The 57,671-nt window shown below is 47.9% G+C and carries 58 protein-coding genes (2 of these 58 cut by a window edge); 24 read left to right on the plus strand and 34 right to left on the minus strand.

The annotated features are described in order from the left end of the window. Nucleotides 1-412, minus strand: the beginning of a protein-coding gene (gene aceE, locus FTT89_RS08785; protein WP_005180803.1) for a pyruvate dehydrogenase (acetyl-transferring), homodimeric type. The gene continues 2,291 nt to the left of window position 1, outside the view; only the first 412 of its 2,703 coding nucleotides appear in the window; its start codon is at nucleotides 410-412; its stop codon lies off the left edge, out of view. A 268-nt stretch (nucleotides 413-680) separates the two neighbouring features. After that, nucleotides 681-1,364 carry a M23 family metallopeptidase gene (locus FTT89_RS08790; protein WP_005180807.1) on the minus strand — a complete coding sequence of 228 codons (684 nt, stop codon included), beginning with the start codon at nucleotides 1,362-1,364 and terminating at the stop codon, nucleotides 681-683. A 108-nt stretch (nucleotides 1,365-1,472) separates the two neighbouring features. Between FTT89_RS08790 and FTT89_RS08795 the strand changes: the two genes are divergently transcribed. Beyond that, a complete protein-coding gene (locus tag FTT89_RS08795) occupies nucleotides 1,473-1,913 on the plus strand; it encodes a hypothetical protein (protein WP_016658741.1) in 441 nt (146 codons plus the stop codon). A gap of 97 nt (nucleotides 1,914-2,010) precedes the next feature. On the opposite strand, the gene lpxC is transcribed toward FTT89_RS08795, so the two are convergent. The 8 genes from lpxC to gshB all read right to left on the minus strand — a co-directional run bounded on the left by lpxC (nucleotide 2,011) and on the right by gshB (nucleotide 11,378). Beyond that, nucleotides 2,011-2,913, minus strand: a complete 903-nt coding sequence (lpxC, locus tag FTT89_RS08800) for a UDP-3-O-acyl-N-acetylglucosamine deacetylase (RefSeq protein WP_005180809.1) — start codon at nucleotides 2,911-2,913, stop codon at nucleotides 2,011-2,013. 124 nt (nucleotides 2,914-3,037) lie between these two features. Further along, nucleotides 3,038-4,225, minus strand: a complete 1,188-nt coding sequence (gene ftsZ / locus FTT89_RS08805; RefSeq protein ID WP_005180810.1) for a cell division protein FtsZ — start codon at nucleotides 4,223-4,225, stop codon at nucleotides 3,038-3,040. Between the two features lie 160 nt (nucleotides 4,226-4,385). Next, complete coding sequence (gene ftsA / locus FTT89_RS08810; protein WP_104471924.1) at nucleotides 4,386-5,648, minus strand: cell division protein FtsA; 1,263 nt, start codon at nucleotides 5,646-5,648, stop codon at nucleotides 4,386-4,388. A gap of 65 nt (nucleotides 5,649-5,713) precedes the next feature. Continuing rightward, nucleotides 5,714-6,568 carry a cell division protein FtsQ/DivIB gene (locus tag FTT89_RS08815; protein WP_005180814.1) on the minus strand — a complete coding sequence of 285 codons (855 nt, stop codon included), beginning with the start codon at nucleotides 6,566-6,568 and terminating at the stop codon, nucleotides 5,714-5,716. A 3-nt stretch (nucleotides 6,569-6,571) separates the two neighbouring features. Beyond that, entirely contained in the window at nucleotides 6,572-7,501 is a 930-nt protein-coding gene (locus FTT89_RS08820; RefSeq protein WP_016658739.1) for a D-alanine--D-alanine ligase, read from the minus strand. Nucleotides 7,502-7,557: 56 nt separating this feature from the next. Continuing rightward, a complete protein-coding gene (gene murC, locus FTT89_RS08825) occupies nucleotides 7,558-9,006 on the minus strand; it encodes a UDP-N-acetylmuramate--L-alanine ligase (protein WP_016658738.1) in 1,449 nt (482 codons plus the stop codon). 12 nt (nucleotides 9,007-9,018) lie between these two features. Then, the gene (gene murG, locus FTT89_RS08830; RefSeq protein ID WP_075167283.1) at nucleotides 9,019-10,116 is read right to left on the minus strand and encodes an undecaprenyldiphospho-muramoylpentapeptide beta-N-acetylglucosaminyltransferase; all 1,098 of its coding nucleotides are present in this window, start codon (nucleotides 10,114-10,116) and stop codon (nucleotides 9,019-9,021) included. A 323-nt stretch (nucleotides 10,117-10,439) separates the two neighbouring features. Continuing rightward, nucleotides 10,440-11,378 carry a glutathione synthase gene (gene gshB, locus FTT89_RS08835; RefSeq protein ID WP_180172841.1) on the minus strand — a complete coding sequence of 313 codons (939 nt, stop codon included), beginning with the start codon at nucleotides 11,376-11,378 and terminating at the stop codon, nucleotides 10,440-10,442. Between the two features lie 117 nt (nucleotides 11,379-11,495). Between gshB and FTT89_RS08840 the strand changes: the two genes are divergently transcribed. Continuing rightward, entirely contained in the window at nucleotides 11,496-11,684 is a 189-nt protein-coding gene (locus FTT89_RS08840) for a DUF3565 domain-containing protein (RefSeq protein WP_016658735.1), read from the plus strand. A 5-nt stretch (nucleotides 11,685-11,689) separates the two neighbouring features. On the opposite strand, the gene FTT89_RS08845 is transcribed toward FTT89_RS08840, so the two are convergent. Beyond that, nucleotides 11,690-12,460 carry a hypothetical protein gene (locus FTT89_RS08845; protein WP_104490352.1) on the minus strand — a complete coding sequence of 257 codons (771 nt, stop codon included), beginning with the start codon at nucleotides 12,458-12,460 and terminating at the stop codon, nucleotides 11,690-11,692. A gap of 93 nt (nucleotides 12,461-12,553) precedes the next feature. Next, entirely contained in the window at nucleotides 12,554-13,204 is a 651-nt protein-coding gene (pyrE, locus tag FTT89_RS08850) for an orotate phosphoribosyltransferase (protein ID WP_075175540.1), read from the minus strand. 40 nt (nucleotides 13,205-13,244) lie between these two features. On the opposite strand from pyrE, the gene FTT89_RS08855 reads away from it, so the two are divergent. Both FTT89_RS08855 and FTT89_RS08860 read left to right on the plus strand, forming a co-directional pair. Continuing rightward, a complete protein-coding gene (locus tag FTT89_RS08855; protein ID WP_016658733.1) occupies nucleotides 13,245-14,066 on the plus strand; it encodes an exodeoxyribonuclease III in 822 nt (273 codons plus the stop codon). 493 nt (nucleotides 14,067-14,559) lie between these two features. Then, entirely contained in the window at nucleotides 14,560-14,910 is a 351-nt protein-coding gene (locus FTT89_RS08860; RefSeq protein WP_016658732.1) for a Spx/MgsR family RNA polymerase-binding regulatory protein, read from the plus strand. Nucleotides 14,911-15,006: 96 nt separating this feature from the next. Here the strand turns inward: FTT89_RS08860 and FTT89_RS08865 are convergent, their stop codons facing one another. After that, nucleotides 15,007-15,444, minus strand: a complete 438-nt coding sequence (locus FTT89_RS08865) for a DUF2147 domain-containing protein (RefSeq protein WP_163145380.1) — start codon at nucleotides 15,442-15,444, stop codon at nucleotides 15,007-15,009. Between the two features lie 155 nt (nucleotides 15,445-15,599). On the opposite strand from FTT89_RS08865, the gene FTT89_RS08870 reads away from it, so the two are divergent. After that, the gene (locus FTT89_RS08870; protein WP_104513183.1) at nucleotides 15,600-16,511 is read left to right on the plus strand and encodes an alpha/beta hydrolase; all 912 of its coding nucleotides are present in this window, start codon (nucleotides 15,600-15,602) and stop codon (nucleotides 16,509-16,511) included. Nucleotides 16,512-16,574: 63 nt separating this feature from the next. Here FTT89_RS08870 and FTT89_RS08875 read toward each other — a convergent pair whose 3' ends face one another. Then, a complete protein-coding gene (locus tag FTT89_RS08875) occupies nucleotides 16,575-17,138 on the minus strand; it encodes an FMN-dependent NADH-azoreductase (protein ID WP_005180838.1) in 564 nt (187 codons plus the stop codon). A 232-nt stretch (nucleotides 17,139-17,370) separates the two neighbouring features. On the opposite strand from FTT89_RS08875, the gene FTT89_RS08880 reads away from it, so the two are divergent. Further along, the gene (locus FTT89_RS08880) at nucleotides 17,371-18,561 is read left to right on the plus strand and encodes a GGDEF domain-containing protein (RefSeq protein WP_180172842.1); all 1,191 of its coding nucleotides are present in this window, start codon (nucleotides 17,371-17,373) and stop codon (nucleotides 18,559-18,561) included. Nucleotides 18,562-18,564: 3 nt separating this feature from the next. Here FTT89_RS08880 and FTT89_RS08885 read toward each other — a convergent pair whose 3' ends face one another. The 4 genes from FTT89_RS08885 to FTT89_RS08900 all read right to left on the minus strand — a co-directional run bounded on the left by FTT89_RS08885 (nucleotide 18,565) and on the right by FTT89_RS08900 (nucleotide 21,424). Beyond that, nucleotides 18,565-19,251 (minus strand): glutathione S-transferase family protein, encoded by a 687-nt coding sequence (locus tag FTT89_RS08885; protein WP_005180842.1) that lies wholly within the window; start codon nucleotides 19,249-19,251, stop codon nucleotides 18,565-18,567. Nucleotides 19,252-19,582: 331 nt separating this feature from the next. Next, nucleotides 19,583-20,353 (minus strand): transporter, encoded by a 771-nt coding sequence (locus FTT89_RS08890; RefSeq protein WP_104471935.1) that lies wholly within the window; start codon nucleotides 20,351-20,353, stop codon nucleotides 19,583-19,585. Between the two features lie 16 nt (nucleotides 20,354-20,369). Further along, entirely contained in the window at nucleotides 20,370-20,912 is a 543-nt protein-coding gene (locus FTT89_RS08895; protein WP_005180844.1) for a hypothetical protein, read from the minus strand. Nucleotides 20,913-21,061: 149 nt separating this feature from the next. Further along, a complete protein-coding gene (locus tag FTT89_RS08900; protein WP_005180845.1) occupies nucleotides 21,062-21,424 on the minus strand; it encodes an HPF/RaiA family ribosome-associated protein in 363 nt (120 codons plus the stop codon). Nucleotides 21,425-21,671: 247 nt separating this feature from the next. Here FTT89_RS08900 and puuE point away from each other — a divergent pair, with 247 nt between their 5' ends. From puuE to FTT89_RS08925, 5 genes are all read left to right on the plus strand, one after another. Next, entirely contained in the window at nucleotides 21,672-22,646 is a 975-nt protein-coding gene (gene puuE, locus FTT89_RS08905; protein ID WP_104500520.1) for an allantoinase PuuE, read from the plus strand. A gap of 124 nt (nucleotides 22,647-22,770) precedes the next feature. Further along, the gene (gene uraD / locus FTT89_RS08910; RefSeq protein WP_104513180.1) at nucleotides 22,771-23,274 is read left to right on the plus strand and encodes a 2-oxo-4-hydroxy-4-carboxy-5-ureidoimidazoline decarboxylase; all 504 of its coding nucleotides are present in this window, start codon (nucleotides 22,771-22,773) and stop codon (nucleotides 23,272-23,274) included. Then, nucleotides 23,271-23,597, plus strand: a complete 327-nt coding sequence (uraH, locus tag FTT89_RS08915) for a hydroxyisourate hydrolase (RefSeq protein WP_075168214.1) — start codon at nucleotides 23,271-23,273, stop codon at nucleotides 23,595-23,597. The genes uraD and uraH overlap by 4 nt, the downstream gene beginning before the upstream one ends. A gap of 101 nt (nucleotides 23,598-23,698) precedes the next feature. Beyond that, nucleotides 23,699-24,424, plus strand: a complete 726-nt coding sequence (locus FTT89_RS08920; protein WP_104513179.1) for an outer membrane protein OmpK — start codon at nucleotides 23,699-23,701, stop codon at nucleotides 24,422-24,424. Nucleotides 24,425-24,522: 98 nt separating this feature from the next. Then, nucleotides 24,523-25,062 (plus strand): GNAT family N-acetyltransferase, encoded by a 540-nt coding sequence (locus FTT89_RS08925; RefSeq protein ID WP_180172843.1) that lies wholly within the window; start codon nucleotides 24,523-24,525, stop codon nucleotides 25,060-25,062. A 35-nt stretch (nucleotides 25,063-25,097) separates the two neighbouring features. Here FTT89_RS08925 and hpxO read toward each other — a convergent pair whose 3' ends face one another. After that, nucleotides 25,098-26,255 carry an FAD-dependent urate hydroxylase HpxO gene (gene hpxO, locus FTT89_RS08930; RefSeq protein WP_075175542.1) on the minus strand — a complete coding sequence of 386 codons (1,158 nt, stop codon included), beginning with the start codon at nucleotides 26,253-26,255 and terminating at the stop codon, nucleotides 25,098-25,100. Nucleotides 26,256-26,467: 212 nt separating this feature from the next. Between hpxO and alc the strand changes: the two genes are divergently transcribed. Continuing rightward, entirely contained in the window at nucleotides 26,468-27,475 is a 1,008-nt protein-coding gene (alc, locus tag FTT89_RS08935) for an allantoicase (protein ID WP_104513177.1), read from the plus strand. A 104-nt stretch (nucleotides 27,476-27,579) separates the two neighbouring features. After that, the gene (locus FTT89_RS08940; protein ID WP_104500929.1) at nucleotides 27,580-28,089 is read left to right on the plus strand and encodes an ureidoglycolate lyase; all 510 of its coding nucleotides are present in this window, start codon (nucleotides 27,580-27,582) and stop codon (nucleotides 28,087-28,089) included. A gap of 22 nt (nucleotides 28,090-28,111) precedes the next feature. Here FTT89_RS08940 and FTT89_RS08945 read toward each other — a convergent pair whose 3' ends face one another. Next, nucleotides 28,112-29,179: an RNA-guided endonuclease TnpB family protein gene (locus tag FTT89_RS08945; protein WP_180134209.1), complete on the minus strand. Its 1,068-nt coding sequence runs from the start codon at nucleotides 29,177-29,179 to the stop codon at nucleotides 28,112-28,114. Nucleotides 29,180-29,375: 196 nt separating this feature from the next. Here FTT89_RS08945 and FTT89_RS08950 point away from each other — a divergent pair, with 196 nt between their 5' ends. Together FTT89_RS08950 and FTT89_RS08955 are read left to right on the plus strand one after the other, a co-directional pair. Then, a complete protein-coding gene (locus FTT89_RS08950) occupies nucleotides 29,376-30,161 on the plus strand; it encodes a sulfite exporter TauE/SafE family protein (protein WP_180134210.1) in 786 nt (261 codons plus the stop codon). A 109-nt stretch (nucleotides 30,162-30,270) separates the two neighbouring features. Next, nucleotides 30,271-31,686, plus strand: coding sequence for a DASS family sodium-coupled anion symporter (locus FTT89_RS08955; protein WP_104484343.1), 1,416 nt, complete (start codon nucleotides 30,271-30,273; stop codon nucleotides 31,684-31,686). Nucleotides 31,687-31,969: 283 nt separating this feature from the next. Here the strand turns inward: FTT89_RS08955 and urtE are convergent, their stop codons facing one another. The 7 genes from urtE to FTT89_RS08990 all read right to left on the minus strand — a co-directional run bounded on the left by urtE (nucleotide 31,970) and on the right by FTT89_RS08990 (nucleotide 40,447). Then, a complete protein-coding gene (gene urtE, locus FTT89_RS08960) occupies nucleotides 31,970-32,668 on the minus strand; it encodes an urea ABC transporter ATP-binding subunit UrtE (protein ID WP_180134211.1) in 699 nt (232 codons plus the stop codon). Between the two features lie 10 nt (nucleotides 32,669-32,678). Further along, nucleotides 32,679-33,497 carry an urea ABC transporter ATP-binding protein UrtD gene (urtD, locus tag FTT89_RS08965; RefSeq protein ID WP_016658717.1) on the minus strand — a complete coding sequence of 273 codons (819 nt, stop codon included), beginning with the start codon at nucleotides 33,495-33,497 and terminating at the stop codon, nucleotides 32,679-32,681. Further along, nucleotides 33,494-34,567: an urea ABC transporter permease subunit UrtC gene (gene urtC / locus FTT89_RS08970; RefSeq protein WP_180134212.1), complete on the minus strand. Its 1,074-nt coding sequence runs from the start codon at nucleotides 34,565-34,567 to the stop codon at nucleotides 33,494-33,496. The genes urtD and urtC overlap by 4 nt, the downstream gene beginning before the upstream one ends. A 4-nt stretch (nucleotides 34,568-34,571) precedes the next feature. Then, a complete protein-coding gene (urtB, locus tag FTT89_RS08975; RefSeq protein ID WP_127800273.1) occupies nucleotides 34,572-36,200 on the minus strand; it encodes an urea ABC transporter permease subunit UrtB in 1,629 nt (542 codons plus the stop codon). A 93-nt stretch (nucleotides 36,201-36,293) separates the two neighbouring features. Further along, a complete protein-coding gene (gene urtA, locus FTT89_RS08980) occupies nucleotides 36,294-37,577 on the minus strand; it encodes an urea ABC transporter substrate-binding protein (RefSeq protein WP_160255399.1) in 1,284 nt (427 codons plus the stop codon). A 390-nt stretch (nucleotides 37,578-37,967) separates the two neighbouring features. Further along, the gene (gene parE / locus FTT89_RS08985) at nucleotides 37,968-39,848 is read right to left on the minus strand and encodes a DNA topoisomerase IV subunit B (protein ID WP_005180875.1); all 1,881 of its coding nucleotides are present in this window, start codon (nucleotides 39,846-39,848) and stop codon (nucleotides 37,968-37,970) included. Nucleotides 39,849-39,862: 14 nt separating this feature from the next. Continuing rightward, nucleotides 39,863-40,447, minus strand: coding sequence for a YqiA/YcfP family alpha/beta fold hydrolase (locus FTT89_RS08990; protein WP_005180877.1), 585 nt, complete (start codon nucleotides 40,445-40,447; stop codon nucleotides 39,863-39,865). A 244-nt stretch (nucleotides 40,448-40,691) separates the two neighbouring features. Here FTT89_RS08990 and FTT89_RS08995 point away from each other — a divergent pair, with 244 nt between their 5' ends. Next, nucleotides 40,692-42,023, plus strand: a complete 1,332-nt coding sequence (locus FTT89_RS08995) for a hypothetical protein (RefSeq protein WP_180046858.1) — start codon at nucleotides 40,692-40,694, stop codon at nucleotides 42,021-42,023. Nucleotides 42,024-42,092: 69 nt separating this feature from the next. Here the strand turns inward: FTT89_RS08995 and FTT89_RS09000 are convergent, their stop codons facing one another. Next, a complete protein-coding gene (locus FTT89_RS09000; protein WP_016658712.1) occupies nucleotides 42,093-42,623 on the minus strand; it encodes a disulfide bond formation protein B in 531 nt (176 codons plus the stop codon). Between the two features lie 20 nt (nucleotides 42,624-42,643). Beyond that, nucleotides 42,644-44,221 carry a glutamate--cysteine ligase gene (gshA, locus tag FTT89_RS09005; protein ID WP_180134213.1) on the minus strand — a complete coding sequence of 526 codons (1,578 nt, stop codon included), beginning with the start codon at nucleotides 44,219-44,221 and terminating at the stop codon, nucleotides 42,644-42,646. Between the two features lie 210 nt (nucleotides 44,222-44,431). Between gshA and FTT89_RS09010 the strand changes: the two genes are divergently transcribed. The 5 genes from FTT89_RS09010 (at nucleotide 44,432) to FTT89_RS09030 (ending at nucleotide 49,613) form a co-directional block, all read left to right on the plus strand. Beyond that, complete coding sequence (locus FTT89_RS09010) at nucleotides 44,432-44,971, plus strand: DUF924 family protein (protein WP_180134214.1); 540 nt, start codon at nucleotides 44,432-44,434, stop codon at nucleotides 44,969-44,971. A gap of 49 nt (nucleotides 44,972-45,020) precedes the next feature. Then, nucleotides 45,021-45,575 carry a hypothetical protein gene (locus tag FTT89_RS09015; RefSeq protein WP_005180882.1) on the plus strand — a complete coding sequence of 185 codons (555 nt, stop codon included), beginning with the start codon at nucleotides 45,021-45,023 and terminating at the stop codon, nucleotides 45,573-45,575. A gap of 10 nt (nucleotides 45,576-45,585) precedes the next feature. Continuing rightward, on the plus strand, nucleotides 45,586-46,890 hold the full coding sequence (locus FTT89_RS09020) for a DUF445 domain-containing protein (protein WP_016658710.1): 1,305 nt from the start codon (nucleotides 45,586-45,588) through the stop codon (nucleotides 46,888-46,890). An 87-nt stretch (nucleotides 46,891-46,977) separates the two neighbouring features. Continuing rightward, nucleotides 46,978-48,132 (plus strand): methionine aminotransferase, encoded by a 1,155-nt coding sequence (locus tag FTT89_RS09025; RefSeq protein ID WP_168407544.1) that lies wholly within the window; start codon nucleotides 46,978-46,980, stop codon nucleotides 48,130-48,132. Nucleotides 48,133-48,245: 113 nt separating this feature from the next. Next, complete coding sequence (locus FTT89_RS09030) at nucleotides 48,246-49,613, plus strand: MATE family efflux transporter (protein ID WP_180006668.1); 1,368 nt, start codon at nucleotides 48,246-48,248, stop codon at nucleotides 49,611-49,613. 329 nt (nucleotides 49,614-49,942) lie between these two features. Here FTT89_RS09030 and FTT89_RS09035 read toward each other — a convergent pair whose 3' ends face one another. Further along, complete coding sequence (locus FTT89_RS09035; RefSeq protein WP_016658706.1) at nucleotides 49,943-50,782, minus strand: SDR family oxidoreductase; 840 nt, start codon at nucleotides 50,780-50,782, stop codon at nucleotides 49,943-49,945. Nucleotides 50,783-50,997: 215 nt separating this feature from the next. On the opposite strand from FTT89_RS09035, the gene FTT89_RS09040 reads away from it, so the two are divergent. From FTT89_RS09040 to phoR, 3 genes are all read left to right on the plus strand, one after another. Further along, nucleotides 50,998-51,699 (plus strand): TetR/AcrR family transcriptional regulator, encoded by a 702-nt coding sequence (locus tag FTT89_RS09040; protein WP_168395913.1) that lies wholly within the window; start codon nucleotides 50,998-51,000, stop codon nucleotides 51,697-51,699. Between the two features lie 223 nt (nucleotides 51,700-51,922). Then, a complete protein-coding gene (gene phoB, locus FTT89_RS09045; protein ID WP_005180894.1) occupies nucleotides 51,923-52,633 on the plus strand; it encodes a phosphate regulon transcriptional regulator PhoB in 711 nt (236 codons plus the stop codon). A 9-nt stretch (nucleotides 52,634-52,642) separates the two neighbouring features. Further along, on the plus strand, nucleotides 52,643-53,998 hold the full coding sequence (phoR, locus tag FTT89_RS09050; protein ID WP_016658705.1) for a phosphate regulon sensor histidine kinase PhoR: 1,356 nt from the start codon (nucleotides 52,643-52,645) through the stop codon (nucleotides 53,996-53,998). A 61-nt stretch (nucleotides 53,999-54,059) separates the two neighbouring features. Here the strand turns inward: phoR and asd are convergent, their stop codons facing one another. The 4 genes from asd to FTT89_RS09070 form a co-directional block, all read right to left on the minus strand. Further along, complete coding sequence (gene asd / locus FTT89_RS09055; protein WP_005180897.1) at nucleotides 54,060-54,911, minus strand: archaetidylserine decarboxylase; 852 nt, start codon at nucleotides 54,909-54,911, stop codon at nucleotides 54,060-54,062. Continuing rightward, complete coding sequence (locus tag FTT89_RS09060; protein WP_005180899.1) at nucleotides 54,908-55,750, minus strand: sulfurtransferase; 843 nt, start codon at nucleotides 55,748-55,750, stop codon at nucleotides 54,908-54,910. Before FTT89_RS09060 ends, asd begins: the two co-directional genes overlap by 4 nt. Nucleotides 55,751-55,917: 167 nt before the next feature. After that, complete coding sequence (gene pncB, locus FTT89_RS09065) at nucleotides 55,918-57,117, minus strand: nicotinate phosphoribosyltransferase (protein ID WP_104470560.1); 1,200 nt, start codon at nucleotides 57,115-57,117, stop codon at nucleotides 55,918-55,920. A 118-nt stretch (nucleotides 57,118-57,235) separates the two neighbouring features. Beyond that, nucleotides 57,236-57,671, minus strand: the 3' portion of a protein-coding gene (locus FTT89_RS09070) for an ankyrin repeat domain-containing protein (RefSeq protein ID WP_005180904.1). The gene runs 95 nt beyond the window's last position; 436 of the gene's 531 nt are visible here — the last part of the coding sequence; the start codon falls outside the window, past its right edge — the gene reads right to left on this strand; its stop codon occupies nucleotides 57,236-57,238.

A 57,671-nucleotide genomic window follows, 5' to 3' on the forward strand; every position in this document is an offset into this window, starting at 1 on the left:
CTTGATAATAGATCATGTCGCCGCCAAAGTTATCACTATTGGCACGGAAGAAATGGTTAAAGCCAACATCATAAAGGGTGGCAGAAGAAGCAAAACTGGCCAGGTGACCACCAAGATCATCGCCCGTTTTGTTAGCACGCAGCACCATCGCCAGTGCATTCCAGCGAATCAGGGCGCGGATACGACGCTCCATATCCTGATCACCCGGCATTGGTGGTTGCTCTTCAACGGAAATGGTATTTAAATAAGGCGTATTTAGACGCTGAATGGGAACGTGTTTCGCGATTGCCCGTTGATAAAGTTTTTCTAATAAAAATGCCGCACGCTCGGTTCCCATGTGCTGCAAAACTGAATCAAACGCGTCCTGCCACTCTTGGGTTTCCTGCGCGTCGGTATCACCATAATACGCCATAGTCGGTCATTCCTGAATCCTAATTATATGGTTTATATGTACCATATTTCTGCTTTCTAAAGGTATGGCCATCGGTGAATACGACTTTAGACTAGTATTTCGAGAAAAAATATCTATTGACGTTTTATTACCCAAAATAACAAAAAACCGCCAATAGCGGCGGTTTAATATACAGACAATATTCTTTTGAGTGATAATATAATCGTTATAAGGTCTTAATGCATGACGTGCTCAAAAATTAGGCCTTTTGAGCAAAAGCCGCAAGCTGTTAAGGCAGCATTGCCAGGTAAGTCGATGGGTTTTTACGAACGCCGTCTTTTACTACTTCATAATGTAAATGAGGACCGGTACAACGACCTGTACAACCCACGTTTGCAATATGCTCACCTGCAGCAACACGGTCGCCGACACGTGCAATTAAGCGTGATGCATGAGCGTAACGCGTTAAATAGCCATTGCCATGGTTAATTTCAACATATTGACCATAACCTGTACCCCAACCTGATTTAGTTACGATACCCGGGCCAGTGGCATAAATTGGTGTGCCGCTTGGCGCTGCTAAATCTAAACCTGAATGACGTTCAGCACGACCATTCATGGTACGACCGCCATAGTTAGAGCTCACGCGGGCATTGGGTAAAGGATGCGCCACTAACCAGCTATATGGATTAGCGCTATAAGATTTCGCAGAAGACGCTGAACCGTATTTTTTCGCTAAAGATTCGTTGTTTAGTTCAACCGTTTTTTCACGCAGTTTGACATTAATTTCAGTTTGCGCCGGAATATTGATGTCTTGTGACTCGCTATAGGTCCCTTGTGCCAGGGTGCGGGTCAATTCTTCAATACGGTCTGTCGATGAATTTTGGCTGTTTAAGTCAACCAGATCAGCAAAAGCCACTGACGCCGCAGAAGCCGCCAAAGAAAACGCTAATAAAATACGTCGCGTATGCATAAAAACCTCATAAAAACTGTTCTTACTCAGAGTTCCTTGGTGATCTCTTCCTTGATCTTCACTGAAAGGAGCGCATAAGATTAAGACATAAACATGAAGGAAATATGTATGTCCGAACCTTGTAACGTCTTTCGCCAAACAAGAAAACACATAAAAACAGGAAACCTAACGTTTCTCTCAACGCAAGTTGCTGCCTGGCAGAAACTTACTCAAATTATTCAACCCTTGTTGCCCCAACCCGAACTTTGGCAGGTTGTTTGTTATCAGCAAGGGATTCTTACCATTACTGGCACCAATCAGGCGATGGTGAGTCAACTGGCCTATTTGCAAAAACAGTATGTTGCTCAGCTATCACAATTGGCAGAACTTCAAGATTTACACAAGATTCAGGTCCGGTTAAAACCGCAGTTGCAAACGCCCCCAAAACAGGAAAAATCTTCAAGAACACTCAGTACAGAAACCCAGGAAATGCTTCGCGGTGCTGCTGACTTTGTGAGCGACCCTAAGCTTAGCCAAGCTTTGTTACGTTTGGCAAGCAATAAAAAGTAACATTGCGCCAATCTAAAAAATACAAAACCGATAAAAACGAGAATTAGTTCACTTTTTTAGATGTTACATTATAACATCACCAAGGAAAGACAATGACTTATGTCACACTCACATACGGAATTGGACATTGATTAATGTCATCAAATGTTACAATTTCATAGCTGCTTGGATCTTTTTGCACATTCCGCAAGAGCTGGTTATTCAGTGCATGACCCGATTTATATCCATCAAATTTCGCAATAATTTGATGACCGAGCAAATACAGGTCACCTACCGCATCTAATATTTTGTGACGAACAAATTCATCCGAGAAACGCAGGCCCTCTTCATTGACCACACCAGTGTCATCGACCCCAATGGCATTTTCCAGGCTGGCACCCAAGGCCAGATTGTTGGCTTTTAAATAATCCAGATCTTTCATAAAGCCAAAGGTGCGTGCTTCACTGACTTCATAGACAAAGGTTTCGGTAGAAAAATCGATAGTGGCAGACTGATATTCTTTTTTAAAGGCGGGATGATCGAAATCGATGGTGAAATTGAGCTGGAAACCGTCATGCGGGGTGAAGATGGCACGTTTATCATCAATTAGCGCTTCAACCGGTTTTAAAATCTTGATGAATTTTTTTGGCGCATCCTGCTCTTTTAAACCACCCTGCATTAATAAATAGATGAAGGGACCGGCACTGCCGTCCATAATTGGCACTTCAGAGGCGGAAACCTCGATAATCAGGTTATCAATTCCCAGACCCGCCAGCGCACTCATAATGTGTTCAATGGTGCCGACTTTGGCATTGTCCTGAACCAGATTCGAGCACATAAAGGCTTCCTGAATCAGCATGGCATCGGCCGGAATATCGACCGGTGGATTCAGGTCAATACGGCGAAACACGATTCCCCCGTCAGCATGGTGCGGCACAAAGTTAATCATGACTTTCTGTCCACTATGCAGACCTATACCACTCGCTTTCACGACACGTTCTAGGGTACGTTGTTTCAACATGCTCTCAATTCATCTGTATATAAAACCGCTATACGTTAGCATATTTAGCCATTGATAAAAAACAAAAAGGTAGCCATTTGGCTACCTTTTACAAGTTCTGGAATAAAAATCTATATCGTAAAAATTATTTACGTTGTTGATTTTTAAGATATTCCTGAATACTCATTGGCGTTGGACGTGAATTATTGCTGCTGCCTGCAGTCGCATTGATGGCCGGCGCTGCCTCTGCCTGACGCTGAATGGCCGGAACATCATCTTCTTCAACCGGCTGTTGAGCGGTTGCCTGTGCAGACTGCACCACTGAAGAACGCTTGACTGGCTCAACGGCATCGGCTGAATTACGGGTCAAACCAGTGGCAATTACGGTCACGCTGATTTCATCACGCGCATCCGGATCAAATACGGTACCGTAGAACACCTGACCTTCATCCAGGTCGACAATCTGGTTGACAACATCGGTAATTTCTTCAATTTCACCAAAGGTCACGTCATCACCACCGGTCACGTTAATCAGAATACCTTTGGCATTCATGATGGTCACGTTATCGAGTAATGGACTGCGAATCGCCTGCTCTGCTGCCTGACGGGCACGGTTTTCACCACGACCCAGACCGACACCCATCATGGCATAGCCACGGGTACTCATGGCCGTTTTCAAATCGGCAAAGTCAAGGTTGATGTGACCCGGACGTACCACTAAATCAAAGATACTGCGCACGGCATTTAACAGCACGTCATCTGCCTTTTTATAGGCATCTTTCATGGAAATGTCGCGGAACACTTTTAACAAGCGCTGGTTTGGAATGATGATCAGGGAATCAACATGCTGCTCTAAAGCTTCAATACCTTTTTCCGCAGATTGCAGACGACGTTTACCTTCAAAGTTAAACGGTGTGGTTACGACACCGACAGTTAAAATGCCCATTTCTTTGGCAATTTCAGCGACAACAGGTGCAGCACCGGTACCGGTACCACCACCCATACCGGCAGTCACAAACACCATATCGGTGCCTTCTAGCTGCTGGCGAATCAGCTCGCGGCTTTCTTCAGCAGCGGTTTGACCCACTTGCGGATTAGCCCCTGCGCCCAGACCACGGGTACTTTGCTCACCCAGCTGGATTTTGCACTGTGCATTCATGCGGTCCAGTGCCTGTTTATCGGTATTGGCACAGACAAATTTCACACCCTGGATATCTGATTCCAGCATATGCTGTACGGCGTTACCGCCTGCACCACCTACACCAAATACAGTGAAACGGGCTTGACCGTTGTTATCGGTTTGATCATCTTCAAAAAATTCAAATGAGGCCATGACCTTTAGCTTTCCTAATTCATAATTGGCAGTCACTTCAGCCCGTATACTGCCTTGATCTTAATAAAAAATTGTTTTTAAGAATGCTGTCCAACGGCTGCCTTGTCAAGTACAAGCGGTAATCCGTACAACTTCCTAACAATATTCCCTAAAAAATCAACTAAAAAATTGATTTCAGTTTTTCGTTGAGTCCTGACCAGGCACGACCTACACGCGCCCAGACCGATAAGGTCTCCGGGTCTTCGGTTTCGACAATGGTGTCCTGACTATAGCTCTGGCTATACATCAGCACGCCCGCTGCGGTTGCATACTGCGAACGGCGTAAGGCAGCCTGATGCGGTTCATCGGCATAGACCTGCACCGGCGGATTGCCCAAATGCGCAGATACGCCCAAGGTACGGCGTACCAGACTGACCATGCCTTCAATCTGACAGGCATCACCAGCCAGCACCACACCATGATATAAGCCATGAATTGCGCCGCTGTTTTCCAGTTCCTGACGGATTTGCGCAAAAATTTCTTCATAACGCGCAATAATAATTTCCGACAGTTCAATCCGGCTGATGGTTTGCGGACCATCAATGCCCTGAATCTGAATCATGTGATCAGGTTTGACCACTTTTAAATCGACGCAACCGTGAAGCAGTTTAATGCGCTCGGCTTCTTCAGTGGTGGTCTGCAATACCGCCGCGATATCACGAGTGACATGCTCACCGCCACGCTGCAGGGTTTGTGACAACGCCAGACGGCCGTCCAGATAAACCGCAATATTGGTAGTACCGGCGCCAATATCAACCAGGCACACGCCATATTCTTTTTCATCTTTCAGCAAACTGGCTTCAGCGGTGGCCAGATGCGACACCACCATTTTTTCTACACCAATATTGGCCCCTTTTAAGGCACGGTCCAGATTCTGCATGGTGCTAATCGGCAGCATCATCAGCTGATAATGACCGGTCATGCTGTGCGCCGACATACGGATCGGGTTTTGTACCCATTCACCGGAATCATCCAGATCAAAGCCCAATGGCACCGCACTGACCAGATAATGGTCTGAAGTTAAATGGCTGGCTTTGGCCAGATCTAAAGCACGAACCACTTCACTTGTTGTAATTGTGTGGTCACTATTTTCAATCGGGGTACGCCCCGCAGCATAAAAACTTTTTAATTCTGCACTTGGAATAGAAATCCAGGCTGAATGCACCCGGCATTCCGCCATATCTTCTGCTTCTTGAACGGCATTTTTAATGGCTGTAATGACTTTATCGAGACTTACAATTTTTCCTTTATTCATGCCTCGGTTACGAGCGGTAGCCATACCAATCACTTGGATATTGTCTGGCGCGTGTACCTTACCAATCAAAACTGAAACTTTGTGTGTCCCAATGTCAATCGCAACAACCGAGGGAACAGCTTCACTCATTTATTTACTACCATCACATGTTTGTTTAATTAATGGCTTAATGCCTCTATTTTTAAAGCCAAGTATTATGGCTTTGCTGCTATTGCATTCGCAATGCTTGTGTCATCAATCGTTACAACAAAATGACCATTGGCAATTTTTGGTGCCACCGAGTTTTTCCACTGGATCGCCAGACCATTGCGGTAACGCAGGTCAATTGCAGAAATCCTGGACCATACCGGCTTGAAGTCACTTTGCGCCAGATGACTCAGACGCTGCAATTTACTCATGGTCTGATCCTGATCCACAATCACCCGCAGGCCAGAATCAAACTGCATAAACCAGGTCATCCGGTCGGTGAGATATAACTCTTTTAAACGCAGATTCACCGGTAAAAATAACTGGTTAATTTCATTATAGCGACGCATCATCATTTTGGACTGATGCATCGGGCCATGTAATAACGGCAGATGCTGATTATTCTTGGGTGTCACTTCCGAAAACACATCACCGCTGTCACTGAGTAAACGTCCGGTGCCCCAGCGCGCAATCGCATGGCGTGGCATGACCCGTAAACGGATGGCATTCGGCCAGGCGCGTGACACCACCACCCGATCGACCCAGGACAGTTCCAGTGCGGTATCACGAATCTGTTCCAGATCGGAAGTAAAATAGTTATCTGTGACCACTGGCGAAACATGGGTCATGACCTGGCGCAGTTCGGCATTGGAACGGGTACCGACCACGTCCAGTTCAGCCACGCGTGCATCGGTCATGACTTTATATAGACCATAGATTCCTGCTGCCAATACCACAATCGCCACGCACAGCAATACCCATCCACCCAGGTTCGTCAGCTTTTCTTTACGCGTCGGTGGCTTATCGTGAATCGAGGTAATCGCTGCGCGTTTACGGCGCATGGAAGCAGGAAGTTGAGCCATGGCTTAGTGGGTCGCATCCGTTAAGGTTTGTTCAAGAATTGCCACGCACAAGGCATCAAAACTGTAGCCCACCGCCTGCGCGGCTTTTGGCACCAGTGAGTGACTGGTCATGCCCGGTACAGTGTTGACTTCAAGCAGCCAGAAATTGCCTTGTTCATCCTGCATTGCATCAATACGGCCCCAGCCGCTGGCACCTACCGCCTGGAACGCACGCAGGGCCAAGACCTGTAACTGCTGCTCTTCCGACTCGGTTAAGCCACATGGAATGCCGTATTGCACATCATTACGGTTGTATTTGGCTTCATAGTCATAGAACGCCACATCTTTAGGCGGTTCCAGACGAATCACCGGCAAGGCCTGACCGTTCAGTAAGACAATCGTGAACTCGCGACCGGTAATCCATTTTTCAGCCATCACCACTGCATCATGCTCGGTGGCTTTGGCAATCGCTTCAGCAAAGTCTTCAATACGTTCGACTTTGCTCATGCCAATACTGGAACCTTCATGTACCGGCTTGATAATCAGTGGTAAACCCAATGCAGCGACAATATCAGCCGGGTTTGAATCTTTGGTGACAATACGATACGGCGCTGTTGGCAGCTCGGAACCTTGCCAGACCTGTTTGGTTTTGACCTTGTCCATGCCAATGGCTGAACCCTGTACGCCAGTACCGGTATACGGCACATTCAGCCATTCCAGTACACCCTGAATCTGGCCATCTTCACCGCCGCGGCCGTGCAGGACAATAAAGGCACGATCATAGTTGACCAGTTCGGTCACACTACGATCTTTCGGGTCAAACGCTTCTGCCTGAACGCCTTCGCGCAGCAGCGCATCGAGCACTGCCTGTCCACTATCCAGAGACACCCCACGCTCGGCAGATTTTCCACCAAATAACACGGCAACTTTGCCGAACTTTGAAGCATTTGACACGTTTATATCCTTAAACTTTACACTGAGCGACCAAATTCAAATATCACTTTGGGTGATTATTTTAAATACAATTTATTTTGAGCAAGCTCGATGGAGATTGCTCCTACATTACCCGCACCTTGGGTCAATAATAAATCATTCGGTTGTAACACTTTTTGTACCAGTGTTTCCAGATTGCCTTCAACCGGATCAATCAGGATCGGCTCAACCTGACCACGCAGACGGATACTGCGTGCCAGACTGCGACTGTCGGCACCCACAATGGCTTTTTCACCGGCAGGATACACTTCCAGCAACAGCAGTTGATCGACCTGCGATAACACTTCAACAAAGTCATCAAAACAGTCACGGGTACGGCTAAAACGGTGCGGCTGGAACAACATCACCAGACGGCGGTCCGGATGGCTCTGACGCGCTGCTTTAATGGTGGCTTCCACTTCTTTAGGATGGTGACCATAGTCATCGACCAGTTTGATGCTGCCACCGTCCAGTTCAAATTCACCTTGCACCTGGAAACGGCGACCTACACCACTAAAGCCTTCCAGTGCACGGCAAATCGCACCATCAGAAACACCTTCATCCGTCGCCACACCAATGGCGGCCAAGGCATTCAGTACATTGTGCAGACCTGGTTGATTCACGGTAACACGCAGTGGCTCGCGGTCTTTACGCAATACGGTAAAGTGGGTACGCATACCGTCCTGATCAACATCGACTGCGCGAATATCATTGTCTTCATTAAAGCCGTAGGTTAGCACCGGACGGGCAATGCGCGGCATAATTTCACGGATGTTGGCATCATCACCACAAACCACTGCCAAACCATAGAATGGCAGTTTGTGCAGGAATTCAATAAAGGTATCTTTTAGCTTGTCAAAGCTGCCGCCATAAGTATCCATGTGGTCGGCATCAATATTGGTGACAATCGCTGCCATTGGCTCCAGATGCAGGAAAGATGCATCTGATTCATCGGCTTCAGCCACAATATAACGGCTCGCACCCAGTGCAGCATTAACCCCGGTACGGTTCAGCAAACCGCCTATCACGTAAGTCGGGTCCAGATTTTCTTCTGCCAGCATACAGGTAACCAGGCTGGTGGTGGTGGTTTTACCATGTGTTCCGGCCACGGCAATCCCGTGACGATAACGCATCAGCTCACCCAGCATTTCAGCACGGCGCACCACCGGAATACGGCTCTCAATAGCGGCTTTAACTTCCGGGTTTTCCGGATCAATTGCAGTAGAGACTACCAGTACATTGGCGCCCTGAATATTATCTGCGCTATGACCAATAAACACCCGAATGCCATTTTCTTCCAGCTGGGCTGTAGTTTTTGAGGCTTTAATATCTGAACCGGAAACATCATAGCCCTGGTTTTTTAATACCTCGGCAATGCCACACATCCCGGCGCCGCCAATCCCGACAAAGTGGATATGTTTGATACGACGCATTTCAGGCACTTTAATCAGTTCTTTTACTTGATCAGCAGGGATAGATGGAGACATAGTTTACTCGGTTTACAAATCTTGAATTAAAGCAACCACATGTTGGGTTGCATTAGGTTGTGCCTGTTGACGCGCCTTGCTGGCCATTTCAGAGAGCAGTTGGCGGTTCATCAACGGCATTAACAGTTCTTTTAAGCTGTCCGGGGTCATGCTGGCTTGCGGACAGATTTTTGCCGCGCCCGTCTTGGCCAGGAATTGTGCATTGGCCGTCTGATGGTCATCCACAGCGCTTGGCAAGGGCACAAATACCGCAGCCACACCCGCGGTTGCAATTTCCGTAACCGTCAGTGCGCCGGCCCGGCAGATAATCAGATCGGCATCGCTATAGGCCTGTGCCATATCTTCAATAAAGGGTTGCACTTCAACCGTTAAGCTGTCCGGCTTGTTGGCATAACGCGCTCGGGTGCTGTCTGCATGATTTTGCCCACACTGATGATACACATTTAAAGGTACATTCAGCTGTTTTAAGGCTTCAGGGACACGTTCATTCAGTGCCTGCGCGCCCAAAGAGCCGCCAACAATTAAAATACGCAGCGGCAAACCTGCTTTTTCACGTTCCTGATAACGCCAGGATGGGGTTAGAGTCGCGCTAATTTCTTTACGCACCGGGTTGCCAGTGGTGACAATTTTAGTGCTGGCCGGAAACGTATCCGGGAACGCCTGACAAACAGTGTTGGCAATACGCGACAGCTGGGTATTGGTAAAGCCGGCAATTGCATTCTGCTCATGAATAATGACCGGAATACCAAGCAGACGTGCGGCCAGACCACCCGGTCCAGCCACATAGCCACCAAAGCCGGCGACAGCCTCTACTTTGTGTTTTTTCATTAACTGCATGGCGCTTAAGGTGGCTTTTAGAATTTTAAAAGGCGCCATCAGTTTGCGTGCCAGCCCGTTACCGCGCACGCCTTGAATATCAATCTGATAAATCGGAATATTCTGGTTTTGTAATAAACGGTTTTCCATGCCTGTAGGCGTTGCTAACCAGGACACATGGATTCCCTGCTGCTGGAGTTCTTTTGCCACGGCTAGGGCTGGGAACACATGGCCACCAGTGCCTGCGGCCATCATCATCACATGTTTAGGCTTGGTTTGCGCTGCATCAGTCACGGTCTAATTCTTCAATCCAAATATGGCTAATGAAAGTTCTTTATAAGCGCTCAATTGTAATCACAATCGTATGAGCTTGAAAGTTTATTTACTTTTTTTCACCAAGCGGCTCATTGTTTTTTTCAACAGTTTTGAAAGTTTAAACTAGTTTTATTATTAATTCACCGAAATTGTTAAGTTTCCTGCATTTTTCACTAAATTATGTCGACTGGTTTTGATTTACAAAATCGCTATAATTTTCTTGCTCAACGCAGTTTTTCAAGCTCAAATCTCGCTTAAGAATACAAAAAGAGCCACCCAAGGTGACTCTTTTGAAAGATAGATTAACGACCGGCTTCCAGTACATCAAACAGGGTATCGGCAATTGAGGTGCCGAACTGGGCATCAATTTCACGGATACAGGTTGGACTGGTCACGTTAATTTCAGTGACATAGTTACCAATCACATCCAGACCGACAAATACCAGACCTTTTTCACGTAAAAATGGCCCGACTTTGGCAGCAATTGCCTTGTCATTGTCGGACAATGGACGTGCTTCACCCAGACCACCAGCGGCCAGGTTGCCACGCACTTCGCCGTTTTGCGGAATACGTGCCAGACAATACGGAATTGGCTTGCCATTGACCATTAAAATGCGTTTATCCCCTTCTACAATTTCCGGAATATAACGCTGCGCCATAATTGGCTGGGTGCCGTTATTGGTCAGAATTTCAATGGTAGAGCCAATATTCACACCATTCTGATACAGACGGAAAATGCCCATGCCGCCCATCCCATCGAGCGGTTTCACAATCACATCGCCATGTTGCTGAATAAATTCACGAATCAGGCTTTGCTGAGAGGTCACCAAAGTCGGCACCTGCAGCTCCGGGAACTGGGTCGCAAACAGTTTTTCATTACAGTCACGCAGGCTTTGCGGCTTGTTAATAATCCACGCTCCTTCGCGCTCTGCCTGTTCCAGAATATAGGTGCTATAGACAAAGTTCATATCAAATGGCGGGTCTTTACGCATCAGCACCACATCATAGGCTGCGATGGATTCTTTTTGTTTTTCGCCCAGCTCATAATAATGGTTGTAATCTTCAAAGACTTTTAACGGGCTGATTAGACCGAAAGCCTTGCCCTGATCAATATATAAATCTTGTTGTAGTGCATAACCGAGTTCATGACCCCGACGTGCCGCGGCCCACAGCATGGCCATGGTGGAATCTTTTTTCAGGTTCACCGTTTCAATCGGGTCCATCACCACAAGTACGCGCATAATGACTGCTCTTTTAAAATTGCTATGATGTGGAGTATAACGGAGATTCGCTGCCTGTTTTTCTGAATTTGAGTAAAGCTTTGCAGCGCTATATTTGCTGATTTCAGGAAGCTGCCCATGCAACAGCCAATTGTGGGATATCATTTAGATGAAGAAAATCATTGGGTCGCAGAGCTGGCCTGTGGTCATGGCCAGCATGTGCGGCATAATCCACCGTGGCAGAACCGGCCCTGGGTGATGACGGAGCAAGGACGCAAAGAAAAATTAGGGGTGATGCTGGAGTGTAAGAAGTGTGAGGAAGGATGATTTTGTTATTTATTTTTCCTTCTTATTTCATGAATAGACAATCTACGTTCTATTTTTTTAAAAAGATATGCATCCTGATCGATATCTAACTCTTTATTGCGACGTTTTACATAGCTCATATAATTCAACTTTTGTTTTAGCTCATATTCATTCCAATGAGTTTCTTCTGCTTTTGATTTTTTATCTAAAAATGCAGTTTGCCTATTAATATTTTTACTCATACTTTCTAAAGACTTTTGAATTCCTGCTAATGCTTTGGGAAGAGCTTCTTCAAAACTCTCTCCTAATTTATAAATTTTTAGTTCTGAAGTATCAATTTTATATGTATTCTTATATTTCTTTCCCTTTAAATCCTCATATCTGATCTCAGCATTAAAAATAAGATTAAAGAAGTATTCACTATCTAACTCTTTAGGATTTAAACCAGTAAAACTTAGATAGTCCGTATATTTAGAATCATTCGGCGCTAAATAATTGACTCCCTTAATCATAAAATCTCTTTGCATAAAAACTTTAATAGCTTTTTGAGCAGTAACTAAAAAAGAAGCATCGAGTGAAGGTTCAGGAAATAATTTTATTTTTACGTTATGAGCTCCTCCTTTTCCTACATTTGTAATTTTTAAACGTAAAAAATGGATTCTGTACTCAACAGGTTCTAACTTAATGTCTATCAATGGTTCGGTTTGAACTTTTCTAAGTTCCCTATTTTCTTTCCAACCCAAAAAAGTCGCTATCGATGCTGCACTTGCAGCAATAGCTGAAAAACTTGCGATCATTAAATTCCAATCTAGATTCATTTTTGTTTTTTATAAAAATAAAGCCCTATCATGGATAGAGCTTTATTAAAAATCAATACGTTGTATTAATTATTAGATCCCATACTTCACACGATAGGCTTCCATCTTCGCCAAAGCCTCTTTTTCACCTTTGGCATCTAAATAATTCATCAAATCTTTCATGGTAATTAAGGCATGTACCGGAATTTCTAGCTCTTTTTGAACTTCTTGAATCGCAGACAAATCACCCTGCCCTTTTTCCTGACGATCTAGCGCGACCAGTACACCGGCAATTGTGGCACCCGCATTTTTTAAAATGGTCACCACTTCACGAATTGCTGTACCTGCGGTAATCACATCATCAATAATCCAGACTTTTTTACCTTCAACCGACGCACCGACCAATACACCACCTTCACCATGATCTTTGGCTTCTTTACGATTAAAGCCCCAAGGCACGCTCACACCATGATTTTGCGATAAAGCCACCGCCGTTGCCGCCACAAATGGAATGCCTTTATAGGCTGGGCCAAAAATCACATCAACATTTTCACATTCTGTTAACTTGGCTGCATAGCCTGACGCCAGTAATGACAAGGCTTCGCCATCATTTAATAAACCGGCATTAAAAAAATAAGGACTCACGCGACCCGATTTTAAAGTAAACTCACCAAATTTAAGCACACCACGTGATAATGCGAGTTCGATAAAAGCTTGAGGGTTAAATGTCGCTTGCGTTGACATGAGGTGCTCCAAAATTCATAAATTGAGGTAAGACCTGCGCATGATACCAAAGAGTAGCTATCCGAGTGATCAAAAAATTCTTCGTGTGGTTTCAATTAACGTCAATGGCCTGCGTTCTTCGGTCAGTAAAGGCCTGCTGGAGTGGATGGAAAAATCAGAGGCTGATGTCATCTGCATTCAGGAAAGCCGTCTGACCCATGCGCAGTGGACTGATAAATTCAAACCGGAAGGCTGGTATACCCATCTGTTCGCAGCTGAACGTCCGGGCTATGCCGGCACCGCCATTTACAGCCGCCTGCCATTTGTGTCTATTCAGGATGGTTTAGGCTTTGAACTGGCCGACTCCCAAGGCCGTTTTGTCACGGCAGAATTTGATTTAGGGCTGGGTTATCCGGTGCATATCTGCTCACTGTATCTGCCATCGGGTTCATCGGGTGAAGAAGCACAGGCCCGTAAAGACCACTTCCTCGAAGAATATACAAAAATCCTGAAACAATGGCGCGATGAAAATAAATCGATCATTGTCTGCGGCGACTACAATATCGTGCATAAACGTATTGATATTAAAAACTGGTCAGGCAACCAGAAATCTTCCGGCTGTTTACCGCATGAACGTGCCTGGCTCGATCATATCTATGATGATCTGGGCTATGTCGACACCTTCCGTGAAGTGCGCAAAGAAGCCGAACTGTATTCCTGGTGGTCGAACCGTGGCCAAGCGCGTGCCAAGAACGTTGGCTGGCGGATTGACTATCATGCCTGCTCACCGGACTGGAAAGCACGTACCGTCAATGCCTGGGTCTACAAAGAGGAATGGTATAGCGACCACGCCCCGGTGATTATTGATTATAAACTCAACTAAAAACCTCTATTGAGTGAACAATTGTTCACTCAATAGAGGTTTATTTCCGACATATTTTGTCGTCATTGAGACCTTTATCTGCTTTTTAAATCGGCGCATTATTGCAGCACGGCAAAGGGACAGTGTCAGGATGACAGCAAAGGGACAGGAAGCCGTAGGATGCAAATAAACAAAGCCATGATGGTCTTTGTTTCAAGGATGTGACATCGGACGTTGTAGTGAGACCCGCATAATCAGGATGATTAAATGCGGGTTTTCTACATCTGGGCTTTTATTTTTTATATTGGCTCTTTGCTTTTCGTTTTTTTCTTAGTACGAATAATTCTTCTCAAGTGTTGTCTTGTTTTTCTGCCACTATTATGGCGCGGTAGCGTTGCATTTTAATGACGGTTTAATTTCAGAACCATGAACTCAATATTTATACCCGCTATAGTGCAAAACCAATTTTTTGGTTAATCTCTTGAGCATTGTGTTTCTTGCTGGAATCCGCTTTATGCTTAAAATTTATGGTATTAAAAACTGCAACTCCATGAAAAAAGCCTTTGATCTGCTCAATGAACTGGGCCTGGCTTATGAATTTCATGATTATAAAAAACAGGGGATTGATGCAGAAACGCTAAAACACTGGCTGGATGCTGAAGGTCAGGACAAAATTCTGAATAAAAAAGGCACCACCTGGCGCAAACTGTCGGAAGCGGAACAGGCACAAGCCCTGTCCAGCGAAGCAGATTTAATTGAAGCCTTACGCACTCACAACAGCCTGATCAAACGTCCTGTGCTGGCCACCGCAGACGGCTTTATTGTTGGTTTTGATGAAACCGCCTATCGCGCCTTAAACGGATAAATTCTTTTTATCTACCTTTTACTTATCCGTTAAAAATCAAAAAGCCTGATGCATCTGCATCAGGCTTTCTGGTTTAATCCGTTTCTATTGGCTGGCTTATTTCACACGAACCCAGGTCTGGTTACGACCCAGCGCTGCTACGCCAATATAGCCACGCAATTGTAATTTCTGCCCGTCATCAGCCAGTTGACCTTTTAACTTGTAGGTTTTACCTGATTGCGGATCCAGAATTGAACCGCTGTCATAGTTGGTACCACCCGAATTCTTTAAACCACGTACAATGGTTAAACCTTTCAAGGATTTGTTTTTGTAAGGTCCTTCACATTTTGTACAGGCATTTTCTTCACCCGGCGTTAAAATGGACTGAATTGTTGCAGTTAACGTGCCATTTTTCTGCTCGGTAAATTTGACGGTTGCTTTTGCTTGCTTGGTTTTGTCATCAATTGTTTTCCAGACAGTACCATTTAGCGGATCAGCAGCATTCGCCAAAGCTGTTAAACCCATTAATCCTAATGCCAGTGCAATTTTTTTCATTTTTTTTGATTCCCTAGTCTAGTGTTAGACAGCCTTAGTATTAAAAAGTCACTACAAATTTGCAATTTTTGAATGTGACCATTTAGTGTAACCTTGTAAATTGTGTTGGTAAATACGCAAGCACAGGCCAAAATCAAGAACAAGATGGAAGAACAATGAAGATCAACCCGTTATTGAAACAAATTTTCACAGAAGGCTTTTTAAAAACCACCATCCGCCTGCCAAGCCAATATAATTTACCGCATAATCCGCTGCGTTTCGCCCTCGAACAGATGTGCCGGCTGTTTCCGACCAATAAAACTGTCGAAGTCCGCGCTTTACGTCTGGCTGGCCTGAAAGCCGAAGAAATCAAGCCACAAGATGAAGCCACCCAGCTGATTTTCTATATTCACGGTGGCGCCTTTTATTTAGGGTCTTTAAATACCCATCGCCCATTTCTGACTGAACTGGCCGCCCGCACCCAGATGCAGGTGATTCATATCGATTATCCGCTGGCGCCTGAAAATCCATTCCCGGAAGCCTTAGAAGCAATTTTTGATGTCTATCAGACCCTGCTGGATCAGGGCGTACAGGCCAAAGATATTTTGCTGGCAGGAGATTCCTGCGGCGCCAATCTGGCGCTGGCCTTAGCCTTAAAAATCCGTGATGAACAGTTACCGCAAGTCAGCGGCCTCATGCTGCTTTCACCATTTTTGGATTTAACCCTGACCAGTGAATCAATTCGTTATAACCGCAAACACGATGCCTTATTGTCGATTGAAACTCTGGAAACCGGGATTCAATACTATGTGCCACCGTCGGTCGATCGTGGTGATCCGCGTGTTTCGCCGCTATTTGATGATTTAACCGATTTACCACCAACCTTGGTGCAGGTGGGTTCTAAAGAACTGCTGCTGGATGATGCGCAGCGTTTTCGTGACAAGGCCGAACAGGCGGGCGTGAAGGTCAGTTTTAAACTGTATACCGGTATGTGGCATAACTTTATTATGTTCTCACCGTGGTTTGATGAAGCCAAAATGGCGCTGGCCGATTTAGCCGAATTTGCCCATCAGCAGGACCAAGATTAAAACGCCATAAAAAAAGGTCAGTAGAAACTGACCTTTTTTGTGATTAATGCAGCGCCGTAAAGCTTAGATTTTGGCAATCTGGTCTAATGCCGTAGTAATCGCCTGATCTTTAATATCGCTCATGCTAACCCCTTCAGCACGTACTACTTCAATATCACTGACACCGGTAAAGTTAAACACGGTTTTCAGGAATGCTTCCTGGAAATCAACCGGGCTTTGTTCGCCATAGACACCACCGCGGCTGCTGGCGATATACACTTTCTTGTCACCTGCCAGACCGACCGGGCCATTTTCGGTGTATTTAAAGGTACGACCTGCCACGCTAATCCGGTCAATCCAGGCTTTTAAAGTCGATGGCAGACCGAAGTTATACATGGCTGCGCCCACCACCACGACATCAGCATCTAGATATTGTTGCAGAATCTGTTCGCCTAAAGCGCTTTGCTCGGCATTTTGTCCCATTAAAATTTCAGCGGTTAAATGCGGAATGGTCTGTTCAGCCAGATCCAGATAGTCAACTTGGGCCGCTGTATTTTTCGCCTGTAGCTGGTTCACAATAGCTTTAGACAACTGACGTGATACAGAAGCGTCGCCTAAAATACTCGAGTCGATATGCAAAATTTTCATGGGAGAGAATCCTAAACTGTGATTTTTTCAATAGCGCCATTTTACTGCAGTTTAAAATAGAAATAAGTGATTTAAACAACACACACTGTTGCACCCATGCAACGATATTTTCCCGAAAAGTACAAAAAATAGCCACTACCAATTCTCTAAAATCATGATATGTTAGGTTTTATTAAAATAATTGTATAAAAATGAGACTTTAGACGCTCATTTTTGGGGTCGTGATTCACGCATGAAAAGTCGCATTGCGCACAGTGCTGTGCCCACATTTAAATACAAAGTCACCCGTTATTTACTCGAAAAAGAAGTGGTGATGAACTGGAGCACGTTAAACAAATGTATTCTGATGCTGTTTCTGGGCAGCCTGATGCACGTGATCTGGGCCATCTGGAAAAGTGTGGTATTACTCACCCCGGAACTGTGGCGCTGGGTCAATCTGGCCTTGTTAAAACAGCAGCTGGTCATTAATTTATTCGGACTGTTCGTGTTTATTGGCATGATTGGCATCTGCCACTACTTTCGCAAACAGGACTGGACCCGGCGCTATATGCCCTATATTGCGGTGGCCACCTTTGTGGTCAGTCTGTGCCGCGATGGCTATCTGGTCGGGGTGCGGAGTCCGGCCACTATGGTGACCTATATCAGTCTACCCACGGTCGGTCTGGTGCTGTTTGAACGCAGAATTGTCTATTCGGCCTTAATTCCGGCCACACTGTATCTGGTCAGCTGCGGTTATTTAAGCTTTTTCGGCCAGTTAACCTATGCACCTTTATTTTTATTAACCGACTTTCCTTATAAAAATGGCTTCTGGGTGCTGTCGATGCTGTTTTTTATTGTGCCGATTCTGCTGACCTGCCTGGTGCTGTTTGAAATTCTGCTGAGTCAGTGGCGCTATCGGGAGGCGCTGATTGCACATTTAAGTCAGGTCGATCCGCTCACCAATACCTTTAACCGGCGCAGTATCAACCAGTGTCTGGAACAACTGAACCACAAACAGGCACCCAGTTATGCAGTGATTCTGGTCGATCTGGATCATTTTAAACAGATTAATGATGAGCATGGCCATCATAAAGGCGATGAAGCCTTGGTCCAAGTCTGTCATGTGCTGGCCGGCCATATCCGCGAGCAGGATGTGCTGGGCCGTTTTGGTGGCGAAGAATTTATTCTGGTCCTGAAACAGGCCACTGCGCACCAGGCCAAACAGGTGGCCGAGCGCTGCCGGCAGGCCATCACCCAGATTGAACTGTATGATGAACATAACCAGCCCATCCATTTTACCGCCAGCTTCGGGATTGCCTTATCGCACCACAATACCCCTTATGAAAAGCTGCTCAGTCAGGCCGATCAGGCCCTGTATCAGGCCAAAGCCTATGGCCGTAATCAGGTGGTGCTGTATCAGCCGCTGGAACCAGCAGCCTCTTAAGACTTAGCTAGAGGATGGTTCAGACTGATAAGGCTCCAGATAATTGACCCAGTCTTGTTCCTGTTTCGCGGCCTGTTCCCAGGCCTGCATTGCCGGATGTTGCAGCATGGTCTGCATATAATACTGGCTGTCTTCATTCACGGGCAGCGCATAGCTTTTCAAACGCCAGACCACCGGTGCATAAAAGGCATCAGCAATCGAGAAATCACCACAGAGAAAACCGCCTGGGTCCGGACGCTCAGACCAGATCTGACAGACACGGGCTACATCGTCACGTAAATCAGGTTGCTCAGCCCATAACGTCTGTCCGACTTCTGCCAGATCAGCGCGAATATTCATGCCGCAATGGTTACGCAGTGCCTGAAAACCGCTATGCATTTCAGCAGCCAAAGCGCGTGCCCGAGCCCGCTGTGCCCGACCAGCCGGCCATAGCTGGCGCTCCGGAAACTGTTCGGCCAAATATTCACAAATCGCCAGTGAATCCCAGACCATTAGCCCGTCATGTACCAAGACCGGTACCTTGCCATTCGGGTTAATTGCCAGTACATCCTGTTTAAAATGGCCCGTGCCGCGTTCTTTAGGAAAAGGTAACAGCACTTCACGAAACGGCAGTTCAAAAGCAGTAAGGACCAGCCACGGCCGCATGGACCAGCTGGAGTAATTCTTGTTGGCAATGTACAGTTCCATCATGACTCATCCTCCTGTTGTTGTTTTTAATATTCACGATCGCTGGGCAGTGCCACCTGATGAGATCAAGGGATATGGCGCCAAAGCCTATACAAAGCGACTTAAAAGCTAAAGTTTAATGGGCGGACAGGCCTCGCGCTTATCCGCTGTGATCATCACCATCATGATAGCGTGATCTGCCAGCGCCTGTGTCGAGATCTGTAGCAATTCTGCTGCTAAACCAGATATAAAAACGGCCTGTGAACAGACCGTAAGCAGAATAAGTTGCAGCTCTCTAGCAGTCAGCGAGAGACTCTACTCCCCCGCTTTCTACAGCGCCATAACCAGAGCACACTTAGAACAGGAAGGCCACACCTAAACCGGCATGATAACTTTTATCAGCGCCATTTAAATCAACACCGACACTGGCATCCAGCTGGGTACGTGCATTTAAGGCATAAATCAGACCTGAACCCAAGGCATATTCCACTTTCTGGCTTTCTGCTTTGCGGTAAATAAACTCGGAGAAGCCGGCCCATTTATCGCTGAGCTGATATTGAATCCCCGGCACTGCCTGCAAAGCCCAATTGCTGTCCTGCCACTCATAACGCATGCTAATTGAGGTGGTCAGTAAATCATTATAGGCATAGGCCACTGCCGAGCTAAGGCTGTAAATATCCTCTTCGGCACTAAAACCATCATTCCCGGTGGCAATCTGCGCTTCGGCCAGCACCGCCATCGACAGTTTTTCATCATCCAGATCAATGGCATGTTTCAGACCAATGCTGACATCCCCCAGCCCATCTTCTTCAACCGACTGGCCAGCACTTTTTACCCGGCTCCAGCCCGGACCCTGCCAGCCCAGCTGTAATTCTAGATTATCCGCCAGACCGGTACGCAGTAAGGTATCGGCGTGCAGCTGAGTAATTTCCTGCGTCAGACCATTGTCATCTTTGGTTTTCTGATAGTGCGCATTGGCCAGCGCCTGCTCCCAGGCCAACTGACCGACCGGCGTAATTCCGGTGCTCATGCCCACACCCGGACGGTCAAATGCAAACTCGGCGGCAAAGACCTGACTGCTGACTGCAGTCGCCACCATCACACCCAATAATTTCAATGCTGACATAGTGTTTATCTCAATTTTAAGCCAATTCTTTGGTCATTTTCGCGCCATGGGCACGGAGCAGTTCTAAGGTTTGCTGTTCTTCAGGCAAGGCTTCAGCCCAGTTAATTTCATCAAAGTCGCAATCAAAGAATAAATCACTGATGGATGACAAAATGGTCAGGCCATCTTCATCTTTACGGTTTGGATCGACGTTTTCTTCAAGCAGGCGCTTTACCGCAGGTGCACAGGCGGCACTGGCGGCGTCCCATAACGGGCCATAGACTTCTTCCGCATCCCACAAATGCAAATTGACCTTGGCCTGAATTAACGCGTCCAGAATTTCCATATGGACGGCCAAATCCTGCTGTTTTTGTGCTTCATTGTGCGGCTGGCCCGCCTCATAGGCCTCGCAAATGGCTTCCCACCACTGAAACAGGCCATCAGACCAGACTGAAATTACCGGGCCTTTTTCAGGATCAATAAAATTCGGATCAAGCCCCGCGGCCAGAAGCTGTTGCACTTGGGCCTGATCTAGTTCTTCTATGGCTTGCACCAAGCGTTGTTGTTGTGCCGTTAACATGCAGAGAGCTCTCTTCAATCAAATCAATTTCGTTCTATTATGCCCAATTCAGTGAAAATTGTTTAAGCGAAATGTAATCTTGTCGCATGAATTTGCTATAAAAAAAGCCCCGATACTGGGGCTTTTCTGCTTTTCAGCCAATACCTGTCTTATTCGTCGACATCGGTATCTAGGTCAACTCGACCCGGCTGTCCACCACGCGGATGTTCTTTTTTCTCAAAGACATGCTCCAGACTACGTTTTAAACGGTCAATGGCGCCATGAATTGCGGTATCGACATTATGACCACGATGATTGACCACCACAGGCTTCAAGCCGGCCGGGCGTGCTTCAATCATACATTTGATGTCATCATCTCCGCCTTTGTCCCCGTTTTCATCACTTAAATGTACGGAAAAATGGGTAATACGCTCACTATGGCGTTTAAATTCATCACTTAGCTCTGCACGTACGTAACTAATTAATCGTTCGCTACCTTGGATGTTCTTATCTGTACGGATTTCAATATTCATAATCTCATCCTCTCTTTCTTTCGTTTTCTGAATCTTTTTTGTGCAAAACTATTTTATCTTGGCACGTTTGTCGCTTGCTGTTTTCCAGCATATTGAACATCTTCAACCTAATTTGGACGCTACCCTCCACATTGAACGATGAACACTTTTGAGTCTGCAGAACCGTGTCCTTATACTTTGAATATCGGGCCTAACTCAAAAATATGCAAGCAATATTTGATAAAAATTAGCAAAAGGATAACCTGTTGTGACAACTGCTTACTTGCGTGGCCAGGCACTGATTGACTCAATCCGCTCTGCCCCTTATTCACGTGATTTAATTGGCTATCATGGCCAGCCGCCACATCCGCAGTGGCCGAATCAGGCACGTATTGCGGTGCAATTTGTGCTGAATTATGAGGAAGGCGGCGAAAATCATATTGAACATGGTGATGCCGGTTCCGAGCAGTTTTTATCTGAAATTGTCGGTGCGGCCAGTTTTCCAGCCAGACATATGTCGATGGATTCGATGTACGAATATGGCTCGCGGGCCGGTTTCTGGCGTATTCATCAGGAATTTCAGCGACGTCAGTTACCGATGACCATTTTTGGGGTCGGTATGGCGCTGGCACGAAATCCGTATGTGGTCGAGGCCATTCAGCAGGCCGACTATGATGTGGTGTCGCATGGGCAACGCTGGCTGCATTATCAGAGCATGGACATGGCCACTGAACGCCAGCATATGGATCAGGCGATCAGTGTCTTGGAAACCCTGTTTGGTCATGCACCCATTGGCTGGTATACCGGCCGCGACAGTCCCAATACCCGCCAGTTACTGGCCGAATTTCCACAAATTCAGTATGACTGTGATTATTATGGCGATGATTTACCGTTCTGGCAGACGCTGACCAATGCCCAGGGCCAGTCACGGCCGCATTTAATTATTCCCTACACCCTCGACAGCAATGATATGAAATTTGCCGCTGCAGCCGGCTTTAATAGCGGCGAGCAGTTTTATCAATACCTGAAAGATGCTTTTGATGTACTCTATGCCGAAGGAGAAACTGCACCCAAAATGCTCTCGATTGGTATGCACTGCCGTCTTTTGGGGCGCCCGGGACGCTTTAAAGCCCTGCAACGCTTTTTAGACTACATTCAATCGCATCCACAGGTCTGGATTTGCCGCCGCGGTGATATTGCTGCGCATTGGTATCGCCATCACGCACCAGAACCCGTCAAATAAAGAAAACTCGCACCAGCCTTGTGCAGCTTTAGCCGTCTCAGTAAAAAATTGGCTTTTCACCGAAATTTGGCACTGATATTGCACTTTTAGCAACAAAATTAAATGTAATGATGAGACCCTTACTGTGCAACTGGATCAATTTAATCAGGCCCCTGAAGCTGAGATTCACCAATTCTTGCAGCAATGTGTACACATTCCGGCATGGGCAACTGTCATTGCCCAACAGCGTCCTTTTGAGAGTATCGAGCAACTTTTAGAGTTTTCACGGCAGCTGGCCAGCCACTGGAGCTGGCCTGAGATTCAGGCCGCACTCGCAAACCATCCTCGAATTGGCGAAAAACAGGCGCAGCAGCAACTCACGGTACAGGAGCAGGTATTTTCAGCCCGGGAACAGGCTGCCGTCCAGCTCAATAGCGACACCCAGCAGGCACTTTTACAGGGTAATCTGGCCTATGAAAAAAAATTCGGGTTTATTTTCCTGATTAAAGCCTTTGGCTTGAGCAGTGAAGATATTCTGCAAGCCTTACAGTATCGTCTGCTGAATGATGCCGACACTGAACAGCGCATTGTGCAGCAGCAACTCTCAGACATTGCCTTACTGCGTTTAAGCCAGGAGCTTCAGTCATGATCAGCACCCATATTTTAGATACCCATTTGGGTCAACCGGCTACCGGCGTGAAAATCCGGCTATTTAATCAGCAACAACAGTTACTGGCCGAAGCCGAAACCAATGCCGATGGCCGGGTCACAGCCGCCGATTTTGCTTTGGCCGACTGTCCGGAAGGCTCATATAGTCTGGAGTTTTATACTGCGGCCTATTTTGAGCAAAAAGGCCTGGACAGCTTCTTTCCTAAAGTGGTGATTTACTTCCAGATTAAGGAGGCGACACAGCATTATCACATCCCGTTACTGATCAGTCCTTTTGCCTATTCGACCTATCGTGGCAGCTAAATTTGGTCGGAAAATTGCCAATAAAAAGTTAAATTTGGCTTTATTTTTGCTTAATAACCTGTATCCTTGACACGCTTTTTGGGGAAGACGAAGACACCGTTATGAAACTTACACAACTTGCTGCACTTTGTGCATTCTCAACCACTACTGCCTTAACGCAAGCGGCGCCAGTATGGCAGGACTTTAGCCTGACTGGTCTTTATGGCACCAATTACGAACAGGTTTTTTATGAGGCAGAAGAACAAGCAACCTTAACGGTTGAGTATGCTGCCAAAGTAAAATACGCAGACGTATTTTTCTTCATGGATCGTAGCCGTGATGAAACTGATACTAAAGCTACCTATTTCGAATTGGCACCACGTTTAAGCCTAGGCGAAGTAACCGGTCAAAACCTGGCATTTGGTCCGGTGAAAGACGTATTAGTAGCCACTACATGGGAAGGCGGTGAAGGTTTCGATAACTTCTTATACGGTGTCGGCTTTGCTTTAGATATTCCATATACCCAATATGCGAACATCAACTTCTATCGTGCTAATAATGAGAGCACGAAAGATGATTATCAAATGACCATCACCTATGCTGTACCATTTAAACTGGGCAATGAAGACTTCCTGGTTGATGCCTTCCTAGACTGGTCAACTGCTGAAGGTCCTCAGCATGCCAGCGAATTAAACTGGACTTCTCAGTACAAATGGAATGTGGGTAAACACATTTCTCCAGAAACACGTTTATACGTGGGGGTTGAACACTCAGTATGGAACAACAAATATGGCCAGAAAGGTAAAGACCAGAATGATGTCAGCGCGCTGGTGAAATACCACTTCTAAGTCATTTACATGACATAAAAAAGCAGGACTCCGGTCTTGCTTTTTTTATGTCCGCAGCGGCATGATAATGCGCTTATTCCTACCCTGATGTACTGCTTATGCGCTTTCATCTTCGTCCTGCCACCGAACACGATCTTGCTGCCATTCAGGCGATTTATAACCCGGAAGTGCTACAGCATGTAAACACCTGGAATGAACAGCCCTTTGATCTGGCACATTTCCAGCACTGGTTCCAGCAATTACAAAAACAGAATTTTCCGCTGCTGGTAGCCGAACATCTGGACACCGGACAAATTGTCGGCTATGCCGATTATTCCACCTTCCGCAGCATCAGCGGTTTTAAACATACAGTCGAACATTCGGTGTTTATTGACCGTCAATTCAGCCGGCAGGGTTTGGGCAAACAGTTGATGCAGGCCTTAATCCAGCATGCACAGGCACATCAGGTTCATGTGATGGTGGCCGCCATTAACCATGACAATAGCGGTTCAATTGCCTTGCATCAGCAATTAGGTTTTCAGCATTGCGGCTATATGCCCCAAGTTGGAAGAAAATTCGGACAATGGCGTGATCTGGTGCTGATGCAACTCATTCTGGATCCAGCATCAGAGCAGCCAGCCTCAACACCAGTCGATTGACCTGTATTTCTTGAAAAGCATCCTGCACAGAAAGTTTAATCCAGCGGATTACCGACTATATTGCTGATAATGCCTTTCATGATATGTGGCCCCTGCTCTTGGCGCAGTTCGGCATACCAGGCTTCCGTCACCTGCTGGTCTTTCATATGCGTAACATCACAGCGTTTACGCGCGCGCAGCACCAGTTCATTGGCGCGCTCATTGCGTTTATTCTGGTAGCGGCTTAAGGCATCCTGCACACCCAAGGTATTAATTTGTAAGGCACGTGCCAGATAAATAGCATCTTCCATGGCCTGACAACCACCCTGCCCAATATCTGGCGTGGTGCTATGTGCGGCATCTCCCACTAGCACCACCCGGCCTTTATAAAAATTGGCGAAAGGCTCAATATCATGAATTTCCACGCGATTGGTGCGCTGTTCATCAATCGAGTCTATCAGCTGCTGCACCTGCGGACACCAGCCCTGAAAATACTGTTTTAACAGTGTTTTATACTGGCTGCGGTCATTCTCCAGTCCGGCCGCTAGCGGCACATCAAAGAAAAAATAAAAACGCTGATCGGCCACCGGCATCAGGGAAGCGCGCTTGCCTTCTCCGACAAAGGTAGTCCACTGGTCGGCCGGGGCCAGCTGTTCGGACACCTCCACCAGACCATTCCAGTTGACATAACCGGCATAACGGCGCGCGACGGTTTCATCCAGTACATAGGCGCGGGTTAAAGAGTGGGTACCATCGGCCCCGACCAGCAGTTCGGTTTGTAGCTGTGTGCCATCAGCAAAGCTGACCGTCACCTGTGAACCATCTTCCTGGAGTGCCACCATTTTCTTGCCTAAATAGATGTGCTCACGACCAAATGCATCCATCAGCATATTTTGCAGTTCCGCGCGCGACACCGGATACGGACGCTGCCCGACTTCTTCAATTAACGGCGTCAGGCTGAACTGGGTCATCACATCACCGCTCAGGCCATCGACATAGGCCAGATGATCCATCTGCCCGCCTAGCTCGGCCACCTGCTCGGTCAGTCCGAGGTAATTCAGGCACTTCACCCCATTGGACCACAGGGAAATGGCCGCGCCCACCGGAAGAATCTGCTCAGCCTGTTCATAAATACGCACTTCATGGCCAAACTTTTTTAGTGCAATCCCTGTGGTTAATCCGCCAATACCTGCACCAATAATTGTAATTTTCATTTTTCCTCCCAAGGCTTGCCTGTCAAAACTGAACAGCTGAAGCGAAAAACGTGCCATTTCATGCTTAGCCTGGGTCGCATGGCCAGAAGTTGGCACAGGCTGTGCTTCTACCCGTAGCAATAGGCCTGCTGTGCAAGCCGAATCTGGCGCCACTGCCTGATTTCGATGCAAGGCCGTGCCTGCTGTGAATGAACAATAAATGGAAGAGAATTATGGCCACTTTAATTGCACCAACATTTGACCTACCGCCCCAGCTTCAAACACTGACCAACCTGGCAGATACCCGTATTGGTGCAAAAGTTATTGAATGTTCAGATGATTTTTTTGCCGATGCGCAGCGTATGCTGCAATTTGCAGCACCAGTATTTGTGGAAGATAAATTTGATGATCATGGCAAATGGATGGACGGCTGGGAAACCCGCCGCAAGCGCCATGCCGGTTATGACTGGGCCATTGTCCAGTTAGGTGTGGCTGGCAAAATTCAGGCGCTGGATATTGATACCACCTTTTTTAGCGGTAACTATCCCGCTTCAGCCAGTGTCGAAGCCTGCTATGCGCCGCAAGGTAATCTGGAGCAGGCCGAATGGCAGCCGCTTTTAGCCAACAGTATTTTGGGACCCAGCCAGCATCATCTGTTTGAAGTCAGCTCTGATGCGGTCTATACCCATGTGCGTCTGAATATTTTCCCCGATGGCGGTGTGGCACGTTTTCGCGTATATGGCGAGGTGAAAATTCAGACCACAGATCATCAGGGTACACTGGATTTACTGGCGCTTGAAAACGGCGGCCGGGTAATTGCCTATAGCGATGCCCACTTTGGCCATCCACAGAACCTGATTAATCCGGGTCGTGGCATCAATATGGGCGATGGCTGGGAAACCAAACGCCGCCGCGCACCCGGCTTTGACTGGTGTATTCTGGCTTTGGGACAGGCCGGCCAGATTGAAAAAATTGATATCGACACTGCCCATTTCAAGGGCAACTACCCGGCAGAAGTGTCGATTCAGGCGGTGTACATTGAAGATGCCACCGATCCGCAACTGATTCCACAAAGCATGTTCTGGCCATTTTTACTGGAGGCGCAGCCCATGCAGATGGACCATGTGCATTCCTTTATCGAGCAGATTTTAAAGCACGATAAAATCTCGCATATCCGGGTCAATATGATTCCCGACGGCGGTATCAGCCGGATTCGCCTCTGGGGCACACTGGTGGACTAACGCACCAGCGTCGCTGTTGGCCCACTCCACAGGCTGACAGCGACCTCCATCTCTACCAGTTGATGATGACCATAAAAATACCCGCCCTGGAACTCTCAAACAACATGAAAAATACCATTCAGATTCAAGCATTGACCCTGGACAATTTTGCCCCTTTTGGTGAAGTGATTAGCTGTCAGGGACATGACTATTTTCATATTAACCATGCCCAAACCGAGCGTTATCATGCGCTGGCCATGACGGAAATTCTTGGTGAAGCACAAGCAGGCATTAGTATTTTCCGCAATATCCAGAGTACCCAAATACCGTTTCAGGTAGCAATGCTGGAGCGCCATCCTCAAGGGTCGCAGGCTTTTATTCCGATGCAGGGGCAAGCCTTTCTGGTGGTGGTGGCACCGGGTTTAAATGCAGATGAGCCGGACATCAGCCAGCTTCAAGCATTTATTAGCGATGGTTCACAAGGCGTGAATTACCGCGCCGGGACCTGGCATCATCCCCTGCTGACGCTGGAGGCACCCAGCGATTTTGCCGTGATTGACCGGATTGGCTCTGGTCCCAACTGCGATGTATATGAATTCAACTCACCCATCCAGATTGTTTCTGCCCAGATTTAATTCTCCATTTGGTTTGACATCCTCACCCACCTGAAAGGAGGGTGATTCCTACTGCTAGACGCTTATGCCCAAGCGCAAGTATGTTCTTGGCGGAGTTTAAATCGCGTTGATTTACACTTCCGCATTCACATTCCCATACTCTTATTCGCAAATCTGCTCTACCTTTCGGACTGCTTGCGGTGATTGCACCGCAGCTCGAACAGGTTTGGGTTGTGAATCTCTCGTTGACTTCCTCAAACATGACCCCTGCGTTCTCGCATTTATACTTGAGCATGGTTTTGAGTGTTGAAAATCCTGTATCTAAAACAGATTTCGCCATTTTAGTTTTTACAAGTTTGTTCGCACTTAGATCACCAACGACAATCAGTGCATTGTCTTTCACCAGCTGGGTGCTAGCCTTGTGCAAATGGTCTTTACGACAGTTTGCAATCTTGGCGTGCAATGCACGGACACGCTTTTTATTTCTCGCTCTCTGAGCAATCCCTAATTTCTGTTCATATTGATGGTAGAACTTGGGATTGGAAATGATCGTACCATCTGAACAGGTAGCAATATCTTTTAAGCCTAGATCAATACCCACGGCTTTTGTGGCGGTAGGTTTGTCTTGTTTGGGTGAATCAACCACTAAGCAGACATACCAACGTCCACGACTATCCTCTACAGATGAGCCTGTTTTAATGCTGTATTTCGATAATCCGTAACTATCCCATAGCTTAAATTGATGCTTGTCATACTGAACGTATCCATCGGCGTATTTAATAGCGACCTTTTTAAAGGGTATCCAACCCAGTGATCTTCTTGCTGATTTCTTATTACTGACACGCCATCTCAATTTTAATTTTTTGAACTGTTTTCTGCGAGTGACCAATTCTTCTGTTACAGCCTGAATGGTTTGGCTATGAAGACTACATTCCTTTGATGCGCCTTTCGTGTATTTAGCAATATCGTATGCTGAAAAGAATTGTTGTTTGCGCTGTAGGTGTTTGAAACACAAATCATTGACATAGTTCCAGACAAAATTAACTTCAGATGCCAATTGGTCTAGCACCTTTGTGTGACTGTTTTTTATGCGTAATTTAAGTGTTTTCATGGGCTTATATTAGCTCATATTAGGCTTAATATATTGTTTTTTAGCAAAAAAACGACATTTCATGTCGTGTCGCTTATATCTCTGACTGAAAGACAGAGGTTTACGCTCCATTTGATAAAAAATAAGCCGGCTTGCCCTTTACAAGCCCAGTATGTGCATGTTTTAGTCAGTACTCTGCCAGTCCGTTGAAATACGCATGTCTAAAGCCGACCTGATGGTTCTGATCTTTTGTATCATTGCTGCCCTGTTACACGGGATCAGCGGCTTCGGCTTTCCTATGGTCAGTACCGCGGCCATCTCCACCTTGTACCCGCTGTCGACCACGGTAGCCTTTGTACTATTACCCTGCCTGATCCTGAATCTGTTTTTACTCAATAGCGACCCCGAACGCAGCTTTCTTCAGGCGCTGCGCTATTATTCCGGTCAATATTGGGGCCTGATTATCAGCAGTCTGATCGGAAGTGTATTCGGTGTGCAGTTACTGCTACATCTAAATGATGGCTATCTCAAACTGCTGATGGGGCTGTTTATTTTATGGTATGTGCTGGATCAGTTTCGCAGCCAGCCCCTGCGCATTCAGGCCAGTCTGAAAAACATGCTGCTGTTTGGTCTGCTGGCCGGTGTGATCGGCGGAGCCACCAATGCCATGGCACCCTTTCTGATGATGTACCTGCTGAGTACCGAACACAGCAAAACCGAAATTGTGCTGATCAGCAACTTGAATTTTGCGGTCAGTAAACTGATTCAGCTGCTGCTGCTTTACCCGGTGATGCTGCAATTTAAATCTGAACAATGGTCCTTACTGGGCTTATTAACCGTGGTGTCGCTGCTCGGGGTCTGGGCTGGCGGCCAGTTACGTACCCATATTTCCCAGCAGAAATTTCGCTGGCTGATTCTCAGCTTACTGGCCGTGCTCGGCGGCTCAGCCCTGTGGCAAGCTGTGCAACTCCTCAGGCAGAACCCGCATTTTTTTGTGGTTTAATCTTCACTTAGCTGCAAAATAATCAATTTATACTTTGCCCCCCTGCTTGAAAAATATTAAATAATAGGCCGATTACTCTAATTCCTATAAATCTATAAAAGGATCGTATATGAATACAGATACGTTAAAACCACCGGTCGAGGCCGCGCCGAAAGGCATTGTCAAAGGCTGGATTATTATTGTCATTGCCGCCCTGCTTTCTTGGGGCTTTTACCATATTTTGCCCTATGATGATTATGCCAATAAAGGCCTGAGCCTGCTGCTGTTTATCGGGATTTTATGGCTGACTGAAGCGGTGCATATCACCATTACCGCGCTGCTGGTGCCGGTGCTGGCCGTAGCGCTTGGCATGCCGATTGAAAATGCCAGCAAAGAACTGGTACCGATGACCACCACGCAGGCGCTGCGGACTTTTGCTGACCCGGTCATTTTCCTGTTCTTTGGTGGTTTTGCCTTGGCCACTGCCCTACATATCCAGAAACTGGACCGTAAAATTGCGATGTGGATTATTTCCATGTCTGGCGGGCATTTGGGGATTTCAGTGCTGGCCATTTTTGCCGTCACAGCTGCACTGTCGATGTGGATTTCCAATACCGCCACCGCAGCGATGATGCTCCCGCTGGCTTTGGGTCTGCTGTCGCACCTAGATTCAACCAAAGAGCGCTCTACCTTCGTCTTTATTCTTCTCGGGATTGCCTATTCGGCCAGTATTGGCGGCCTGGGAACGCTGGTCGGTTCACCACCGAATGCGATTGCTGCCAAAGCACTGGACTATGACTTCGCCGACTGGATGAAAATCGGTTTGCCGATGATGCTGATTTTACTGCCAGCCATGTTGGTCAGTTTATATCTGGTGTTGCGTCCGAAACTGAACCAGAAAATTCATTTTGAAACAGAAGTAATTCCATGGAACCGAACCCGTATCGCGACCATGATTCTGTTTATCTGTACCGCAATTGCCTGGATTTTTGGCAAAAAACTCAGCGAGAACTTTGGTATTTCATCTCCGGATACCTGGACCGCGCTGGTCGCCGCCTGTCTGGTGGTGATTTTAGGTACAGCCACTTGGAAACAGGTTTCTGAAAATACCGACTGGGGTGTATTACTGCTGTTTGGTGGTGGTTTAACCTTAAGTGCGATGTTAAAAGATTCAGGTGCATCGCTGGTGCTGGGTCAAACCGTTGCGGATGTATTTGGTACGGCATCACCGCTGGTGATTATTTTTGTGGTGACCATTTTCATTATTTTCCTGACTGAATTTACCAGTAACACCGCTTCTGCTGCACTGCTGGTACCGGTCTTTGCCGCCATTGCCGACCAGATGGGTATGCCAAAAGAAATTCTGGTGATTATTATTGGTATTGGTGCATCGTGTGCCTTTATGCTGCCTGTAGCAACACCGCCAAATGCAATTGTGTTTGGGTCCGGTCATATCAGACAGCGTGAAATGATGAGTGTGGGGATGGTGTTAAACATCCTGTGTACCTTCATTATTGCGCTGTTCGTGTACTGGTTCTTTAGCTAAACGCTCAGCATCCATCTAAAAGAGCACTGATTTCAGTGCTCTTTTTTTGTTTAATTTTTACCTATACACATTAAAAGTAGTGGGGGGTGAGTTCAGATCCAGCCAGTATGGCGGGTATTTTTTATGGAATGACAATTTCCCTCTCCTTTTCGGAGACAGGGAGAGGTGAAATTAAAGCCTCCACACCTCCCTTCTTGCGCTGCAAGATCAAGCCGTGCTGATCTCTTGCTCAGGGAGGCTTTGACTTGTTAAATCCCTCCAACCTCCCTTTGAGAGAGGGAAATTAAATCGCTACTAACTCCCGAATCCCTTTCTCCGGCATTTCCCTACCAGCACCTTGTGCAATCACCCGGCCACGCGCCATCACGGTATAGCCATCGGCCAGCTCTTCGGCAAAATCATAGAACTGCTCGACCAGCACAATTGCTATTTCGCCACTATCAGCCAGTTTACGAATCACCCGGCCAATATCTTTAATAATCGACGGCTGAATACCCTCGGTTGGCTCATCCAGAATTAATACCTTCGGTTCAGAAGCCAGCGCGCGGGCAATTGCCAATTGCTGCTGCTGACCACCGGATAAATCTCCGCCGCGGCGCTGCTTCATTTCATCCAGAACCGGAAAAATCTCGTACAGATGTTCCGGTACTTTTCGGGTTTTTGCGCCTTTAAATTTCGCCATCCCAATCAGGATATTTTCCTCAACTGTTAAGGTCGAAAAAATATCGCGGCCTTGTGGCACATAGGCCAAACCTTCACGCACGCGCTGCTCCGGACTAAGCCTGGAAATATCTTTGCCATCCAGCAGAATCTGCCCGGATTTAATCGGCAAAATGCCCATCAAGCATTTCAGCAAGGTGGTTTTGCCCACGCCATTACGCCCCAGCACCACTGAACATGCACCGACCGGAGCCTGAAACGATACATCGCGCAGGATATGACTGCCCCCATAAAACTGATTGACGTCTTTGACTTCTAGCATCGCGGTCTCCTTAACGTCCTAAATATTTTTCAATCACATCTTCATTGGCCTGAACTTCAGCCAATGTACCCTCTGCCAGAATGGCACCCTGTGCCAGCACCGTGACTTTTTCACTGATGGTGTCAATAAAGCTCATATCATGCTCAACCACAATCAAGGTATGATTTTTCTTCAGTTCCAGACACAGCTCCGCGGTACGTTCGGTTTCGGCATCGGTCATACCGGCCACCGGTTCATCCAGCAAAATCAGCTTGGGGCGCTGCATCAAGAGCATGCCAATTTCCAGCCACTGCTTCTGACCATGCGACAGCAATCCGGCTGGTTTATGCACCAATTCCTGTAAGCGGATTTGTGCTAGCGATTCTTCCAGTGCCTGTTGGGCATCGGGATCGAGCTTGCTAAATAGGCTTTTTTTTACCCGTTTATCTTTCGGGGCGGCAAGCAGCAGGTTTTCTATGACAGTAAAATTTTCAAATACTGTGGGTTTCTGGAACTTGCGTCCAATTCCGGCCTCGGCAATCTGTTCGGTGCTCATCTTGGCTAAATCATAGGTCTGGCCAAAAAAGGCACTGCCTTCGGTGGGACGGGTTTTACCGGTAATCACATCCATTAACGTGGTTTTACCGGCACCATTGGGTCCAATGATGCAACGTAATTCCCCTTCTTCGATATACAAAGACAAGTCGTTTAAGGCACGAAAGGCATCAAACCAGACACTGACTTTTTCCAAATACAGTGCAATACCGTGGCTAAAATCTGCGCCCTGTTCCTTGGGGCGGCCATAACCTTCAGCAGCATGGCCACCATGAGCTTGCAACAGTTCACTCATTCGCTCCGCTCCTTTTTAAAACGGTCAAACAGACCAATAATCCCTTTCGGCAGGAAGATGGTCACCACAATAAACAGCGCCCCTAAAATCAGTAACCACGCCTCTGGGGAAGCAGCGGTGAAATAGGTTTTGGCCGCGTTAATCACACCCGCGCCGAGCAAAGGCCCAATTAAGGTGCCACGACCACCCGCTGCGACCCAGACCGCCATTTCAATCGAGTTGACCGGGTTCATTTCACTCGGGTTGATGATGCCGGCTTGCGGCACATATAGCGCCCCGGCAATACCCGCGATCACCGCAGACAGTACCCAGGCCGACAGCTTGTACCACAGCGTGCGATAGCCCAGATATTGCAGACGGTTTTCACTGTCACGAATTGCACCCAGCACACGGCCATAAGGCTGATTCATCAGATGACGCAACCCGATAAAGCACAGCAGAAGCACCAGCGCGGTGATAAAACACAGGCTGGCCCGCATCGGCGCCGAGGTAATATCCATGCCCAAAATAGTTTTAAAGCCGGTAAAACCATTGTTGCCGCCGAAACCGGTTTCATTACGGAAAAACAGCAGTGCGGCAGCAAAGGTCATGGCCTGGGTGATAATCGAGAAATACACGCCCTTGATTTTGGAGCGAAAAGCAAAGAAGCCAAACACAAAGGCAATGATGCCCGGCACTAAAACGACCAGTGCAAGCGCCCACAGGAAATGTTCCGTACCGACCCAGAACCACGGTAACTCGGTCCAGCTTAAAAAACGCATAAAGTCTGGCAAGCCATCACTTGCAGATTGGCGCATCAGGTACATGCCAAACGCATAACCGCCCAGAGCAAAGTACAGGCCATGACCCAGACTTAAAATACCGGCATAGCCCCAGACCAGATCCAAGGCCAAAGCCACCAGTGCCAGACACATGATTTTGCCAATCAGGGTGACCCAATAAGCCGACAGATGCAGTGCCGAATCACTCGGCAACAGATGCAGCCACGGCAACAGCAGTAAAACTGCAAAACAGGCAGCAATGGCTGCTCCACTATAGGGTTTATCGGAAAGTAAATGTGTGATCTTCATGCGCTTACTCCACAAAACGGCCTTTGATGGCAAACAGACCTTGTGGGCGTTTTTGAATAAACAAAATCACAAGAACCAGAAGAATAATTTTGGCCAGTACTGCACCCATGCCAATTTCCAGCGCAGTCCCGCTAATACCCAGACCCAGTGCTGCCAGTACCGCACCCCAGACCTGACCAACCCCACCAACTACCACCACCAGGAAGGCATCAATAATGTAGTTCTGCCCCAAATCCGGGCCAACGTTCCCGACCTGCGCCAAGGCACAACCGGCAAGTCCGGCCAGTCCTGAACCCAGACCAAAAGCCATCATGTCGATGCGGCTGGAACGAATTCCGACGGCACGCGCCATCTGACGGTTTTGCGTTACAGCCCGCACAAACAGACCAAAACGGGTTTTATTGAGTAAATACACCAGCAACAACAGCACGGCGATGGTAAAGACAATAATTGCGATACGGTTATACGGCAGCATCAGGCTTGGGCTAATGGAAATGCCACCAGACAGCCAGGCAATATTGGACACCTCCACGTTTTGCGCGCCAAAGATCATCCGCACCAATTGCATTAAAATCAGGCTGACTCCAAAGGTGGCCAGCAGGGTTTCCAGCTGGCGGCCATAGAGCGGACGAATTACCGTGCGTTCAATCAGCATGCCAATTAAAGCGCTGACCAGAAAGGCTGCCGGAATCGCCACGATCAGGTACCAGTCCAGATAACTGCCAAAATGGCTTTTAAACAGGCTTTGCACCACATAGGTGGTATAAGCGCCAATCATGATCAGCTCGCCATGCGCCATATTGATGACTCCGAGCAGACCATAGGTGATGGCCAGTCCTAACGCCGCCAGCAGCAAAATACTGGCGGTACTGAGCCCGGAAAATAGATGGCCGGCCCATTCACTGGCCTGTAAGCGGGTCTGAATGGCGCTTTTGGCCTCCAGCAACACGGCTTTCAGTTCCGGATTCAGATTCGGCTGTTGCAGCTCCTGCTCCACCATGGCCAGTACATCGGGACGGTTGGAATCGGCCAGTACCTGGGCGGCCTGAATTTTCACCAGCACATCTGGCTGCTGATAATCCAGCCGTGCTTTGAGCTGGGCCAGACGCGCCTTCACCTTATTATTCCGTTCCTGTAAATACAGGCGATTGATCTGCGCCAGCTGTAATTCAGACAGATTGCTTTCATAAATATCGACAGCTTCAAGGCGCTCAGCCGCATCTTCTGACTGCATTTTTGAATGCGCCAGCGCAAAGGTCAGCGCTTTCTGCAAGGTATTCACCAGCGTGACCTGCGCCAGATCACTTGGCCAGTCGCTAACCGGCTCCAGTGCCGGATAATGCAGTAAACGCTCATCCGATTCCAGAATATAGGTTTGACCATTGGCGCCGCTATAGAGCTGCTGCTGTTCAACATATTGTGCAAGCTGATCCAGCTGTTCGAGGCTGCCGGGCCACTGGTTCAGTAAGGCACGGCGGCTGGCGAAATCACCTTGCACAAATTGCTGGATGGCATCGGCCTGTGTCACAGCAACGGCTGTCTGTGTTTGCGGCTGTTCGGCCTGAGCCAGCTGTATCGATAAAACTTGGGCAAAAATCAGAAAAATAGCGGCGATATTCACGCGAATATTCATTTTATATCCCCCTATTGTGTGTCCTCTTTTTTATAAGAAGGCAGAGAAATCGAAAAAAAACCTGCTGCCGAAGCAGCAGGCGTGATGTCAAACTTACTTCGGAAGGTAAGGACTCCAAGGTTCTGCCTGTAGGGTTTGCGGGGTTTTATAAACAATATCAAACTGGCCATCGGCACGGATTTGCCCGATCATGACCGGCTTATGCAAGTGATGGTTTGACGCATCCATTTTTAAGGTATAACCAGAGGGTGCTTTAAATTCCTGACCAGCCATGGCTGCACGGACTTGATCCACCTCGGTAGTGCCGGCTTTTTCTACCGCCTGCTTCCACATATTGATGCCGACATAGGTCGCTTCCATCGGGTCATTGGTCACCAGCTTGTTGGCATTTGGCAGTTTATAATCGACTGCGTACTGCTTCATTTTGTTGGTGAACTCGGTATTGACCGGATTTTTTACCGACATAAAGTAGTTCCACGATGCCAAGTGGCCGACCAGTGGCTTGGTATCAATACCGCGTAATTCTTCTTCACCCACCGAGAACGCCATCACCGGAATATCAGAAGCTTTGATGCCCTGATTGCCCAGTTCACGGTAGAACGGCACATTGGAATCGCCATTGATGGTGGAAATGACCGCAGTCTTTTTCCCAGCCGAGAATTTTTTAATATTGCTGACAATGGTCTGATAGTTGCTGTGCCCAAACGGGGTGTACTCTTCCATAATGTCCGCATCAGCAATGCCTTTTGATTTCAGGAAAGCACGCAGAATCTGGTTGGTGGTCCGTGGATAGACATAATCCGTTCCCAGCAGCACAAAACGTTCGGCCTGACCGCCCTCTTCACTCATCAGATATTCCACTGCCGGAATCGCCTGCTGGTTAGGTGCTGCGCCGGTATAGAAAATATTTTTCGACTGTTCCTGACCCTCATATTGCACCGGATAGAACAGCAGACCATTCAGCTCTTCCACCACCGGCAGTACCGATTTACGTGATACTGAAGTCCACGCACCAAAAATGACCGCGACCTTATCCTGAGTAATCAGCTGGCGCGCCTGCTCTGCAAACAGTGGCCAGTCAGAGGCCGGATCAACCACCACCGGTTCCAGCTTTTTGCCCAGCACCCCGCCATTGGCATTAATTTCATTGATTGCCATTAGCGCGGTATCTTTTAGCGAGGTTTCTGAAATGGCCATGGTGCCGGACAAGGAATGCAGGATGCCGACTTTAATGGTCTCACCGGTGCTGGCCGCTGGCTGGGCTGTGCTGGCACTGTCGCTACTTTCGGTCGATTTTGAGCAGCCGCTGAGCGCCACAACCCCGGCCATGCTGGCCACTAACATACTTTTTGAAAACAGATTGCGCTGGAACTTCATGAATTTCTCCACACTTATGCAGCACCTGAACATGGTGCCTGTTGTTCTATGACTGCAGCGGATAATTCAATTTCTATGCCAAACGCAAAACTGACAGGCAGATCTAGACGGGACAAGTAAGATTTAAATCATAAAAATTAGTTACTTATATTAATATAAAAAATGAAGCATAGCCCTTCAGCTACGCTGCACTGATCAGCACCACATACACCCAAGCAGAGTGCGCTCTAGAGTTTTTAGAGATATTGAAGGCTAAGGAGGCGCAAAAGTGAACAAAAAAAGTGCAACCCTATCCAGCCGTATTGCCTCATTTTGGAGAAAAAATCAGCGACATAAAAAAACCTGCACCAAGACGGGCAGGTTTTCTAAAATGATGAAAGTTTTAAGGTTTTAAACCACCAGATCAGCCAGATTGCCTTTTTGCTCTAGCCACTGCTTCCGGTCTGCGGAGCGTTTTTTGGCCAGCAGTTTATCCAGCAAACCGGCAGTGACATGAATATCATCCAGATCCAGTTGCACCAGACGGCGTGTATCCGGGTCCATGGTGGTTTCACGCAGCTGGCTGGCGTTCATTTCACCCAAGCCTTTAAAGCGGGTGATTTGCGGATTTTTGCTTTTGCATTTATTTAAAATGCCGTTGAGCTCATCTTCATCCAGTGCGTAATGTACATCTTTATTGTCATCAATCCGGAATAATGGCGGCATGGCCACAAATAAATGCCCTTCTTCTACCAAAGCCGGGAAATGTTTGACAAAAAGCGCACAGAGCAAGGTGGCAATATGCAGACCATCGGAGTCGGCATCGGCCAGAATACAGATTTTGCCATAACGCAGTTCAGACAAGTCATCTGAACCCGGATCAACCCCAATCGCAATGGCAATATCATGCACTTCCTGAGAGCCCAGCACCTCATCAGAAGACACTTCCCAGGTATTTAAAATTTTACCGCGAATCGGCATGATGGCCTGGAAATTCTTGTCACGTGCCTGCTTGGCCGAACCGCCCGCAGAATCCCCTTCGACAATAAACAGTTCCGATTCTTCACGGGTCAGACCGACACAGTCGGCCAGCTTGCCTGGCAGAGCCGGACCCGACACAATCTTTTTACGCTCGACTTTTTTGGCTGCTTTTAAACGGCGACCGGCCTTGGAGATGGCCATTTCTGCCAGTTGCAGCGCTATATCTGAATTCTGATGCAGCCATAAGGCAAAGGCATCTTTGGCAATATTCTGCACAATTCCGGACGCTTCACGGCTCGACAGACGCTCTTTGGTCTGACCGGAGAATTGTGGCTCCTGGAATTTTAGCGACAGGATATAGTTCACTCCATCCCAGACATCTTCGGCCGAGAGTTTCAAGTTACGCGGCAACAGGTTACGCAGCTCACAGAACTCGCGCATGGCATCGGTGATACCGGAACGCAAACCATTGACATGGGTACCGCCCTGCGCGGTCGGAATCAGGTTGACGTAAGATTCCTGAATGCTTTCACCGCCTTCAACATTCCAGCAAATCGCAAACTCTGCGCTGGCGCGTTCTGCATTGCCTGAAGAGACAAAGGCCGGCGCCGGAATAATCTCGCGGTCTTCCAGTTCATCCATTAAATAATCGACCAGGCCATTTTCAAACTGCCAGGTGATTTTTTCATCATTAATCTGGTCGATATAATTGATTTGCAGGCCAGCCGCCAAAACCGCTTTGGCTTTTAAATTATGTTTTAAGGCTTTTAAGGCAAATTTTGGCGAATCGAAATATTTGGCTTCCGGCCAGAAACGCACCAGCGTGCCTGACGCACGTTTTGGTGCTTTGCCTTCCAGCACTTCTAGTGGTCCAGTGGCTTCGCCCTGCTCAAAAGCCATTTTGTAGAGATTGCCCTGACGCTGTACATCCACTTCTACCCGGGTCGACAAGGCATTCACCACAGAAATCCCGACCCCGTGCAAACCACCGGAAAACTGGTAGTTATCGGTACTGAACTTGCCGCCGGCATGCAGCTTGGTCAAAATAATTTCAATTCCGCTCTGGCCATATTCCGGGTGAATATCCACCGGCATCCCGCGGCCATTGTCTTCTACTGCCAGCGAGCCATCTTTATACACGGTCACGCTAACTTTGGTGGCGTGTCCGGCCAGTGCCTCATCGACAGCATTATCAATCACTTCCTGCGCCAAATGGTTCGGACGCGAGGTGTCGGTATACATACCCGGACGGCGACGGACCGGATCGAGACCAGATAAAACTTCAAGAGATTGAGCCGTATATTGAGACACGTTGTACTGTTTCCTTATTTTAGGGAATCCGATAAAAACTGCAGCAGCATAGGTATTTTTAGCGCAAAGTTGTCCATCCCATGATTGCCGCGGGTTTCGGTCATGATCAGAGAGCTATGCTGGGCCTGGCTATAATAACGCTGTGCGTCACGATAATCCAAAACTTCATCGCCTTGCTGCAATAACACTAAAATTTTGTCTGCCTTTTCAACAAAAGGCACTGCCATCTGTTCCAGTTGCTGTAAATGTAGCCGCTCCAGCGTCCAGTGTTCATGCACTTTCAGCGGAATCTGCGCATCGCCAAACAGTTCCTGAAACAACTGCCATGGTCGCATAGCCGGATTAATCAGCACAGCCGGAACCGCATAGCGTGCGACCAGTTGTGTCGCATAGAAGCCGCCCAGACTGCTGCCGACCAGCGCTACCTGATCCAGCTGCTCAATCAGTGCAGATAAGTGCTGCATTACCTCGCGTGGCGGCGCATTCAGATCGGGCAGATGCACCTGAATGTCACTCCGCTGTGCCAGCGCTTGCCGCAACAGCTGGCCTTTGGCAGAAAAGGGATTGCTCCTGAAACCATGCAAATAAATTAAATTCATTGTGCTAATCGGATGTTATCCATGTTCATTGTTGTATTTACTTTTTTGAGACTTTGATCACATTCATGTTTTAATTTGTATGTCACAAATAATTGTTAGACAAAAAAATTAAAACTGGGGCGTCATCCTGGCTATTGTAAAAGTTGTTCGGGATGAATGATATAAAATTAAGCTTAGAAATTTATACCGTGAAGCCAACGAAAAAGAAAGTAGCCGCGACACTATTGTTAGGGGGCAGTAGCACATGCCAAGTTTAACGCCATTGCATGAAACTTATTGTAAATGGGACACCACACCGCCCAGCCAGGCCGATTTACTGGAAGGTCTGGCGCAGCTGTTAAGTATGCCGGTGCATCAGGTGGTCAAAGAGCTGGTGCAGACCATTCAGCGTGAGGTCTTGCTGAGCCTGTTTGGCATGAGTGAACAGCACTCCCGAAAATTCCAGAATATGTCGCCCATTCGCAAGCTGTACAGCCTGTCCTTTGATACCTTGCAAAACTATAGCAACTACCTGCTGGCGCCCAGCCTGCGTCAGGTGATTGACCGTTTTCCACGTTTACATGACAAGCCGCTGACACCGTATATGCATGCGCTGGTTGGTATTTTAAATGGTGTACTGGGTGATTATTTGCTGAATCAGCAAAATCCGCTGGCATTGCCAATGACCATTTATGACCACTACGGCAGTGTGCAAAAAGGCGAGCTGACCGGACAGGTGATTCTGTTTGTGCATGGCCTGTGTATGAACCATCTGGACTGGTCACATCAGCAATATGGTGGTATTGGCGAAAAACTGCTGGCACAGCGCCAGCGCAACACCATGCTGTATTTAAATTACAATACCGGACGGCGTATTTCCGCCAATGGTCATAGTCTGGCCAATACCCTGGAAGATCTGATTCAGCGCAATCCGAATATCACCAGCATCAGCCTGATTGGACATAGCATGGGCGGGCTGGTGTCACGCAGTGCCCTGTTTTATGGCAAGCAGGATTTACATGAGTGGATTCATATGGTCGATAACCTGGTCTGTCTGGGTTCGCCGCATCATGGTGCAGCGCTGGAGCGTTTCGGCTTTCACTTGCAGGACAAACTGGGGCGTTTCCCGTTTATGAAAATTGTCGGGCATGTGGTGAATATCCGCAGTAACGGCATTCTGGATTTACGTTATGGCAGCGTGCGCGATGATGACTGGGAACACAATGAAGCGCGAATTGGTGAAATTGATGATAACCGCAAACCGGCGCCGTTTCCCTCGCATATCAATGCCTTTTTGGTGGCCGGCACCATTGAATATGAAAACAAGCGCAACCGCACCCGCAAAGTGATTGGCGATTATCTGGTCAGTGTCAAAAGTGCGCTGGGTGAACATCCGAACCCGCGTTTTCAGCTCAAACTGCCAGAATCGCATAAGGCGGTATTTTATGGTCTAAATCATATGGAAATTCAGTACCATTCCAGCGTGGCCGAGCAGATTGTGAAATGGTTTTATCCGGAAAATGATGACCGGGTCAATGAACAGGTGCGTGAATATATTGTCAATTTAGAAAGTATTGAAGGCATTGCCCTGACTTAAAAATTGATGCGCTACAATTAAAACAGGAGGGTCATCGCCCTCCTGTTTGTTATTGATCTGGAGACAATATTATTTCTTTTTTACCGGCTTGGTTTTGGCCGCAGTATAGGGATAGGTACGGATTAACTGCCAGATACTAATAATCGTTAGCACAATAAAGAACACTAACGACCAGACCGGCAAGGATTGGCCCAGAAAAGTCCAGTCAATCACTGCACATTCGCCAGACCCAGACAGCACCTGTTGCAGCACCGCTTTCATTGGCAAGGCATCGACCAGATAATCCAGTCCCGGGCCACAGCTTGGCACCTGATCTGGCGGCAGGTTTTGCAGCCAGACATGCCGCGCGGCAACACCGGCCGACCATAAAATGCTTAAGCTGCCCAAAAAGGCATACAGCCGTTTAAACGCCCCCGAAAGCGGGTTGTGGAGCAGCGCGATCAGGGAAATGATCCCCAGACCAATCAGGCCGACACGCTGGAAAACACATAATGGACACGGCGCCAGACCTTGCACATGCTCAAGATACAGGGCGAAGGCCATCCCCACCACACTGGCACAAAACAAAACACCACTCACGAAGCGATAACTCCATTGCATGGTCAATCCTCTTTCTGTTTTTATCGGTACTGAGTCAGAAACTGCTCAAAACTCAAGGTCTGTTCCTGCTCAAGTTGCTGTTGTTGTTGCAATGATTGCTGGGCCATTTCTTCAAAATAGGCCAGCGTTTCCGAGCTTAATACATGCGCCTGATAGACGTCGGCATGTTGCTGCGCCATATGGCTGCCAAAATTCCAGGTGCCGCCCTGATGTAAGGTATCTTCAATCACCTGCGCGGATAGCGTCGCATCGACTTCATCAATCCGGCCGAGCATGGTCGCCAGACCCTGACTATATAGCGTTGTGGCATAGGCCTGATCCAGCAGTTCAGCCAAAGGCTGCATGGCCTGAACATGACTACGGCTCCAGTCTTCAATCAGATAGGACTGGCCATCTGCCAAAATGGTGGCATTTGGCGCACGGCCACGATTCACGACTTCGGCCTGATTGCGCTCAATAATGTCCTGTTCATCATCCAATAACGCCGGGCTGTCTTTCAGCAGACAGTACAGCGCCAGCACTTCCAGGAAGCCGGCGGTGTGTTCATCAATCCCGATCGGGCTATACGGATTGACATCGACCGCGCGTAATTCGACATAGCCAACACCCCGATTGGCCAGCGCCTGCGATGGCGTTTCACCCGCCTGCGGCACTTGTTTTGGACGCACCAGACTGTAGTATTCGTTTTCAATTTGCAGCACGTGATCATTGATCTGAATCGGCTCACCCTGTGCATCATTCAGGCCCAAACGGCTAAATGGCAGATATGGGGTTTTGACGGCTTTTTGCAGACCCTCTAAATAACCACTCAGGTTGTTATAGTGAATCCCGAGCTGTTTTTGCGCGGAATTCTGATAACCAAAACGGCCCATGCGCAAGGCGGTGGCATATGGCAGGAACAGCGTGCCGCGTACCAGTGGCAGCAAATGATGTTCACGGCCGGTCATAAAACACTGACACACCGATGGACTGGCACCGACCACCAGCATCACCAGTGGGGTCAGGCGAATAAAATTACGGATTAAACCGAAATAGCGATGGCTGCGATAATCCTGCAGGCTCAGATTTTTGAGTGCCTCATCGCTTTCTTGTTGTTGCAGCGCTTCAAATAAGGCATCCGGGAAAGACAGATTATAATGCACCCCGGAAATGGTCTGCATCCGGCGTCCATAGCGCACCCCCAAACCATGACGGTATAAGGTCTTGAAGCGGCCAATATTGGAGCTGCCATATTGCGCCAGCGGAATGCGTTCTTCGGCATCATCCAGCATACACGGCATTGACAGCGGCCAGAGTTTTTCTTCATGTTCCAGCTGACGGTGCACCACGGCATGAATATCGCTTAAATAATTCAGTGCGCCCGGAATACTGTCCTGCGGCGGAGTAATAAACTCCATTAATGCTTCGGAATAATCGGTGGTGATATGCGGATGAGTCAGTGCCGAACCCAAGCCCTTCGGATGGGCTGCCTGAGAGAGAAATCCATTGCTTTGCATACGCAGGCTTTCACGCTCAATACCGCGCAACATGCCGCGCAGTAGCGAAGAATCCACCCAAGTCGTTAAAGTATCTTGAGAGGTCGATTCGGGTTGACTCATTACAATCTCGCTTATCGCAAAAAACTACTAAAGAAAATCATCGGTTTATATCAGTATAACGCGATTTAGTGCCGGCACATTACATCCTGTATAGTTTTCAAACAAACCCACAACTTTATTTTTGGCAATTTTTTATCACAAAGTTGCTCTATAAGACATGTGAAATTTGTGATTTTATAATCAAAAGAACAGAGGTAAATAATAAAGCGTATGAATTATCAGGATTTTTTAGATTTTTGGTTTTCTCCTGCTGCAGAACCGAACTGGTTTGTCAAAAGCGCAGAGTTTGATGCCGTGCTTGCAGAAAAATTTACCGATGTACTGCAACAAGCGGCACAAGGAGAACTATGGACATGGCGCGAAACACCCGCAGGTCGTTTGGCTGAAATCATTGTTTTAGATCAATTATCACGTAATTTATACCGTAATGACCCGCGTGCCTTTGCCCAAGATGGAATGGCCTTGGTGTTGGCACAAGAAATGATTCACTTAAAATTGGATCAGGACTTAAACCCAACCGAACGTCGTTTTCTATATATGCCGTTTATGCACAGTGAATCCAAACGTATTCACGAAGTCGCATTAACGTTGTTTGAAAGTTTGAATGACTCCACCGTGTTGGGCTATGAACTGAAACATAAAGTGATTATTGAGCGCTTTGGCCGTTATCCACATCGCAATCAAATATTGGGACGCCAATCAAGCGCAGAAGAATTGGAGTTCCTGACCCAACCGAACAGCAGTTTTTAATTAAAACGCGGTTCATTCTCCCCTTGCAGTATCTTCACAGGAGAACAGCATGAAACATCTAATTCTTGGTTTAGGCCTCGGGCTCAGTCTGCTGCTGGGCGGCTGTGCCACCACACCATCCAAGCCGCTGACCTTTGACCAGCTGGGTCAATATTCGGTGACGCCGCTGAACAGCCAGACCTATCGCATCAGTTTTCAGGCCCGTCCCAACATGAGCTTTGGCACCGCCGAAGAAATTACCCTGGTCAAAGCTGCGCAAACCACGCTGCAACAGGGCCATACCTTCTTTAAAGTGCTGGATGATCCAAGTAACCGCAGCCAGCAGCCACCGCGTCAGGCTGTGGTCTATCCGGCACCGAGCTTTTATCCTTATGGCTATTATCGTCGCCATCCGGCTTTCTGGCCTGACCCATTTTATGACTACCCGCAGGTCATTAATGTTGACCCGATTCAGGTTTCCTATACGATTCAATGTTATAAAGATCAAAAAAGCGCCCCAAGTGATGCCTTTGATGCTCGCCTGATCTTGCAGTCACTGGGTGGAAAATACGGGCTCAGTCCAGGCGGTCAGGTGTTACAGCCACCGGTAGCCACTTCAAACTAGGGAAACATGCATGCAGACAGCGCCAGCACCGACTTCTCCAAACCTGCAACGCAGCAAGCGTTTTGCCACCATGGCCCTGATCACGGCCGTGCTGGCCTGGATCTGTTTAATGGTGCTGGCCAAACTGCTGCCCGACTATATCTGGCTGATTCATATTCTGATGCTGTCGGCTGAAGCTGGCGTGGTCGGCGGGCTGGCTGACTGGTATGCGATTACTGTGCTGTTTCGTAATCCCTTTGGCCGGCTGCCCATTCCCAAGTTTCTGCGGGACCATACTGAAATTATTCCGCGCAACAAAGACCGTATTGCCGAATCGATGGGACGTTTTGTTCAGGAAAATTTCCTGTCACCGCAAATTGTACAGCGCAGCCTGCACAATACCGATGTATCGCTGGCCGTGGGTAAATGGCTGGCCAATCCACAGAACAACCAGCAGGTCAGCCAGCTAATTCAACAGACCGTACCGAAGATTTTTGAATTTGTCGGGCAGGAACAGATTGGCCGCTTTATCCAGAACAACAGCGTGCAATGGGTCAAAAATACTGACATTAATTATCTGGCCAGTGAAATGCTGCGCGCAGTGCTGGAAAATGATTTCCATCAGGATGTGCTGCAACGCGGGCTGGATCTGGCGCATGACTGGATGCTGCAACATCCGGAAGAAACCCGCGAGCTGACCCGCACCCTGTTTAAAGAACTGGGCGTGTGGCGTCTGGCCAGAGGTGCCAGCTGGATTGGTATTGATGTACAGCAGCGCACCATCGACTCTTTACTGGAACGGGTCGATTCGATGCTGGCCGATCCCGATCATCCGTGGCGACAAAAAGTGGAAGATATGGCGCATCAGCTGATGCAACAGCTGGCCGATCAGGACAGTGCCGCCAGCCAACGCCTGAACCAGACCAAAAATGCCTTGCTGGACAGTCCGCAAGTGCTGAATTTTATTAGTGGTGCAGTGGTGATTTTGTGTGATGCAATCCGGGCAGATCTGGAAAAACCCGATTCCGGTATTGCGGAAAACCTGCGCGTGGCCATTCAGCAGGTCGGTGAGAACATTATCAGTAACGGCGCCGTACGCCAGTTGCTGAATGACAAAATGAGCGGCATCGCCGTCAATCTCTCTGACCAGTACAGTGAAAAAGTGATCCGTTTTATTAGTGAGCGGATTCATGAATGGGATTCACGCGAGATGATTGGCAAAATTGAAAACGAAGTCGGCGGCGACCTGCATATGATCCGGGTCAATGGCGTGGTGGTGGGGGCCTTTATTGGTCTGGCACTGGGGATTATCCGGGCGCTGGTCGAATTGATTTAATTCAGTTTTTTTCGCTCACCGCTTCAATTGCTGGCGGATGGCGGCTTATCATGCGATGTGCATACACAATAACGGTAGTCAATGGTCATGCTTGAACTTCAATCTAAACTTCCTGCGCTTGGTGTGACCATTTTTAGTGTCATGACCACCCTGGCCCAGCGCCTGAATGCCCTGAATGTGTCACAGGGTTTCCCCGATTTTCCGGCCCCACCGGCCCTGTTGGAGGCCCTGTGTCAGGCGACACGAGAGGGCCAGAACCAGTATCCACCCGGCGATGGGCTGTTATTGCTCAGAGAACAGCTGGCCACGCAAAAGCAGCAACAGACCGGCCGTTCGTTTGATCCTCACACCGAAATCAGCATTACCGCCGGCGCGACCATTGCCATTTTCTGTGCCATTCAGGCAGTAGTGCAGGCCGGGGATGAAGTGATTATTTTTGATCCCAGCTATGACAGTTATGCACCCACCGTGCAACTGGCCGGCGGGAAAGCTATCCATCTGGCCTTGCAGCCGCCCCATTTTCAGGTCGACTGGAATCAGGTCAAAGATGCCATTCATGATCGTACCCGCATGATCATCGTCAATACCCCGCATAACCCGAGCGGTACGCTGTGGTCAGCCGAGGACTGGCAGACCCTGATTGAGCTGATTCAGGATCGCAATATTGTCGTACTGTCCGATGAGGTCTATGAACATCTGGTCTATGACGGCCAGCAGCATTATTCAGCGCTTGATTTTCCGGCCCTGCACGAGCGCAGTTTTGTGATTGGTTCTTTTGGTAAAACTTTTCATGTCACCGGCTGGAAAACCGGTTATTGCATGGCTTCACCGGCTTTGATGCAGTTGTTCCGGCAGGTTTATCAGTTTGCCAATTTCTGTGGTGTGACCCCGGTGCAAGTCGCGCTGGCACAATTTATGCAACAGCATCCGGAACATATTGCTGAACTGGCCGCGTTCTATCAGGCCAAACGCGACCGCTTTCAGGCCGGTATCCAGCACTCCCGTTTTCAGTGGATTCCCGCGCAAGGCACCTATTTCCAGAATCTGGACTATCGCGCCATCCGCCCGGATTTAAATGATCTGCAGATGTGCCAGTATCTGGCCGAGCAGCACAAGATTGTGGCGATTCCGATTTCTGCTTTTTATCAGACCCCGCCGGATGATTTACGCCTGATTCGGGTCTGTTTTGCCAAAAAAGATGAGACGCTGGATCGGGCCGCAGAGATTTTCTCGGCCTGTTAACATGAGTACGTAAGATCAGCTAAGTTACGCAATTGCTAAGGCTTTTTGCTACAGGCTCATGCTAGGGTAAAGCCATTCATGCACACGATCATAAACCGGTTACAGGATTGCTCATGCCGCAGCATCAACCTTTGGTGAATCAACACAAGCTCTGGAAAACCTTCCTGATTTTCCTGCTGCCGCTGATTGCCACCAATATTCTGCAAAACCTGTCTGGCACCATCAACACCGTCTTTGTTGGCCAGATGATGGGTGTCGATGCCATTGCAGCAGTGGCGGTATTTTTCCCGATTCTGTTCTGTTTGATGGCTTTTGTGATCGGGCTTTCCGCGGGTTCAACCGTGCTGGTTGGCCAAGCCTGGGGCGCGCAGAATATTGAAAAAGTGCGTTGTGTGGTCGGCTCGACCCTGTTTATGACCCTGATTGGCGGTACCATCATTGCCATTCTGGGCGTGATTTTCGCCAAATCCATTCTGCTAGCCTTAGGTACCGATCCGCAGGTGATGCATCTGTCGTTGCCCTATGTGCAATGGATGCTGGCCGGCAGTCCGCTGCTGTTTGTCTATATTATTTACACCTCTATTTTACGCGGCGTGGGCGACAGTATTACCCCCCTAATTGCCTTAGGCATGACCAGCCTGATCGGGCTGTTTATTACCCCGGTGCTAATTGCCGGCTATTTTGGTTTTCCACGTCTGGGGATTATTGCTCCGGCCATTGCCACCATTATTGGTTATCTGGCGGTGCTGATTTTTCTGGCGGTGTATCTGAACAAGAAAAACCATCCGCTACGACCGGATTGGCAATTGCTGAAAAATATTCGCCATCAACCGATCTTGAGCAAGATTATTTTACGTCTGGGTATTCCGACCGGCATTCAGATGGTCACCACGTCGGTGGCCGGTCTGGTGATTGTCGGGCTGGTCAACCGTTATGGCGCTGAAGCCACAGCGGCTTATGGTGCGGTGAATCAGGTGCTGAACTATATTCAGTTTCCGGCGCTGTCGATTGCCATTGCCGCCTCTATTTTTGGTGCGCAGGCGATTGGGGCTGGCAAGTCCGATTTACTGGCCAAAGTCACCCGTACTGCTTTGGGCATGAACCTGATGATTACCGGGATGCTAGTGGTGCTGGCCTATTTATTCTCGAAATATTTAATGGCGCTGTTTATTACCGACCCGCAGGTGGTCGAGCTGGGCCAGCAGCTGCTGTTTATTGTATTGTGGTCAATTTTGTTCTTTGGTGCCAGTGCCATTTTCGCTTCGATTATGCGCGCCAGCGGGACTGTCACGGTACCAATGATTCTTAATGTGCTGGCAATTTTGCTGATTGAAGTACCGTGTGCCTATCTGTTCAGTCAGTGGTGGGGATTACAAGGCATCTGGTATGCCTATGCGCTGGCCTTTGTCAGTCTGTGTATTTTACAAGGCCTGTATTATCAGTTTGTCTGGAAGAAAAAGACCATTGAGGTGTTGATTTGACGGCAGGAGATAGCGCCTGATTAATTTCCTGAATCACCGCTTGCGCTAATTGCGAAGATAATTGAATACCCTGAATCTCAGCGCCAATACGGCCATTAATCGGTTTGACCTGAATATGTTGATAGTCATAGCTCATGTTAAATTTCCTTCATTTCTCTTTTGATGTTTTTAAAGGTTTCCACTCGGGATGAGCTGATGATGTCAAAACGGCTTATTCAAATCTGTCAAAAACTTGACAGTTTTATTCTGAACTTCAGATAAATAAAAAATGAAATGTGCTGAACAGCCACAAAAAAGCCCGCTTAGCGCAGGCTTCTTTCAAATACAATTCATTTACGGCCTTTGCCCAGCTGGGTCGCCACCGCCATCACCCGCTGATAGCCACTAGGGACAATCCGCTGAATTAAATCAATGGCTTTGGCATCATTACCAATCAACAAACGGCGTTTATCTTTTAAAACCGCATCCAGAATATCGCGTGCCGCATGCTCTGCCGGATAACGCAATAATTTATTAAAAGAGCGTATCGACTTTTCTGAATTCATGCCCAGACTGCTCAGACTGTCATTCATTTTCGCGGCGTTGGCAATATTGGTCCGAATCCCGCCCGGATGCACACACAGCGCACTCACGCCACAGTTCTGGATATCCAGTTCCTGACGTAACGACTCGGTATAACCACGTACCGCAAATTTGGTCGCGTTATAGGCCGATTGGGTCGGCTGCGCAGTAATCCCGAACAGGCTGGAAATATTGACAATATGGCCATCACCAGTCTGTTTGATATACGGCAAAAATTCTTTGGTGCCATGCACCACGCCCCAGAAATTAATCCCGACAATCCACTCCAGGTCTTCATAAGAGGCACCTTCAACGGTCGATCCTAAGGCCACCCCGGCATTGTTAAAAATCATATTGACTGAGCCATGATCCTGCACGGTCTGTTCAGCCCAGTGCTTCATAGCCGCCCGATCTGCCACATCCACCTGCGCCGTGGTCACTCGCACGTTATAATCACTCAGCAAGGCTTTGGTTTTAGCCAAACCTTCTTCATTAACATCACTTAAAGACAGATGACAGCCCTGCTGGGCCAATAATACGGCCAGCTGCTGGCCAATGCCTGAACCTGCTCCGGTAATCGCCGCGACTTTATTTTTAAAATTTTTCATTCCGCTTCCTTTTTATGGATGGTCTTGCTGCGTCCCTCAGGCATGGCAGCGCACTTCAATTTCACCACTCAAATATAATTTTGACAATAATCATTGTCAATGCAAAAGCCCGCAGATTTCTGTCTGCTGCGTTCAAATCTGAATGCCAAACTTCGCACTTAGCGCAAAATCTTGTTAATCTATAGCAATATAGGATGTGAACTGGCCTTTTTACTATGACCGAAGCACAACACCCCACTCCCCCAAATGCGCAGAATACCCAAAATAAAGAGCGCCAATTTAAAGGATTATCGCTGAGCGAGCGCAAACAGCTACGCCGGGAAAAACTGATTGAAGCCGGCCTGCACGCCTATGGTACGCATGGTTTTTTTGCGGTCACGGTGAAAGATATTTGTACCGAGGCCAAACTCACCGAGCGCTATTTCTACGAATCCTTCAAAAAAAGTGAAGACCTGTTCCAGACCATTTTTTTACAGCTGATTGATGCACTGCAACACAATGTGATGCAGGCCATCATGCAGGCCTCGACCAATCCGCAAAAAATGATTGAAGCCGGTTTAACTGCCCTGCTGACTACGCTCAAAGACAACCCGCAGATGGCTCGGATTATTTATATTGATGCCATGCTGGTACAGGAACTGCACAACCAGGCCACCATTCAGGAAAGCATGGCGCGCTTTGACCGCATGATTCAGGCCTTTGTCATGCTAATGATGCCAAACCTGCAGCATTCAGAACGCGAACTGTCATTAATTGCCAGCGGCCTGAACGGTTATGTCACCCAAATTGCCATCCGCTGGGTCATGAGCGGCTTTAAGCAGTCAATGGATGAAGTGCTCAGCGCCTGTAGCGTGGTGTTCATTTCCCTGCTCGAACATTTTTCCGAAGCGGAGCCAGAAAGTAGCAAAAAAGCCTGAATCCCTGTCATCAAACTGCAAGAAAAATTAAATATTTGAATCTTTTATTTAAATTTTTTTAAATGAATTCCGGATTCAGCCCATTCTGTACAAAAAATTGTCACAAAACATTGCGAAAATAGCGCTGTCTGCCCTTTCTGCAATGATACTGTCATAATTAATCTTTGTAATAAGCCTGTCATAAATATAAACGGTTCACCGTTCACTTATAGGGTATTGCGTTGTGAAAGATGACTACATTTTAATTGTCGATGATGAACTTCCAATCCGAGAGATGATCCATACCTCATTGGATATGGCCGGCTTTCATTGCTTACAGGCCGAAGATGCCAAACAGGCGCATCAGATGATCGTCGATCAACGCCCGGCACTGATTTTGCTGGACTGGATGATGCCTGGCGGTGTCAGCGGTGTTGATTTATGTCGTCGTTTAAAACGTGATGAAAACCTGGCGGAAATTCCGGTGATCATGCTGACTGCACGCGGTGAAGAAGACCACAAGGTTCAGGGTCTGGATGCCGGTGCCGACGACTACATGACCAAACCGTTTTCTACCCGTGAGCTGGTATCACGCATCAAAGCCGTACTGCGCCGTGCCAATGCCCTGAATGGTGAAAAAACCATTGATGCCAACGGCCTGATTCTAGATCCGGTCAGCCAGCGCGTCAGCTTTGGCGACAACATTCTGGACATGGGTCCAACCGAATATCGTCTTTTGGCCTTCTTTATGACGCATCCGGAACGTGCCTATACCCGTGCACAACTACTTGACCAGGTCTGGGGTGGCAACGTATATATTGAGGATCGTACCATTGATGTGCATATTCGTCGTTTACGCAAGGTGCTGGAGCCATTTGGCGCAGACCGCTTTGTACAAACGGTTCGTGGCACTGGATACCGTTTCTCAACCCGTGCGGATGTCGCCTTAGGTTAATCGCTTTTTATGTATGAACCATACCCTGTCCCCGAACTGGCCCGTGACCACAAGAATGTCCGTTACAGCAGTTTGTGGACTTTTGCCAAACAAGATCTCCGTTTACTGATCTTTTTTTTAGTAATTGCAGGTTTTATTGGTCTCGGGATCGAACAGTTCTGGATCTGTATTTTTATTGGCTTTCTGGCGTTTTTCGCCACCCAAATGCGCTCCCTCTATCTGGTCAATGACTGGATTGCCAACCGTCCCTATGATGTTCCCCCCAATTTGCATGGCATTTGGGGGGCTTTATTATTTAATGTCTACCGCTCGCAGCGTCAGGAACGTATTGTCCAGGCCGAAATGGTCGGGCTGATTGACCGCGCTCAGTCGTCACTAGTGGCCCTGGCCGAAGCGGTAGTGCTGATTGATGATAACCATCAGATCGAATGGTGGAACCCGGCAGCAGAGCGCCTGCTCGGCATTCAGCCACTGGATCGTGGTCGCAATATTTTAACCATTTTGCGCCAACCGGCATTTATTGAATATTTTCATCATATTGATCAGGCACCAGATGGCTTGAAAATCAAATCGACCGTGCTGGATGAACACTATGTGCAGGTCAAAATGACCCGCTTTGGTGGCGAAAGCCGCCTGCTGGTGGCACATGACATGACCCGGATGCACAATCTGGAACAGATGCGCAAAGACTTTGTCGACAATATCTCGCACGAATTACGCACCCCGCTGACCGTACTGAGTGGCTATATTGAAACCTTTACCGACCAGGAAGACATGAATCCGCGCTGGAAACGTGCCTTTGAACAGATGCAGTCGCAAACCCGGCGTATGAATGCGCTGGTCAATGACCTGCTGCTGCTGTCGCGTCTGGAAAATGAAAAGACCATTGCTAAAAACCAGATTATTGACATGCCAAGTCTGATGAACCAGCTGTTTGATGATGCGCATGCCTACAATATTGATTATGGCCATACCCTGAATCTGGATATCGACAGTCATTGCGACCTGATTGGCTCCGATATGGAACTGGCCAGTGCCTTTAGCAATTTAATTACCAACGCCATCAAATACACCCCGAAAGGCGGCACCATTACCATTGGCTGGCATGATGATGGCGAGCATGGCTATTTTAGCGTGCAGGACACCGGCATCGGCATTGATCCGAAACACCTGCCGCGTCTAACCGAACGTTTTTATCGGGTAGATAGCGCGCGTAGCCGTCAGACCGGCGGTACCGGTTTAGGGCTGGCCATCGTCAAGCATGTCTTGATGCAGCACAATGCCCATTTAGAAGTCGAGTCCAAAGAAAATAGCGGCTCAACCTTTAAGGCCGTCTTTCCCAAAGAACGGCTGTATAGCCTTTAAACCGAATACCCATAAAAATGCCCGGATTAATCCGGGCATTTTTCATTTCAATACAAACAGCTTAGAGGCGATGACCCATGGCTTTGCCCATTTCCACCAGAGAATTGGCCTGATACTGCGCATCCCACTGCATTTTATCCTGTTCAAATAAAATCACTGCGGTAGAACCGAGATAGAAACGACCCAGCTCGGCGCCTTTTTCCAGGAACAGGTCATGCTGGTTCAGCTCCAAACGGCCCGATGGTTTGACCTTGCCGGTGGCAACCGTTTCAATACCGGCCACAATCATGGCACCCACCAGCACCACCGCCATCCGGCCCATCTCGGTATCAAACAGGCAGACCATGCGTTCATTACGGGCAAACAGTCCCGGAATATGTTCTGCCGTGGTCTGGTTCACTGAAAACAGCTCGCCCGGTACATACAGAGTTTCAGTTAAGGTACCGGCAAATGGCATATGCACCCGGTGATAATCCCGCGGTGATAAATACACAGTGGCAAACTGGCCATTTTTAAACGGCTCGGCCAGCTGTGGATCGGCAATCAGGTTTTCAACCGTAAAGTTCTGGCCTTTGGCCTGAAAAATTGCACCATCTTCAATTTTACCCAGCTGGGAAATCGCGCCATCAGCCGGAGAAACAATGCTGTTCGGATCGGCATCGACCACACGCACCCCATCTTTTAAGGCACGGGTAAAGAATTCATTAAAGGATTTGAATTTCAGGGCATTGCCTTGCTCGGCAATCGACATATCAATTCCGTACTGCATTTTAAATGCCTGAATTACTGCGTTTTTCACCATCGGGTGTTCACTGGCAGCAATTTTACCCACCACACGAGACAACTGGTGCTGGGGTACCACGCGCTGGGCCTGAATAAATAATTGTTTTTTTAAACGAGATGTGAGGCTCAAGACGGCAACTCTCCGGTAATGATAGGACTGTCGAGGCGATTGCCCCATTCACTCCACGCACCTGCATACGCCCGGATTGGCCAACCCAGTAAACGGCCCAGAATATAGGCCAGACCGGAACGATGATGAGACTGGCAGTACACCACCACCGGTTGGCTTAAATCAAAGCCAAGTTGTTCCAGACGTTGCTGCGTGCGTTCTAGCGGATGCAATTTTAAATGATTTTCGCGGTCAAGGGCAGTACTCCACTCGAAATGTCGGGCGCCCGGCATGTGACCGCCGCGTCGCGCCGCCAGTCGCTGTCCGCTATATTCTTCTGCAGTGCGGCAATCCCAGAGTTGCAGTTCAGCACTTTGTACCTGCTCTAATAACGCATCATATTGAATTTGATACTGATCATTCAGCTGTACCGGCACCAAATGCTCAACCGGCGCAAAGCTCGGCAGCTCCGACGAGGTCGGCAGACCGGCCGCCAGCCAGGCATGAATCCCGCCATTGAGCAGGCTAGTGTTTTCAAAACCTAAACAATGTAAATTCCACAGCAAACGCCCGGCCCAGGCTCCGCCTTCATCGTCATAGGCCACCACATGATGCTCAGGGGAAATATTTAAATAGCGGATCAGTTCTTCCAGGCCGTCCTGCTCCGGCAATAAACCCGAAGCATACTCTTCCTGACGCAGCAATAGTTTTGGCTTTACATGTAGCGCATGTGGAATATGCAGCTGTTCATAGACCGAGTTGCGGCTTAAATCGACAATACGTAATTTTTCACTGCCTAAATAGGGCACCAGGTCTTCGGCTTCAATCAACAGACCGAAATTGATCGTGGCATCATTCATCGTGGTTGTATGTTTTATCACTATCCTTGTCCCTGATGTTAGCACAAGTCATTTTTAGGATTATCCTGAATTTCTGCATTCCTTGCGCAGAAAAATGGATAGAGGTCAACGCGCCAGCAGGGAGATGGCGAGGTCCAGCATCGGCTGAACCTGGCCTGTATTTTTGCTTATTCCTGAATATCAAACACCTGACGCAAATAAGCGAGGAAGGTGTCGTTGTCGGTCATGGTTTTGCCCGGACTGTCGGAAATTTTGGCCACCGACTGACGGTTACATTCCACCAGCTTTAACACAATATTCAGCGGGGTTTGTCCCATATCATTGGTCAGGTTGGTGCCAATCCCGAAACTGACCTGGAAGCGGTCTTTAAAGTAGTTGTGTAGCGCCCAGGCTTTTTCCAGGGTCAGGCCATCACTAAAGGTCAGCATCTTGGTTTTGCTGTCAATTTTCAGCTTTTTATAATGGGCATAGGCTTTGTCGCCCCAGCTATACGGGTCGCCACTGTCATGGCGCAGGCCATCAAACAGTTTGGCAAAATACAGGTCAAAATCACGCAGGAAGGCATCCATCCCGACCACATCGGTCAGGGCAATCCCCAAGTCACCCCGATATTCCTGTACCCAGGTTTCCAGCGCCGCTTTCTGGAAGTCGCGCAAACGCACATCCAGCGCCTGAAAGGCCTGTAAAAATTCATGCGCCATGGTGCCAATTGGAGTAATGCCAAGCTTTTTGGCCAGCAGCACATTGCTGGTACCGCGGAATACGCCCGGCGCGGCGGCATTAATCTGCTGCACCACATGCTTTTGCCAGGCAAAGCTGTAACGGCGGCGTGTACCAAAATCCGAAACCAGAAACGGCGGATCTTCTGGATTCTGCTCAGCGGCATATTGCTGTACCAAGGCCACTTTGGCCTGTAGACGGCGTTCACCTTCGGCCAGCACCTCGTCACTGCGAATACGGCTGAAATACAGCTCATTGACAATGGCTAGCACAAAAATCTCGAACATCATGGCCTGAACCATCGGGCCTTCTACCACAATATCCAGACGCCCTTCACTGTCGATGCCGGCACGAATAAAACGGCGTTTGAGCTGGAACAGCTCCAGATAATCCACAAAATCACTTTTGATAAAACGCAAGCTGCGTAAATACTGTAGTTCATCTTCTTTAAATTTCAGCTGGCACAGCAGATCAAGCTGATGGTTCAGATCATCCAGGATATCCGTGAGTGGATAAACCGTATCTTCAAGATTACGGCAACGGAAATGATAAAGACTGTGCGTTTGCGGAAACTTGTGTAATACCACTTGTAACATGGTGAATTTGTACAAGTCAGTATCAAGCAGGGATTGGATGATTGGCGCCATAACTTAGGAAATATCGCTGTGCTTATCTTTGCATTAAAGCATAAAAAGCCCTGCAATATTGCAGCAATTACATACAGCCAAGAGAAATATAGACCAAAGTACTGCTGTAAATAACAGCCTATTTATCTGCTTTTGTTTTAGGTTTTTCTGTTTCTTGGATGATTTTCTGTAGCTGTTTTTCCTGGCCAATCACTTTAGCAAATTCAGCCGTGGTTTTTTGTCCGGCCTTTTTGGCTTGGGCATCACAATCCACCTGACGCAGCTGCTTGGCAATGGCAAATTCCATTTTGAACAAGGCCCCCATTAAAGCGGTATTGCCGCGGTTGTCTCGGGCACAGCGGTCTGCACCATGTTTCAACAAGGTCGTAACAATACTCTGGTGACCATAATAGGTCGCCATCATCAGCGGGGTATAACCGTCTTTATTGCGCACATCGACCGGAAAGCCATGCTTTAAAAATTCGTTGATAACTTCGCTATTACCAATTTTGGCCGCAGCGAAGAACAGGTCGACCAATTCCTGTTGTGAAGTCATCTGAACGCTTGCCACAGTT

This window comes from Acinetobacter sp. YH01025, from assembly GCF_013420185.1.
GTDB lineage: Bacteria > Pseudomonadota > Gammaproteobacteria > Pseudomonadales > Moraxellaceae > Acinetobacter > Acinetobacter indicus.

Bases quoted from the DNA above. Each gene is read 5' to 3' on its own strand.
- FTT89_RS08790 (WP_005180807.1), bottom strand. From the start codon at position 1,364: ATGCATACGCGACGTATTTTATTAGCGTTTTCTTTGGCGGCTTCTGCG.
- FTT89_RS08795 (WP_016658741.1), top strand. From the start codon at position 1,473: ATGTCCGAACCTTGTAACGTCTTTCGCCAAACAAGAAAACACATAAAA.
- lpxC (WP_005180809.1), bottom strand. From the start codon at position 2,913: ATGTTGAAACAACGTACCCTAGAACGTGTCGTGAAAGCGAGTGGTATA.
- ftsZ (WP_005180810.1), bottom strand. From the start codon at position 4,225: ATGGCCTCATTTGAATTTTTTGAAGATGATCAAACCGATAACAACGGT.
- ftsA (WP_104471924.1), bottom strand. From the start codon at position 5,648: ATGAGTGAAGCTGTTCCCTCGGTTGTTGCGATTGACATTGGGACACAC.
- FTT89_RS08815 (WP_005180814.1), bottom strand. From the start codon at position 6,568: ATGGCTCAACTTCCTGCTTCCATGCGCCGTAAACGCGCAGCGATTACC.
- murC (WP_016658738.1), bottom strand. From the start codon at position 9,006: ATGTCTCCATCTATCCCTGCTGATCAAGTAAAAGAACTGATTAAAGTG.
- gshB (WP_180172841.1), bottom strand. From the start codon at position 11,378: ATGCGCGTACTTGTGGTGATGGACCCGATTGAAACGGTGAACCTGAAA.
- FTT89_RS08840 (WP_016658735.1), top strand. From the start codon at position 11,496: ATGCAACAGCCAATTGTGGGATATCATTTAGATGAAGAAAATCATTGG.
- FTT89_RS08845 (WP_104490352.1), bottom strand. From the start codon at position 12,460: ATGATCGCAAGTTTTTCAGCTATTGCTGCAAGTGCAGCATCGATAGCG.
- pyrE (WP_075175540.1), bottom strand. From the start codon at position 13,204: ATGTCAACGCAAGCGACATTTAACCCTCAAGCTTTTATCGAACTCGCA.
- FTT89_RS08855 (WP_016658733.1), top strand. From the start codon at position 13,245: ATGATACCAAAGAGTAGCTATCCGAGTGATCAAAAAATTCTTCGTGTG.
- FTT89_RS08860 (WP_016658732.1), top strand. From the start codon at position 14,560: ATGCTTAAAATTTATGGTATTAAAAACTGCAACTCCATGAAAAAAGCC.
- FTT89_RS08865 (WP_163145380.1), bottom strand. From the start codon at position 15,444: ATGAAAAAAATTGCACTGGCATTAGGATTAATGGGTTTAACAGCTTTG.
- FTT89_RS08870 (WP_104513183.1), top strand. From the start codon at position 15,600: ATGAAGATCAACCCGTTATTGAAACAAATTTTCACAGAAGGCTTTTTA.
- FTT89_RS08875 (WP_005180838.1), bottom strand. From the start codon at position 17,138: ATGAAAATTTTGCATATCGACTCGAGTATTTTAGGCGACGCTTCTGTA.
- FTT89_RS08880 (WP_180172842.1), top strand. From the start codon at position 17,371: ATGAAAAGTCGCATTGCGCACAGTGCTGTGCCCACATTTAAATACAAA.
- FTT89_RS08885 (WP_005180842.1), bottom strand. From the start codon at position 19,251: ATGATGGAACTGTACATTGCCAACAAGAATTACTCCAGCTGGTCCATG.
- FTT89_RS08890 (WP_104471935.1), bottom strand. From the start codon at position 20,353: ATGTCAGCATTGAAATTATTGGGTGTGATGGTGGCGACTGCAGTCAGC.
- FTT89_RS08895 (WP_005180844.1), bottom strand. From the start codon at position 20,912: ATGTTAACGGCACAACAACAACGCTTGGTGCAAGCCATAGAAGAACTA.
- FTT89_RS08900 (WP_005180845.1), bottom strand. From the start codon at position 21,424: ATGAATATTGAAATCCGTACAGATAAGAACATCCAAGGTAGCGAACGA.
- uraH (WP_075168214.1), top strand. From the start codon at position 23,271: ATGATCAGCACCCATATTTTAGATACCCATTTGGGTCAACCGGCTACC.
- FTT89_RS08920 (WP_104513179.1), top strand. From the start codon at position 23,699: ATGAAACTTACACAACTTGCTGCACTTTGTGCATTCTCAACCACTACT.
- FTT89_RS08925 (WP_180172843.1), top strand. From the start codon at position 24,523: ATGCGCTTTCATCTTCGTCCTGCCACCGAACACGATCTTGCTGCCATT.
- hpxO (WP_075175542.1), bottom strand. From the start codon at position 26,255: ATGAAAATTACAATTATTGGTGCAGGTATTGGCGGATTAACCACAGGG.
- alc (WP_104513177.1), top strand. From the start codon at position 26,468: ATGGCCACTTTAATTGCACCAACATTTGACCTACCGCCCCAGCTTCAA.
- FTT89_RS08940 (WP_104500929.1), top strand. From the start codon at position 27,580: ATGAAAAATACCATTCAGATTCAAGCATTGACCCTGGACAATTTTGCC.
- FTT89_RS08945 (WP_180134209.1), bottom strand. From the start codon at position 29,179: ATGAAAACACTTAAATTACGCATAAAAAACAGTCACACAAAGGTGCTA.
- FTT89_RS08950 (WP_180134210.1), top strand. From the start codon at position 29,376: ATGTCTAAAGCCGACCTGATGGTTCTGATCTTTTGTATCATTGCTGCC.
- FTT89_RS08955 (WP_104484343.1), top strand. From the start codon at position 30,271: ATGAATACAGATACGTTAAAACCACCGGTCGAGGCCGCGCCGAAAGGC.
- urtE (WP_180134211.1), bottom strand. From the start codon at position 32,668: ATGCTAGAAGTCAAAGACGTCAATCAGTTTTATGGGGGCAGTCATATC.
- urtD (WP_016658717.1), bottom strand. From the start codon at position 33,497: ATGAGTGAACTGTTGCAAGCTCATGGTGGCCATGCTGCTGAAGGTTAT.
- urtC (WP_180134212.1), bottom strand. From the start codon at position 34,567: ATGAAGATCACACATTTACTTTCCGATAAACCCTATAGTGGAGCAGCC.
- urtB (WP_127800273.1), bottom strand. From the start codon at position 36,200: ATGAATATTCGCGTGAATATCGCCGCTATTTTTCTGATTTTTGCCCAA.
- urtA (WP_160255399.1), bottom strand. From the start codon at position 37,577: ATGAAGTTCCAGCGCAATCTGTTTTCAAAAAGTATGTTAGTGGCCAGC.
- FTT89_RS08990 (WP_005180877.1), bottom strand. From the start codon at position 40,447: ATGAATTTAATTTATTTGCATGGTTTCAGGAGCAATCCCTTTTCTGCC.
- FTT89_RS08995 (WP_180046858.1), top strand. From the start codon at position 40,692: ATGCCAAGTTTAACGCCATTGCATGAAACTTATTGTAAATGGGACACC.
- FTT89_RS09000 (WP_016658712.1), bottom strand. From the start codon at position 42,623: ATGCAATGGAGTTATCGCTTCGTGAGTGGTGTTTTGTTTTGTGCCAGT.
- gshA (WP_180134213.1), bottom strand. From the start codon at position 44,221: ATGAGTCAACCCGAATCGACCTCTCAAGATACTTTAACGACTTGGGTG.
- FTT89_RS09010 (WP_180134214.1), top strand. From the start codon at position 44,432: ATGAATTATCAGGATTTTTTAGATTTTTGGTTTTCTCCTGCTGCAGAA.
- FTT89_RS09015 (WP_005180882.1), top strand. From the start codon at position 45,021: ATGAAACATCTAATTCTTGGTTTAGGCCTCGGGCTCAGTCTGCTGCTG.
- FTT89_RS09020 (WP_016658710.1), top strand. From the start codon at position 45,586: ATGCAGACAGCGCCAGCACCGACTTCTCCAAACCTGCAACGCAGCAAG.
- FTT89_RS09025 (WP_168407544.1), top strand. From the start codon at position 46,978: ATGCTTGAACTTCAATCTAAACTTCCTGCGCTTGGTGTGACCATTTTT.
- FTT89_RS09030 (WP_180006668.1), top strand. From the start codon at position 48,246: ATGCCGCAGCATCAACCTTTGGTGAATCAACACAAGCTCTGGAAAACC.
- FTT89_RS09035 (WP_016658706.1), bottom strand. From the start codon at position 50,782: ATGAAAAATTTTAAAAATAAAGTCGCGGCGATTACCGGAGCAGGTTCA.
- FTT89_RS09040 (WP_168395913.1), top strand. From the start codon at position 50,998: ATGACCGAAGCACAACACCCCACTCCCCCAAATGCGCAGAATACCCAA.
- phoR (WP_016658705.1), top strand. From the start codon at position 52,643: ATGTATGAACCATACCCTGTCCCCGAACTGGCCCGTGACCACAAGAAT.
- FTT89_RS09060 (WP_005180899.1), bottom strand. From the start codon at position 55,750: ATGAATGATGCCACGATCAATTTCGGTCTGTTGATTGAAGCCGAAGAC.
- pncB (WP_104470560.1), bottom strand. From the start codon at position 57,117: ATGGCGCCAATCATCCAATCCCTGCTTGATACTGACTTGTACAAATTC.